Source organism: Spongiivirga sp. MCCC 1A20706, from assembly GCF_046524175.1.
Classification (GTDB): Bacteria; Bacteroidota; Bacteroidia; order Flavobacteriales; family Flavobacteriaceae; genus Spongiivirga.
This window is the reverse complement of sequence record NZ_JBEFZF010000001.1, coordinates 1-57671: the sequence shown is the minus strand read 5'-3', so window position 1 is coordinate 57671 and position 57671 is coordinate 1. Positions and strand designations below refer to the sequence as shown.

General features: G+C 37.1%; 48 protein-coding genes and 3 tRNA genes. 19 read left to right on the top strand and 32 right to left on the bottom strand.

Annotated features, from left to right (window positions below):
* Positions 1 to 297 precede the first annotated feature (297 nt).
* From ABN763_RS00255 to ABN763_RS00245, 3 genes are all read left to right on the top strand, one after another.
* Entirely contained in the window at positions 298 to 1143 is an 846-nt protein-coding gene (locus ABN763_RS00255) for a transketolase (protein WP_410483397.1), read from the top strand.
* Positions 1144 to 1211: 68 nt separating this feature from the next.
* Positions 1212 to 2165 (top strand): transketolase family protein, encoded by a 954-nt coding sequence (locus ABN763_RS00250; RefSeq protein ID WP_410483396.1) that lies wholly within the window; start codon positions 1212 to 1214, stop codon positions 2163 to 2165.
* Between the two features lie 136 nt (positions 2166 to 2301).
* Complete coding sequence (locus tag ABN763_RS00245) at positions 2302 to 2931, top strand: outer membrane beta-barrel protein (RefSeq protein WP_410483395.1); 630 nt, start codon at positions 2302 to 2304, stop codon at positions 2929 to 2931.
* A gap of 68 nt (positions 2932 to 2999) precedes the next feature.
* Here the strand turns inward: ABN763_RS00245 and ABN763_RS00240 are convergent, their stop codons facing one another.
* Positions 3000 to 3884, bottom strand: coding sequence for an FKBP-type peptidyl-prolyl cis-trans isomerase (locus ABN763_RS00240; protein ID WP_410483394.1), 885 nt, complete (start codon positions 3882 to 3884; stop codon positions 3000 to 3002).
* Positions 3885 to 3960: 76 nt separating this feature from the next.
* On the opposite strand from ABN763_RS00240, the gene ABN763_RS00235 reads away from it, so the two are divergent.
* Both ABN763_RS00235 and ABN763_RS00230 read left to right on the top strand, forming a co-directional pair.
* Positions 3961 to 4338 carry an RNA-binding S4 domain-containing protein gene (locus ABN763_RS00235; RefSeq protein WP_410483393.1) on the top strand — a complete coding sequence of 126 codons (378 nt, stop codon included), beginning with the start codon at positions 3961 to 3963 and terminating at the stop codon, positions 4336 to 4338.
* A 96-nt stretch (positions 4339 to 4434) separates the two neighbouring features.
* Complete coding sequence (locus tag ABN763_RS00230; protein ID WP_410483392.1) at positions 4435 to 4932, top strand: phosphoribosyltransferase family protein; 498 nt, start codon at positions 4435 to 4437, stop codon at positions 4930 to 4932.
* Here the strand turns inward: ABN763_RS00230 and ABN763_RS00225 are convergent.
* A complete protein-coding gene (locus tag ABN763_RS00225; RefSeq protein WP_410483391.1) occupies positions 4924 to 5451 on the bottom strand; it encodes a shikimate kinase in 528 nt (175 codons plus the stop codon). The genes ABN763_RS00230 and ABN763_RS00225 overlap by 9 nt on opposite strands.
* 157 nt (positions 5452 to 5608) lie before the next feature.
* Between ABN763_RS00225 and ABN763_RS00220 the strand changes: the two genes are divergently transcribed.
* The 3 genes from ABN763_RS00220 (at position 5609) to ABN763_RS00210 (ending at position 6686) form a co-directional block, all read left to right on the top strand.
* Positions 5609 to 5681 (top strand) — tRNA-Lys (locus ABN763_RS00220).
* Positions 5682 to 5728: 47 nt separating this feature from the next.
* Positions 5729 to 5801 (top strand) — tRNA-Lys (locus tag ABN763_RS00215).
* Positions 5802 to 6014: 213 nt separating this feature from the next.
* Positions 6015 to 6686 (top strand): haloacid dehalogenase type II, encoded by a 672-nt coding sequence (locus tag ABN763_RS00210; protein ID WP_410483390.1) that lies wholly within the window; start codon positions 6015 to 6017, stop codon positions 6684 to 6686.
* Positions 6687 to 6736: 50 nt separating this feature from the next.
* Here ABN763_RS00210 and ABN763_RS00205 read toward each other — a convergent pair whose 3' ends face one another.
* From ABN763_RS00205 to ABN763_RS00120, 18 genes are all read right to left on the bottom strand, one after another.
* The gene (locus ABN763_RS00205) at positions 6737 to 7537 is read right to left on the bottom strand and encodes an FAD binding domain-containing protein (RefSeq protein WP_410483389.1); all 801 of its coding nucleotides are present in this window, start codon (positions 7535 to 7537) and stop codon (positions 6737 to 6739) included.
* 25 nt (positions 7538 to 7562) lie between these two features.
* The gene (locus ABN763_RS00200; RefSeq protein ID WP_410483388.1) at positions 7563 to 9923 is read right to left on the bottom strand and encodes a xanthine dehydrogenase family protein molybdopterin-binding subunit; all 2361 of its coding nucleotides are present in this window, start codon (positions 9921 to 9923) and stop codon (positions 7563 to 7565) included.
* A 2-nt stretch (positions 9924 to 9925) separates the two neighbouring features.
* The gene (locus ABN763_RS00195) at positions 9926 to 10390 is read right to left on the bottom strand and encodes a (2Fe-2S)-binding protein (protein WP_410483387.1); all 465 of its coding nucleotides are present in this window, start codon (positions 10388 to 10390) and stop codon (positions 9926 to 9928) included.
* 28 nt (positions 10391 to 10418) lie between these two features.
* Positions 10419 to 10871: a CoxG family protein gene (locus tag ABN763_RS00190; RefSeq protein ID WP_410483386.1), complete on the bottom strand. Its 453-nt coding sequence runs from the start codon at positions 10869 to 10871 to the stop codon at positions 10419 to 10421.
* 131 nt (positions 10872 to 11002) lie between these two features.
* Positions 11003 to 12184, bottom strand: a complete 1182-nt coding sequence (locus ABN763_RS00185) for a vWA domain-containing protein (protein ID WP_410483385.1) — start codon at positions 12182 to 12184, stop codon at positions 11003 to 11005.
* Between the two features lie 17 nt (positions 12185 to 12201).
* Positions 12202 to 13095 (bottom strand): AAA family ATPase, encoded by an 894-nt coding sequence (locus tag ABN763_RS00180; protein WP_410483384.1) that lies wholly within the window; start codon positions 13093 to 13095, stop codon positions 12202 to 12204.
* Between the two features lie 167 nt (positions 13096 to 13262).
* Positions 13263 to 13931, bottom strand: a complete 669-nt coding sequence (locus ABN763_RS00175; RefSeq protein WP_410483383.1) for a bifunctional 4-hydroxy-2-oxoglutarate aldolase/2-dehydro-3-deoxy-phosphogluconate aldolase — start codon at positions 13929 to 13931, stop codon at positions 13263 to 13265.
* A 12-nt stretch (positions 13932 to 13943) separates the two neighbouring features.
* Positions 13944 to 14984 (bottom strand): PfkB family carbohydrate kinase, encoded by a 1041-nt coding sequence (locus ABN763_RS00170; RefSeq protein WP_410483382.1) that lies wholly within the window; start codon positions 14982 to 14984, stop codon positions 13944 to 13946.
* A 25-nt stretch (positions 14985 to 15009) separates the two neighbouring features.
* Positions 15010 to 15771, bottom strand: coding sequence for an SDR family NAD(P)-dependent oxidoreductase (locus tag ABN763_RS00165; protein WP_410483381.1), 762 nt, complete (start codon positions 15769 to 15771; stop codon positions 15010 to 15012).
* Between the two features lie 71 nt (positions 15772 to 15842).
* The gene (locus ABN763_RS00160; protein WP_410483380.1) at positions 15843 to 17102 is read right to left on the bottom strand and encodes an MFS transporter; all 1260 of its coding nucleotides are present in this window, start codon (positions 17100 to 17102) and stop codon (positions 15843 to 15845) included.
* Between the two features lie 230 nt (positions 17103 to 17332).
* Positions 17333 to 18034, bottom strand: a complete 702-nt coding sequence (locus tag ABN763_RS00155) for a FadR/GntR family transcriptional regulator (RefSeq protein ID WP_410483379.1) — start codon at positions 18032 to 18034, stop codon at positions 17333 to 17335.
* 204 nt (positions 18035 to 18238) lie between these two features.
* A complete protein-coding gene (locus ABN763_RS00150) occupies positions 18239 to 19228 on the bottom strand; it encodes a polysaccharide lyase family 7 protein (RefSeq protein WP_410483378.1) in 990 nt (329 codons plus the stop codon).
* 3 nt (positions 19229 to 19231) lie between these two features.
* Positions 19232 to 20161: a polysaccharide lyase family 7 protein gene (locus ABN763_RS00145; protein WP_410483377.1), complete on the bottom strand. Its 930-nt coding sequence runs from the start codon at positions 20159 to 20161 to the stop codon at positions 19232 to 19234.
* Positions 20162 to 20285: 124 nt separating this feature from the next.
* Entirely contained in the window at positions 20286 to 22247 is a 1962-nt protein-coding gene (locus ABN763_RS00140) for a PKD domain-containing protein (RefSeq protein ID WP_410483376.1), read from the bottom strand.
* 12 nt (positions 22248 to 22259) lie between these two features.
* Positions 22260 to 23711 carry a RagB/SusD family nutrient uptake outer membrane protein gene (locus tag ABN763_RS00135; RefSeq protein ID WP_410483375.1) on the bottom strand — a complete coding sequence of 484 codons (1452 nt, stop codon included), beginning with the start codon at positions 23709 to 23711 and terminating at the stop codon, positions 22260 to 22262.
* 18 nt (positions 23712 to 23729) lie between these two features.
* Positions 23730 to 26834, bottom strand: a complete 3105-nt coding sequence (locus tag ABN763_RS00130; protein ID WP_410483374.1) for a SusC/RagA family TonB-linked outer membrane protein — start codon at positions 26832 to 26834, stop codon at positions 23730 to 23732.
* 487 nt (positions 26835 to 27321) lie between these two features.
* A complete protein-coding gene (locus ABN763_RS00125; protein ID WP_410484162.1) occupies positions 27322 to 27699 on the bottom strand; it encodes a cupin domain-containing protein in 378 nt (125 codons plus the stop codon).
* A 14-nt stretch (positions 27700 to 27713) separates the two neighbouring features.
* Positions 27714 to 29780: a polysaccharide lyase family 7 protein gene (locus ABN763_RS00120; protein WP_410483373.1), complete on the bottom strand. Its 2067-nt coding sequence runs from the start codon at positions 29778 to 29780 to the stop codon at positions 27714 to 27716.
* Positions 29781 to 30098: 318 nt separating this feature from the next.
* On the opposite strand from ABN763_RS00120, the gene ABN763_RS00115 reads away from it, so the two are divergent.
* The 8 genes from ABN763_RS00115 to ABN763_RS00080 all read left to right on the top strand — a co-directional run bounded on the left by ABN763_RS00115 (position 30099) and on the right by ABN763_RS00080 (position 37537).
* Positions 30099 to 30182, top strand: a tRNA-Leu gene (locus ABN763_RS00115).
* 345 nt (positions 30183 to 30527) lie between these two features.
* A complete protein-coding gene (locus tag ABN763_RS00110) occupies positions 30528 to 31427 on the top strand; it encodes a MerR family transcriptional regulator (RefSeq protein WP_410483372.1) in 900 nt (299 codons plus the stop codon).
* Between the two features lie 17 nt (positions 31428 to 31444).
* On the top strand, positions 31445 to 32902 hold the full coding sequence (locus ABN763_RS00105; protein WP_410483371.1) for a phytoene desaturase family protein: 1458 nt from the start codon (positions 31445 to 31447) through the stop codon (positions 32900 to 32902).
* An 11-nt stretch (positions 32903 to 32913) separates the two neighbouring features.
* Positions 32914 to 33753, top strand: a complete 840-nt coding sequence (locus tag ABN763_RS00100; protein WP_410483370.1) for a phytoene/squalene synthase family protein — start codon at positions 32914 to 32916, stop codon at positions 33751 to 33753.
* Between the two features lie 7 nt (positions 33754 to 33760).
* Positions 33761 to 34213 (top strand): beta-carotene hydroxylase, encoded by a 453-nt coding sequence (locus tag ABN763_RS00095; protein ID WP_410483369.1) that lies wholly within the window; start codon positions 33761 to 33763, stop codon positions 34211 to 34213.
* Between the two features lie 9 nt (positions 34214 to 34222).
* Positions 34223 to 35695, top strand: coding sequence for a 1-hydroxycarotenoid 3,4-desaturase CrtD (gene crtD / locus ABN763_RS00090; protein ID WP_410483368.1), 1473 nt, complete (start codon positions 34223 to 34225; stop codon positions 35693 to 35695).
* Positions 35692 to 36324, top strand: coding sequence for a carotenoid biosynthesis protein (locus ABN763_RS00085; protein ID WP_410483367.1), 633 nt, complete (start codon positions 35692 to 35694; stop codon positions 36322 to 36324). Before crtD ends, ABN763_RS00085 begins: the two co-directional genes overlap by 4 nt.
* 280 nt (positions 36325 to 36604) lie before the next feature.
* Positions 36605 to 37537 (top strand): alpha/beta fold hydrolase, encoded by a 933-nt coding sequence (locus ABN763_RS00080; RefSeq protein ID WP_410483366.1) that lies wholly within the window; start codon positions 36605 to 36607, stop codon positions 37535 to 37537.
* Here ABN763_RS00080 and ABN763_RS00075 read toward each other — a convergent pair.
* The 6 genes from ABN763_RS00075 to ABN763_RS00050 all read right to left on the bottom strand — a co-directional run bounded on the left by ABN763_RS00075 (position 37523) and on the right by ABN763_RS00050 (position 43285).
* Positions 37523 to 38086, bottom strand: coding sequence for a TlpA family protein disulfide reductase (locus ABN763_RS00075; RefSeq protein WP_410483365.1), 564 nt, complete (start codon positions 38084 to 38086; stop codon positions 37523 to 37525). The genes ABN763_RS00080 and ABN763_RS00075 overlap by 15 nt on opposite strands.
* Before the next feature lie 324 nt (positions 38087 to 38410).
* The gene (locus ABN763_RS00070) at positions 38411 to 39088 is read right to left on the bottom strand and encodes a Crp/Fnr family transcriptional regulator (protein WP_410483364.1); all 678 of its coding nucleotides are present in this window, start codon (positions 39086 to 39088) and stop codon (positions 38411 to 38413) included.
* A 65-nt stretch (positions 39089 to 39153) separates the two neighbouring features.
* Complete coding sequence (locus ABN763_RS00065) at positions 39154 to 40341, bottom strand: acetate/propionate family kinase (RefSeq protein WP_410483363.1); 1188 nt, start codon at positions 40339 to 40341, stop codon at positions 39154 to 39156.
* An 11-nt stretch (positions 40342 to 40352) separates the two neighbouring features.
* Positions 40353 to 42446 (bottom strand): phosphate acetyltransferase, encoded by a 2094-nt coding sequence (pta, locus tag ABN763_RS00060; protein WP_410483362.1) that lies wholly within the window; start codon positions 42444 to 42446, stop codon positions 40353 to 40355.
* 79 nt (positions 42447 to 42525) lie between these two features.
* A complete protein-coding gene (locus tag ABN763_RS00055; protein WP_410483361.1) occupies positions 42526 to 42894 on the bottom strand; it encodes a DUF4870 domain-containing protein in 369 nt (122 codons plus the stop codon).
* 73 nt (positions 42895 to 42967) lie between these two features.
* Positions 42968 to 43285 (bottom strand): DUF4870 domain-containing protein, encoded by a 318-nt coding sequence (locus ABN763_RS00050; protein ID WP_410483360.1) that lies wholly within the window; start codon positions 43283 to 43285, stop codon positions 42968 to 42970.
* A 58-nt stretch (positions 43286 to 43343) separates the two neighbouring features.
* On the opposite strand from ABN763_RS00050, the gene mnmE reads away from it, so the two are divergent.
* The gene (gene mnmE / locus ABN763_RS00045; protein ID WP_410483359.1) at positions 43344 to 44753 is read left to right on the top strand and encodes a tRNA uridine-5-carboxymethylaminomethyl(34) synthesis GTPase MnmE; all 1410 of its coding nucleotides are present in this window, start codon (positions 43344 to 43346) and stop codon (positions 44751 to 44753) included.
* 28 nt (positions 44754 to 44781) lie between these two features.
* Here the strand turns inward: mnmE and ABN763_RS00040 are convergent, their stop codons facing one another.
* Positions 44782 to 46635, bottom strand: coding sequence for a pyruvate kinase (locus tag ABN763_RS00040; RefSeq protein ID WP_410483358.1), 1854 nt, complete (start codon positions 46633 to 46635; stop codon positions 44782 to 44784).
* A gap of 209 nt (positions 46636 to 46844) precedes the next feature.
* Here ABN763_RS00040 and ABN763_RS00035 point away from each other — a divergent pair, with 209 nt between their 5' ends.
* Complete coding sequence (locus ABN763_RS00035; RefSeq protein WP_410483357.1) at positions 46845 to 47288, top strand: hypothetical protein; 444 nt, start codon at positions 46845 to 46847, stop codon at positions 47286 to 47288.
* Between the two features lie 76 nt (positions 47289 to 47364).
* On the opposite strand, the gene ABN763_RS00030 is transcribed toward ABN763_RS00035, so the two are convergent.
* From ABN763_RS00030 to ABN763_RS00010, 5 genes are all read right to left on the bottom strand, one after another.
* Positions 47365 to 47721 carry a hypothetical protein gene (locus tag ABN763_RS00030; protein WP_410483356.1) on the bottom strand — a complete coding sequence of 119 codons (357 nt, stop codon included), beginning with the start codon at positions 47719 to 47721 and terminating at the stop codon, positions 47365 to 47367.
* An 88-nt stretch (positions 47722 to 47809) separates the two neighbouring features.
* On the bottom strand, positions 47810 to 49675 hold the full coding sequence (locus tag ABN763_RS00025) for a hypothetical protein (protein ID WP_410483355.1): 1866 nt from the start codon (positions 49673 to 49675) through the stop codon (positions 47810 to 47812).
* Positions 49676 to 49998: 323 nt separating this feature from the next.
* Positions 49999 to 50346 carry a hypothetical protein gene (locus ABN763_RS00020; protein WP_410483354.1) on the bottom strand — a complete coding sequence of 116 codons (348 nt, stop codon included), beginning with the start codon at positions 50344 to 50346 and terminating at the stop codon, positions 49999 to 50001.
* A 5-nt stretch (positions 50347 to 50351) separates the two neighbouring features.
* The gene (locus ABN763_RS00015; RefSeq protein WP_410483353.1) at positions 50352 to 50969 is read right to left on the bottom strand and encodes a response regulator; all 618 of its coding nucleotides are present in this window, start codon (positions 50967 to 50969) and stop codon (positions 50352 to 50354) included.
* Positions 50970 to 50990: 21 nt separating this feature from the next.
* Positions 50991 to 53810: a two-component regulator propeller domain-containing protein gene (locus ABN763_RS00010; RefSeq protein WP_410483352.1), complete on the bottom strand. Its 2820-nt coding sequence runs from the start codon at positions 53808 to 53810 to the stop codon at positions 50991 to 50993.
* A gap of 194 nt (positions 53811 to 54004) precedes the next feature.
* On the opposite strand from ABN763_RS00010, the gene ABN763_RS00005 reads away from it, so the two are divergent.
* A partial coding sequence (locus ABN763_RS00005; RefSeq protein ID WP_410483351.1) for a beta strand repeat-containing protein occupies positions 54005 to 57671 on the top strand: 3667 nt, incomplete at its 3' end.

Sequence of the window (57671 nt, the reverse complement as noted above, 5' to 3'; positions counted from 1 at the left end):
GGAAAATAACGCGGATTGATATAGAAGTTGTTTTTAAAAAATTATTGTTTCCTTTTCTGATTTTCCATCCGCCAAAAAAGGGATGCAAAGGTACAACTAAGTATAATGATTCACAACTAAATAAAGACAAAAGATATCAAACAAGGTTGCTGCAAAAAATAGAACCCTCACATATTTGAAATCATTAATTAACAATAATGCTAAAAAAGTTAATAAATCGGCAATAAAAACCCATAAATCAGACATCGGTTAGCCAATAAAAAAATTACTTTTGAGCCGAAATTTAATTTAAAAAATATGTCAAATATTCAACAGTTAAATGACTTGGTGATACAAGTACGCCGAGATATTTTGAGAATGGTTCATAAAGTAAATTCTGGCCATCCGGGAGGATCTTTAGGTTGTGCCGAATTCTTCGTAGCACTGTACAATGATATTATGGATATCAACGATGGTTTTGATATGGATGGAAAAGAAGAAGATCTATTCTTTTTATCAAATGGTCATATTTGTCCCGTTTACTATAGTGTTTTAGCACGTCGCGGTTATTTTCCTGTTGATGAATTAAATACTTTTAGGTTAATTGATTCTCGGTTACAGGGTCATCCTACTACGCATGAAGGACTTCCAGGAGTACGTATTGCATCCGGATCTCTTGGACAAGGCATGTCTGTAGCACTTGGAGCTGCTCAAGCAAAAAAACTAAACGGTGATTCTCATTTAATCTATAGTCTTCATGGCGATGGCGAGTTACAAGAAGGTCAAAACTGGGAAGCTATCATGTATGCATCTGCTAAAAAAGTAGATAACCTAATCGCAACAATCGACCTTAATGGGAAACAGATTGATGGAGCTACAGACGAAGTACTTCCTATGGGAAGTGTAAAACAAAAATTTGAAGCTTTTGGTTGGGATGTCGTTGAAATTACTAAAGGGAATGACATTGAAGCCATTTTAGAAGGAATGGCAAAAGCAAAGTCTTTAACCAAAAAAGGAAAACCGGTTTGTGTTTTACTACATACAGAAATGGGCAACGGCGTTGATTTTATGATGCATACACATGCTTGGCATGGTAAGGCGCCAAATGACGAGCAATTGGCAAGTGCATTATCTCAAAATGCTGAAACCTTAGGAGACTACTAAAAACAGGCTTTAAAAAAATAAACACAACTTTAAAATATAGCCTTTATTTATAGAAAGGTAACACGGATATGAAAAAATACATTGACAGCGGAAAAAAGGATACGCGATCAGGATTTGGAGCTGGCTTAACTGAGTTAGGTAAAACCAATCCAAACGTGGTTGCACTTTGTGCAGACCTCATCGGGTCGTTGAAAATGGATGATTTTAAAAAGAATCACCCTGAACGCTTTTTTCAGGTAGGAATTGCAGAAGCAAATATGATGGGAATTGCCGCTGGATTAACCATAGGTGGAAAAATACCATTTACAGGAACCTTCGCTAACTTTTCTACCGGCAGGGTATACGACCAAATACGTCAGTCAATAGCATATTCGGATAAAAATGTAAAAATATGTGCTTCGCATGCCGGAGTTACACTAGGAGAAGATGGTGCAACTCACCAAATTTTAGAAGATATTGGTTTAATGAAAATGTTACCAGGAATGGTTGTAATAAATCCGTGTGATTTTAATCAAACCAAAGCAGCGACTTTGGCTATTGCTGATTATCATGGTCCGGTTTATTTACGATTTGGTCGACCGAAGGTTGCCAATTTCACTCCAGAAAATCAAACTTTTGAAATTGGTAAAGCCATAATGCTAAATGAAGGTACCGATGTTACCATTGTTGCTACAGGGCATTTAGTATGGGAAGCTTTACAAGCAGCAGAGCAATTGGAAAATCAAGGTGTTTCAGCCGAAGTAATTAATATTCACACTATCAAACCGTTAGATGAAGAAGCGATCCTGAAATCTGTTGCCAAAACCGGATGTATTGTTACCGCTGAAGAGCATAACTATTATGGTGGTTTGGGCGAAAGCGTGGCCCGCACATTGGTTCAGAATAACCCGGTACCTCAAGAGTTTGTTGCCACACAAGATACTTTTGGCGAATCAGGTACGCCAGATCAACTAATGGCCAAATATGGCTTGAATGCAGAAGCAATAGTAAAAGCGGCCCAAAAAGTGGGGGAAAGAAAATAATAGCTTTTATTTTTCGTTTATATAGCATCAAAATAGATGCGAAAATGATACTAACTAGATTCGGTTATGTAAGACGAATTGTTGGTATCATTTTTGCTTCTAACTAGAAATATTTTCAATCATAAAACGTAAACAAATGAAAAATTATGTATTACTGCTTGCTATTTTGGTAAGCGCAGTTAGTTACGGTCAACAAAAAAACGATCGTTCACAATTTGGAATTAAAGCCGGACTGAACTACAACAGCAATGGTGAATTAAAAGAGATTCTTACCACCGGTGAGAATTTAATTGAGAATCGTGGAGAAGGAAAAGTAGGGTTTCATGTGGGCTTTTATGGCCAACTCGATTTTTCAAATCTATATCTAAGAACAGAATTAATTTATACGCGTACTACAAGTGAATACGGTGTAAATAATGCTACTGCTGATTACAAAACTTCTAAAATAGACCTACCTATTTTATTGGGATATAAAATTATTGGGCCATTGAGAGTATTTGCAGGACCGGCATTTCAATATACATTGCAAAATGATCTTGATCTCGGTAATGTCGATATTGACGATGTTGAAAATGAGATTAGCGTAGGCTTGCATATTGGCGCCGGAGTGCAATTAGGCAATTTAGGATTAGATGTACGGTTTGAGCGGGGTTTCAACGAAAATGAAGCAAATTTTATTAATACAAACATCGCCGATGACGCTCCGTTATTTGCGTTAGATTCTAGACCTACACAGTTAATTTTTAGCGCTTCTTTTAGGTTATAACCTTGAAAAACAACAAATAAAAAATCCCGTTTAAAACGGGATTTTTTTATGCATTAAAATTCTATCAATTAGCTATCGTTTCTATTATCTAAATAGTCTGGAATTCCATCACCGTCAGAATCTGTATATGTAATTGTCCCATCTTCATTTACAACAATCTCATCACTAGTTAATGTTCCATCACCATCATCATCACCATCTAAATAATTAGGAACCGTATTTTCATCAGTATCATCATCAAACGGATTCTCGTTATTATTTAAATCTTCTAAGTAAGAAGGTATACCATCATTATCATGATCAGTTTCTTCCATTTTAAAAATTTTAAATGTAAAACTCAATGGCGAATAAAAAGGTATTCCTGGTTGTGCTCTTTCAAAATATCCAAGACCCGATGGAATAAAAACGGCTCCTTGTGCAAAATCACTAAAAGTAACCGTTCCATCTGGATTCTCTTCAAAGTCTCCATTACCCGCTGTAAACTCTGAAAAACTTGTGCTAAAACCTCGAATAACGCCAGTTAGATCAAACCAGATTGGGTTAATCGCTCGGTCAAATTGAGTATTATCTAGTAAACGTCCCCGGTAGGTTACTAAAGTTGAATCAGTTACACGAATATTATTTGCAACCGGATCAGACCCTTGTCCCACTTTTAGTATGTAGAGGTTAAAATCCACCTCATCAGTTTCAACCACCTTTGTTTCTACCTGGGTAAAAAGAGGTGTTCTATCAGCATTATCTCCGGCAATTGTGTCGAATACAATTTCTCCAGAATCATCTAATTCGTAAAAATGGGTCTGTAGAAACTCAACGATCGAATCATTGTCTATAACATACTGCTCTGCCTGATCTCTTACCGGAATTCGCTCCAGTCCGTTATCATCATCGTTATTACAAGCTGCAGCAAAAAAGAGTATCAAAACCAATACCCCAAGAATATTCTTTAAATTCATTCCTTTTCAACATTAAGGGCGCAAGATACAATTTTAAAGTATTTTTGAAACGGCTTTAACTTCATTTTAAAACTAGATGCGTGTCGACAAATTATTATGGTGCCTTCGCTATTTTAAAACGCGAAATATGGCAACAAATGCTTGCAAAAAAGGGCAAATAAAAGTGAATGAGCAGGTGGTAAAACCTTCTCGAGAAATCTATATTGGAGATAAGCTGGTTGTGCGAAAAAACCAAATCAATTATCAACTAGAAATATTAGATTTACCAAATAATAGACTAGGAGCCAAACTGGTAGACATGTATCGTAAAGATACCACATCAAAAGAAGCTTTTGAACACTTAGACTTATTGAAACTTGCCAAAGATCACTACCGAAAAAAAGGAGAAGGTCGCCCTACTAAAAAGGATCGGCGTGATATTGAAGAGTACACGGATGATGTTAATGAGGATTAATTATGAATTTCTTGTTATGTGTTTAGTCTTTGACTTTCTTTCAACTTTTAGACTTTAGCACATAGTTTGATATCTTTACTTCAAAATAGTGATACCATGCCAACTGACAGTATTATTTTAGATCATGATGAAATACAGCACAAAATAAGACGAATTGCTTACCAGATTTATGAAAGCAACGCTGACGAAAAAGAAATCATTGTAGCTGGCATTGAAAAAAACGGCTATGTCTTTGCTGAAAAAATAAAATATGTTCTTGATGAAATATGCGATGCCACTATTATACTTTGTAAAGTAAGTATCGACAAGAAAAATCCTATTGATAATGTTACTACCTCTTTAGTTGTTGACGATTACAAGAACAAGGCACTTATTTTAGTAGATGACGTTTTAAACTCTGGCACTACGCTGATATATGGAGTAAAACACTTCCTTGATGTGCCATTAAAAAAGTTTAAAACAGCGGTATTAGTAAATCGAAATCATAAAAAATACCCAGTAAAAGCTGACTTTAAAGGAATCTCTTTATCCACCTCAATGCAAGAGCATGTTAATGTATATTTTGGTAAAAGAGACAGTGTCAGTTTAAACTAATATTGCTTTAATTTCCTCAACTAATTGTATAGCCGTTTGTTCTTTTACAGCGAATGTATGGGTCGCTTGATTATAGAAATAACTTCGTTCAAAAAGATGTTTTCCGATGAACTCTATCATTGTTTCTTTATCATGGATATGTGAAATCAACGGACGCTCATTTCTTTCGTTAAACAGGCGTTCTACCAAATTAGGGATACTTAGTTTCAGATAAATTGAAGTGGCATTAGAATTTTTAATGATATCCATATTGCCCGCAAAACAAGGAGTCCCTCCTCCCAATGACAATATCATATTGTCTTTAGATTCGAGTAGATGTTTTAAATAAAAATGCTCTTGCTTTCTAAAATAAATCTCGCCCCTATTCTCAAAAATTGATGAGATAGTCTGATTTTCTTGTTTTTCGATATAAGTGTCGAGATCAATATATGGATGTCGAAGCTCTTCAGCCAATAACTTACCAATTGTTGACTTACCTGAGCCCATATACCCTATTAAAATGATTTTTTTTGTCTGCATACAGGTTGGTAAAATTACTGCTTTTTGGCAGGCCACAAAAAAAAGAAAAATTCCACCTAAATAGCCTTGAAATATAAAATATGAATATTATATTTGCACCCGCTAAAAGAGGAATAATTTTTATCCTTATTTGCTTATAGAAGCGCTAGCGTTTTAAGACTTGGTAGCTCAGTTGGTAGAGCATCTCCCTTTTAAGGAGAGGGTCCTGGGTTCGAGCCCCAGCCAAGTCACAAAGTGAGTTACTTAGTATGGTAGCTCACTATTTTTTTGACATAATGACTTGGTAGCTCAGTTGGTAGAGCATCTCCCTTTTAAGGAGAGGGTCCTGGGTTCGAGCCCCAGCCAAGTCACAAAGCTCATTGAAAATCCTGATCATTTCATGGTCAGGATTTTTTTATTCAATAAAACCGTAGGGCAAGACATTAATGCCCAGCCAGTTCAAAACAAGCTCTGTCCCGAATCATATTCCAAAGTGTATCCAAACACTTTACTAATCTTTTATTTTTATTTTCATTAGCGAAGTTTAAAAAATCAATAGCTACTTTTAACACAGAATTCAACAAATGAGATACACGATAGCATTTGATATTTACGGAACAATTATAAATACCTCAGGTGTTTTTGAGACGCTTAAAACCATTGTGCCTTATGAAACCAAGTTATTCATGGAAACATGGAGAAACAAACAGCTCGAATTTTCATTTAGAAGAGCACTTATGAATTGCTACGTTGATTTTTCAGTTTGCACAAAAGAAGCGCTTGATTACGCCTGCCTCCTTTTGGATGTTTCTTTAAGTTCCGGAGAAAAAGAAGCATTAATGAACAGTTATAAAACACTTCCAGTTTTTGAAGATGTTGAGCCATGTTTAGTAGACTTAAGAGCGCAAGGTCATCGTATTTATGCATTCTCTAATGGTAGTGAAAAAGCAATTGTACAATTACTAAAAAACGCATCTATAATTGAACATTTTCACGGTATCGTAAGTGTTGAAAGTCAGAAAACATTTAAGCCGAATCCCAAAGTATATGAATACTTCAATGAAGCATCGCAATCTTTAAAATCTGAATCCTGGCTAATTTCAGGGAATTCTTTTGATGTCATTGGAGCTTCCTCTTACGGTATGAACACTGCATGGGTTCAACGATCAGCTAAGGCTGTGTTTGACCCATGGGAATACAAGCCTACCATTACCGTGAAAAGCTTAACGAATTTACCTTCAGAATTTACTACATAAAAAAAGCCCAAACAGGTTGGGCCATAATTAAAAAGATTATCTGTTTATAATTAAGCTTCTAACGCTCTTTTGACCATTACCTTAGCCAAATGAGAACGGTACTCAACATCAGCAAAATGATCACTCATTACCTCAACATTATCAACCGCATGACTCGCTGCGTCTGAATTACCATTGTACGCATTCTCTACAGCAGAAGCTCTATAAGGAGTATCTGCAACACCAGTGATTCCCACTTTTACCTTATCACCATCTTTCACAACTGCAACCCCAACAACTGCAAAACGAGAAGCCGATTGAAAGAACTTTTGATAATTACCATTAGCTACTTTTGGAAAACGAACACTGGTAATAATTTCGTCATCTTCCAATGCTGTTGTATATATACCTTGAAAGAAGTCTGTAATAGCAATACTCCTACTTCCATTTTTACCTTCAACAACTACCGTTGCATCACATGCTAAAACCGTCGCGGGATAGTCTGAAGCAGGATCTGCATGAGCCAAGCTACCTCCTATAGTACCTTTATTCCTGACTTGAATATCGCCAATTGCCTTAGCAGTTTCTGCTAGAATTGCGAGTTTATCATTGACTAAGAGAGAATTCGCAATCGCATTATGCGTACAATTTGCACCAATAACTATTTCATTTCCTTCTTCTGAAATACTATTCATATCAGGAATTGCGCTGATATCGATAAGAATCTCAGGCCTGTTTAAACGCAATTTCATTGCAGGCAAAAGGCTGTGCCCGCCAGATAAAATTTTAGCATCGAATCCGTGTTTATCAAGAAGGCCAACTGCTTCACTAATAGAAGATGCTTTTATATAATCAAATTTTGCTGGTATCATGATCTGTTTTCTGTTTCTTTAAAAGTTAGTTTTGCATTGCTTTCCATACCCGTTGCGGAGTAACCGGCATTTGAATATCAGTAACACCCAAATGCGATAAAGCATCAACAACGGCATTTACCACCGCTGGAGTAGAACCAATACAGCCGGCTTCACCTGCGCCCTTGACTCCTAATGGATTATGAGGACAGGGAGTTACTGTTCGATCCGTTTCAATCATAGGGATATCATCTGCTCGTGGCATCGCATAATCCATATACGAACCATTGATCATTTGCCCAGCATCATCAAAAACTACTTCTTCCAATAGGGCCTGACCAACACCTTGTACTACCCCTCCATGAATTTGCCCGTCGACGATCATCGGGTTCATTACATTACCAACATCATCGCAAGCAATGAATCGTTTTAAGTCAACTTTCCCAGTATCGCTATCCACCTCAACAACCGCGATATGCGTACCAAATGGATATGTAAAATTGCTTGGGTCATAGAAACTACTAAAGTCTAATCCCGGTTCTAATCCTTCGGGATAGTCATGAGGCACATAGGCAGTTAAGGAAACATCACCAAATGAAATCGATTTATCCGTACCTTTCACTGTCCATTTTCCTTCATCATATTCGAGATCTTCTTCGGCAGCTTCAAGTTTATGTGCTGCTATTTTAGCTCCTTTTTCAATAATTTTATCGATGCTTTTAATGATCGCACTTCCTCCTACAGCTAAACTTCTTGAGCCATAGGTTCCCATACCAAATGCCACCTGATCCGTATCGCCATGTTCAATTTCAACATCATCCATGGCAATACCAAGTTTGTCAGCTACAAACTGTGCAAAAACGGTTTCATGTCCCTGACCATGAGAATGTGCTCCTGTAAACACCGAAACTTTACCCGTAGGTTGCACTCGAACATGGCCAACTTCGTATAAGCCGGCACGCGCACCTAAGGCGCCGACTACTGCGGAAGGTGCAATTCCGCATCCTTCGATATAAGTCGATAAGCCCACTCCTAACAGTTTTCCGTTTTTACGGGCTTCCTCCTGTTCTTTTCTAAAATCATCATAGCCCAACATTTCTAGCCCTCTTTTCAAAACCCCATGGTAATCACCACTGTCATATTGTAAAGCAACTTGCGTCTGGTATCCGGCTTGTTCAACACCATCAAAAGGCGGAATAAAATTCTTATACCGTATCTCAGCAGGATCCATATTCATCTCCTTTGCTGCCTTTGATATGATTCGTTCTAATAAATAAGTAGCCTCCGGTCTGCCTGCTCCTCGGTAAGCATCTACTACAACGGTGTGTGTGAAAGGTGCAATTACGTTTAAGTGTATTAATGGTGTTGTATAAACCCCTTGAAACAAGGTACCGTGCAAATAGGTTGGCACAGCGGGAGCGAATGTGGATAAATAGGCCCCCATTGCGCAATATTCGTCTGTCAAGTGTGCTACAATTTTCCCATCTTTATCAAAGCCCATTTTAGATTTCACAACGTGATCCCGACCATGAGCATCCGTCATAAAGGCCTCACTCCTATCTGATGTCCATTTAACTGGTCGACCTATTTCCCTAGAAATCCAAGTAAGAAGCGCTTCCTCGGTATAGTGATAAATTTTACTACCAAAACCACCACCAACATCTTTAGAAACTACTCGTACTTTATGTTCCGGTATTCCCAAAACAAATGCACATAAAAGCAATCTTATTAAATGCGGATTTTGGGTACTTGTATAAAGCGTCCACTTATCTGCATTCACATCATAATCGGCGATATAGCTTCTAGGTTCGATTGCATTTGGTGCTACTCGATGATTTCGGTATTCCATTTCAGTGACATGATGCGCATTCTCCAAGGCAGCTTCCACTTCTGCTCGATCATTACCAATGCACCAGTCGAATGCCGCATTATCATTCCATTGGTCATGTACTAAAGGTGCTCCATCTTCCATCGCCTTCTTTGGATCTGTAACAGCTGGTAGTTCTTCATAATCTACCATTACCAATTCGGCCGCGTCGCGAGCTTGTTCTAAAGTTTCGGCAACAACAATCGCTACTGCTTCACCAACATGTTTAATTTTATCTTTTACCAGAAGTGGGTGCTGGGGCTCACGCATAGTTTCCCCGTTTTTAAAATCAACCTGCCACCCGCAAGGCACACCAAATTCACCGCAAGGATCATTACCCGTGTATATGGCGACAACACCATCCGATTTTTTTGCTTCATCAATATCAATTGATAAAACCTTAGCATGGGCATACGGACTTCGAACAAACGCTGTATGGGCCATTTTTGGGAGTTTGATATCATCAGTATAGGTACCAGCTCCTTTTAGAAAACGTGCATCTTCTCTTCTTTTAACTGCTTTTCCGACAAATTTCCCCATGATTAATTATTTAATTCTTCAGCGGCATGCTGAATAGATTTTACAATATTGTGATATCCGGTACATCGGCAAAAATTACCTTCAAGACCATGTCTTATTTCTTCTTCAGTAGGATTTGGATTATTTTTAAGAATATCAGCGGCGGTCATTACCATGCCTGGTGTGCAAAAACCACATTGCAAACCATGATGCTCTTTAAACGCTTTTTGAATAGGATGCATTTCATTACCATTTGCCATACCTTCAATAGTTGTTAGTTCGCAACCATCGGCCTGTACTGCTAACATGGTACAAGATTTTACAGCCATCCCATCTAAAGTAATAGTGCAGGCTCCACATCCACTGGTATCACAACCAATATGAGTACCCGTTAGATCTAAAACCTCTCGTAAATATTGAGCCAGACTCATTCGCGGTTCAATATCACTTGAATATTGATTACCATTTACGGTTAACGTAATCTGCATATATAATAATTTTATAGGTTGATTTTTTCTAAGATGAGGAATCACCCTCAAGTTCTTTTCCTAGCGCTTCAAAAAATTGTCTCGACAACGTACTTACCACTCCGCTCATAATTCGTTGTCCCATTCTTGCTAACATTCCAGACATCCGAGCATCTCCAGTATAATGAACATCGGTGTTGTTATCAGCATCCGGAGTTAGTTTCATACTAATTTCGGCAACCACATTACCCATCTTGCTTTTTTGATCGACCACCAGCACACAACTTTCTCCTACTATCTGATCTTTTAAAGATAATTTACCTTCAAAATTACCACGAACAGGTCCCACTTTTACCTCAGAAACTGCATCATATTGATCAGGACCGATTACAGTTAAAGTTTTTACGCCCGGGGTTATTTTTTCAAGAATTGCAGGGTTTGTAATCATTTTCCAAACGACTTCTGGTGTAGTGTTTACCACATAATTCCCCTTTACCTGCATTGATTTTTTAAAATTGGAACGTTAAGTTAAAAAAAGGAATGCATATTTCTTAATTATCCTGACTAAAATTTGTGATTGTTTCACACATTTGTCAATTCGATTAACAAATTGACAAATATTTGTTCAGAATTTTAATAACGAGGTCTAATCTGTACTTGTCGAGAAGTTTGAATATTTATCAAAGCACGTTTTAGGCTCTCTAGGTTATGAGCAGACTCTAAAACATCTATATAAGGTAATGCCGTTTTCATACCAACAGCCTCAGGTGAGAAATCCTTGCTTCCGGCAAGGGGATTTAACCATATCACTTTTCGAGATCTCTTATGTATAGTTTTCATTGCCTGGCGCATTACCAAAGGTTCTCCAGTATCCCAGCCATCACTTAATATTAATACAGTAGTTTTTTTATCAAGCAAACTAAACTGAAAATTATTTACAAAATCATCTAAGCATGAACCTATTGTCGTGCCACCGGACCATTGTGGTATCCGATCAGATATTATCTCAAATGCCTTGTCAAATTCATAATTATTCAAAAGTGTAGTCACTTGATGCAACGCTGTGCTGAACACGAAGGTTTCCATCTTGTCGTAAGAATGTTGAAAGGCATAAATAAGATGAATAAAAAATCGACTATATAAATCCATCGATCTACTAACATCACATAATAACACCAACCTTAGTTTCCGTTCTTTTTTTTCGCTGAATACTAACCTTTGGATGTCAGCACCATGACGTAGGTTTAACCTAATAGTATTTTTTAAATCAAGTGTCTTTTTCTTTTTACTTTGTCTTCGTAACCTGCTTTTTCGATGTGCTAACCTCCTCGCCATTTTTTTTAGCATACGCATCATTAATTTCATTTCTTCAGTACTTAAATCTGCAAAGTCCTTTTTGGTTAACACTTCAAGATCACTAAAAGATGCTACTGATTTTTTCTCAGTTGAAGGTTTGAGATTAAGCCAACTTTTTAGTGCCTCAAAACGCGCTTGGTGCCGTTCAGTTTTTGTCGGTTTCGCTTTGTTCGATTCATTATCTTTTACTTTTGAATCAACTGCCTTAGAAAGTTGAGACCAAAACTCACTATAATAATCATCAAACTTTGAATATTCAAAGTGATTTTTACTTAATGATATTTTTAATGCTGCTTTTACGTAGCGTTCTTTCCCGATTGGAATTAAGGGCAGTGCTTTGAGTACATCCATCTCTTCAGAACTACCCAATGAAAACCCTTTGGACCTCAAAAAACGACAGAATAAAACGATGTTTGCTGAAAACTCAGTTTGATAGGTGATATAATTAGAGGTTGACATGATAGATAGACCCTCTGTTATGTTATTCTTGAAACTACCCCAGTTTTTTCCAATAGCTCAGAAAGTGAGTCTTGTGCACTTCGCATATCCTGCCAATCTTTTAAAATAACACCAAGTGTATCCTCCACAAGTTGTTTATCGAGATGTTTCATGTTCATATTAGCAAGTGCTCTTGCCCAGTCTATTGTTTCCGAAACACCAGGGGTCTTTTCCAATTTTAGTTGCCTTAATTCTTTCATAAAGGTGCAGATTTGAACCCCCAATTTGGCATCAACCTCAGGAACTTTGGTTTTAACAATAGAAAGTTCTTTTTCAAAATCCGGATAATCAATCCATAAATACAGACACCTTCTTCTAATTGCTTCAGAAAGCTCTCTTGTTCTGTTTCCCGTCAATATGACATAAGGTCTATGAGTAGTTTTAATAGTACCTATTTCCGGAATTGTAACCTGCCAATCGGAGAGGACTTCAAGTAAAAAACTTTCAAATTCTTCGTCGGCTCTGTCAATTTCATCAATTAATAAAACAGGACTTTTATCATTAGTTATGGCTTGCAAAATTGGCCGTTTCAATAAAAACTTATCTGAAAAAACGGCATGTTCTAGGTTGGAAACATCCATCTCTTTTTGTTCCTGCATTTTTAAATGCAGCAACTGGTGTTGGTAATTCCACTCGTACAGAGCGTGTGTGCTATCTAGTCCTTCGTAACATTGCAAACGAATAAGGTCAGTCTTTAAAGCAGCTGCCATCACTTTTGCAATTTCTGTTTTACCAACACCTGCTGGGCCCTCGATGAGTAATGGTTTTTCTAAACTCATTGACAGAAAAACAGACATAGCTATGGCACTGTCACCAATATAGTCTTCACCAGCTAGCATTTTTTGAACTTGCGTTAATGGAATGTCCTGCATCGTTTTAAATCTCCTTAAAATATAAGATAAATATTAAAAAGATAACAGCCATTTGTATCGCAATTTTCATGAAAAACAAAAATCCCGGTGTTTCCATCGGGATTTGTGTATTCGCAACTTTGAATTAATTGTAAGGCTTACATAACAACACAAATAATACCTTATACTTAATTACGTAAGTTTTGAATGAGTGTTAAAGTGTCTCTTACTAATTTTTCTAGCTTCTCGAAATCTTTATTCTCCAGCATATCTTTACTTATCAACTTAGACCCCATACCAACACAGGTGACTCCTGCATCGAACCATCCTTTCAAATTGGCTTCATCAGTGCTTACTCCTCCAGTAGGCATAATACTAGTCCATGGTTGTGGACCCTTAATGGCCTTTACAAAACCCGGGCCGTAGGTTGCGCCCGGAAACAATTTGATAATTTCGCAACCCAATTCTTCGGCTTTATTAATCTCAGTTAACGAGCCACATCCTGGTGACCAAAGTACTTTTCTTCGGTTACAAACAAGGGCGATATCTTCACGTAATGATGGAGTTACGATAAAATTTGCTCCCATTTGCATAAATAATGAGGCGGCAGATGCATCGGTAATCGAACCAACACCCATGATCATTCCTGGAAGCTCTTTAATTGCATATTGGTTTAAAGCTTCGAACACTTGATACGCGAAATCTCCTCTGGCCGTAAACTCCATTAAACGTGCGCCTCCATCATAACAAGCTTTTAATACTTTTTTACCAAGTTCGATATCAGGATGATAAAACAATGGGACCATTCCGGTTTCCCACATTACTTGTGCTACTTCTATTCTAGAATATTCTGCCATATTTTACCTGTTTTAGCGAGCTACTCTTCCTGAAGCATCACCACTCATTAATTTCTCTACTTCAGGTACGGTTACCAAATTAGCATCTCCTTTAATTGTGTGTTTTAAGCAAGAGGCTGCAACGGCAAAATTCAATGCGGTCTGATCATCACCTTTATACTTCATTAAACTATAAATAAGGCCGCCCATGAACGAATCTCCACCACCTACTCTATCAACAATATCAGTAATTTGGTATTCCGGGGATTTAAACATGGTTTTTCCATCATATAATACACCTGCCCAAGTATTATGCGATGCAGAGATTGATCCGCGGAGGGTAGTAATCACCTTTTTTGCCTTTGGGAATTTTTTCATCATTTGTGTACATACTGATAAAAAGGCTTCTGCTTTTACATGTTCTCCTTGAGTTGTAATATCTAAGCCCTCCGGTTTAATCCCAAAGTGTTTTTCAGCATCTTCTTCATTTCCTAGTACAATATCGCAATAAGAAGTTAACTCGGTCATAATTGCTTCACGATCACCCCCATATTTCCACAATTTGGCACGATAATTCAAATCGGTAGAAATAGTGATTCCCTTATCACTTGCTACTTTAACCGCTTCGAGGCAAGCGTCTGCTGCACCCTGTGAGATAGCCGGGGTAATACCTGTCCAGTGAAACCACTCGACACCTTCAAACACTTTGTCCCAATCGACCATTCCCGGTTGAATTTCTGACATCGCAGAATACGCACGATCATAAACAACTTTACTACCTCGACTTACTGCACCTGTTTCCAGAAAGTAAATACCTAATCGATCACCACCATATACAATTTTATCAACCCCCACACCCCGTTTACGCATTTCCATCATAGCACACTGGCCAATATCATTATTTGGTAGTCGAGTAACAAAATCAACCTCAACGCCATAATTGGCTAGTGAAACAGCTACATTCGATTCACCACCTCCATAAACCACATCAAAACTAGTAGTTTGAGAAAACCTTAAAAATCCAGGAGGTGCTAAGCGAAGCATGATCTCTCCAAAGGTTACTACTTTTTTCATTTTTATTATGTTTTATCTTAAGTTATTAGATTCCTAACGCTTGTCCACCACCAATTTGAATGGTTTCTGCGGTAATAAATGATGCATCTTCGCTTGCTAAAAATGAAATTACACCAGCTACATCGTCCGGTTGCCCAAGTCTTCCTAGCAAAATATTGTTTGCCCATGAAGCAAAAACTTCTGGTTTTGTTGCTTTAATTTGAGCATGAAACGGAGTGTCAATGGTACCAGGAGAAACTGCATTTACGCGAATTCCATATTCTGCTAAATCTTTTGCTAAGGCCCTTGTTATGGCATGCACCCCAGCTTTAGAGGTACCATAGATTCCAGCTCCAGGGCCGCCAGCAGTCCATCCTGCATTTGACGTATAGTTAATGATAGAAGCGTGCTCCCCGCTTTTTAAAAAAGGAATGGCCGCTCTAGAAGCGAAGAAAACCGAATCAAGATTTAAAGCCATTACATTTCTATAAAACTCTGTAGTCATATCTTCAAATCGCGATCTCCCTCCAAGTCCACCAGCATTGTTAACCAGCACGTCGATTCTGCCATATTTTTCTCCGATAGCGGTTATATTTGAAGTTACCGCTTCTTCGTTAGTAACATCGAACCCGTAATACGCTGCTGTAATTCCTTCGGCTTCGAGCTCCAATAATCTTTTAGCTCCTTCTTCATCCTGAATACCATTTATGATAACGATATATCCATCTTTACCTAATCTTTTAGCTACGGCAAAACCTATACCGCCAGTAGCTCCAGTTATTACAGCAACTTTTTCTTTTGTATTCATTACAGTATTATTTTTTAAATATTATTGTTTAGTTATTGTTTTATTCTTCTAATTAATTTTATTCTACACTTTTAAGCAATTGGTTTTATTTCTTTGATTAAGAGGTTAAGAGAAATCACACATAAGGGTGCCAAAACCGCCAATATTATAAAAGCAGGTGTATACGATTCTTTGGTAATCACCGGAATTAACCAGTTCATTATCATTACTGATACGGCCCCAATAGCCCCGCCCAAACCAGCCAAAGAGCCAACAGATTTACCACTTAATAAATCGCTTGGTATGGTTTGTAAATTGCTTATTACAAACTGAAAACCGAATAGGACGATAAAAACAAATCCTAGAAATACCTCAGCAGATTTGGCGAATAATATGGCAGATACGATACCTAAAAATATAATAGCAGCACCTATTGCAACCACTCTTTTTCTAGCCTTGTCAACCGATTTTTTAGCCATAAACACTTTTGCTGCCCAGCCACCTGCGATACTTCCTAAAGCGGCGCCAACATATGGAAACCATGCGCTGTATCCAATTTCCTTTACACTAAAGCCATACTCCGTATTTAAGTAAATTGGCATCCAGAATACGAACAACCACCAAATTGGTTCTATAAAAAAGCGTGTCGCTAGCACTCCCCATGCCTCTTTATGCTGAAGGATTTTCATTAGTCCTATCGTTTTATCCTCCGTACTCTCTACGGCATAATCCGGTTCCCTTTGCAGTATATGGTCTTTCTCCTCATCCGTTATCCAAGGATGATCTTTTGGTTGCTTTTTATTTACCAATAACCAAGGAATGATCCATATAAATCCTAAAACTCCGGCTATTACGAATGTGACTCTCCAACCATAGCCTTCGAATAAGGTAGATATTGTTGGGGCTGCTACAATCGAACCTATTGCGGCCCCGGCATTAAACAATCCTTGTGCTATCGCTCGTTCCTTAATAGGAAACCACTCAGCATTATTTTTTACTGCACCTGGCCAATTTCCCGCTTCGGCAACACCAAGTACTCCCCTAAAAATACCAAGCGAAGTAACCCCACGGGCGAAAAAATGCAAGACCGAAGCCAAAGACCAAAAGAAAATGGAAACAACAAAACCTAACTTCGTCCCTATTTTATCATATAAGGGTCCCGAAACAAACTTTCCTATAGCGTAAAAAACTGTAAATATGTTGATAATCCAGGCGTAATCTTCCTCAGTCATGCCCAAATCACTTTCTATTGCCGGCCACATTATACTCAAGGCTGAGCGATCAATATAATTGATGATAGTAGCTAGACATACCAGGCTAATAATATACCATCTTAATCCTTTAATTTTCATATTTTTTTAGTTAGAGAAGGGCAATACAACAGCATTCCGAAGGCCGTTTTCATTTATGATCTGGCTTCAAAAAAATGATCAATTTCAAGAATGTTTATTATGAAATTAAACAGTAGATCTTTGGTGAAGATATACCGATTCTGATCGATTCGTTGTGTCTATATTAGTTCCCTCCTATATGTTTACAAAGAATAAAAGCGTGCAATTTTACTCTTCTATATTATTTAGTTTTAAATGTTATAACAATATTGATACAGTACCTTAAAGTGTACCTTCATTTTAGCTTTAGCTAATTTCGGATCCTGATTTTTAATTGCTTCATAGATATCTTCATGTTCTTGAATACCCATTAATGACTGGTTTTTATCACAGACATGATACTTCTCAAAATTGGTAATTATACCCGGTGTTATAACAAGCATAAAGGTATTCATTGTACTATTTTTTGCGGCTTTAGCAATGGCAAGATGAAATAACAAATCTTCTTCTATAGCATCTTCACCAGCGCGTACCTTGGTATTATAGGCATCAAGTGCGGTTCTCATTTCTTCCAGATCACGGTCAGTGCGCCTTAAGGCTGCCAATCTGGCAATTTTCAATTCTAACAATATACGGGTCTCTACTAGTGACTTAAAATCAGGATCATCTAATCTTAAGATATCATCAAGCATACCGTTAATAGCAGTAACTCCAATATTTTCAATAAAAGTTCCGCTTTGTGGCATTGACCTAAGAATGCCATAAAACTCTAGTTTTTGTATAGCTTCGCGTAGGTTACTCCGGCTTACACCAAATTTTTCGGCCAACATACGCTCAGAAGGTAATTTATCACCAGGTTCAAGATTCTTATAATTAATCAAATCTTTTATTTTAGTGATAATCTCCTTTTGGATATTTCCGTTTTCCGTTTTTGTAAGTACCTCTACTTTCATGCGTAACTAAAAATTGGTTAACCAGATTGGTTGCCTAAAATTAACAAAATAACTTGTTCTAAAAAAGCATCTTAGTATTAATCCAAATAAATTCAAACTTTCTTAACACAATGCTCAAAACCAAAATACCGACCCGGTTAAAAGCCGGCATTTTTCACTATTTAAAATTCAAACTAACTCAAATAAGTTCTCTATCTATCTATTTTAATGACTTACTTCTAAGTCGTAATATTTTACCCGGGCGAATGATCCTTGATCCGTTGTTTGTAAATAATTACCCGCTTTAAAATAGTTTTCGAACACACCCCACTTTTCCATATGGATCCCATCATATACCTTACGCTCGTTTTCATTAAGAATCACTTCTAATCTTCCGTCACTTGCAATTATCTCCAACGTAAATTTTTCATTGTCAACATGTTGATCAAAAAAGAAGCCTTCATCATCTGTCCATGAGCTAGTTCTTAATATTTCGGTATCGTTTACATTCACATCTTTCAGCACCTTCGTTTTAACACGGACTCGACCTTTGTCCCACAATATTTTTAATACCGGAGGGGCATTGTTATCATCTTCTCCTATTAAATCACGTTGTGCATTCGTTAAACGACCGTGAATTTGCATGATCATGGTTCTATGAAATTTGTCGTTTGCATCTTTGGATATTTCGTCTAACTGCAATGTCCCTTTCATACGGCCACCCTCGGGAAATGTCCAGTTTGTATTATTACTACCAGGTACCATTTGCTCCCTCAATTCGGTTCTAGAATATGATGAATTACGCGTAGAAGCTCCAGGATAGGTATAAAACACTAAGGCACCGTTAATAGAATCATTATACATAAATGGCTTCAAAGTTTCATTTGTCGCATAGTCTAAAATTTCAGGTGGTTCTACCTCTGTTGGATTGCCAATTGGTAAGGTTACTTTCCAATTACTCAAGTCAATCTCAGGTAATTTGAAACTCTCAGAACCAGAGTTTTCGCCTCCCGCCGAGTTATCATCGCCGCCCGAAGTATCAGGATTATCTGTATTTTCACCTTCGTTATGGTCATCTCCAACTGTATCCGGTTCTTGGGAAACAGGTTCCGGCACACTATCCCGATCACTCTTATCACAGGCAAAAGCCGTCAAAATCATAATCAGCATTAATATCCTTGTCACTAAACCACTTTGACTTGTTATCTTTTTCATTTTCTAGTGTGTAACTTTTAAATCATAAAACTTCACCTTGGCATATGAGCCTTCATCTCTTGATTGAAAATAGTTACCTGCTTTAAAATAGTTTTCAAAAACTCCCCATTTCTTGATACTAAAACTATCGTAAACAAAGAATTCGTTTTTATTTAAAGAAACTACCATTTTCCCGTTAGATACGTTTACCTCAATATTAAACTTTCTGAATCCAACCTCTTGTTCGAAGGTTCTACCCTTATCATCACCCCATGCCTCTTCATGTAAAATTGCATCTCCGGTTACTGCTTTATTTTTAAGCACTTTGGTTTTGACACGAATTTTACCATTCTGCCAATATATCTTAAGAATCGGCGGTGCATTATTATCCTTTTGACCAATTAAATCCCGTTGTTTGTTTGTTAAACGACCATGAATTTGTAGAATAATAACCTTATGATATTTTCCATTATCATCTTTAGATACCGCTTCCATTGCAATTTTAGCACTTAGTTTGCCACCTTGTTTAAAGGTCCAATTGGTATTGTTATCTCCTGGCACCATTTGCTCTCTAAGCTCAGAACGCGTATACTTCGTGTTAGCAGTTTTTGATGCCGTAGGCATTGCATGAAAGACGATTGCACCCTTTGTGGAATCTATATACATATATGGTCTAGCCTTTTCATTTTTTGCAAAATCCACTATTTCCGGTGGACTAATTTCATACGGTTTACCATTTTCTTTAGTTACCGGTAAGGTGACCTTCCAATGACTCAAATCAATGTTAGGAAGCTTTACTTTTTTCTTTTTCTTTCGTTTTTGTCTTGTTTTTTTATCTTGTTTTTCAACTTTAACCTCTGATTGGGCAGCATCTTTCTTACTTTGAGATGTAGCACCAACAGACAGAAACAGAAGTACAACAAGTAGTACTATTTCCCTTCGAAAAACCTTCATTTTACACATTCGTTATTAAACAAGTTTTAGCCAAATTCTTATGTTATTCAACTTTTTGATTATGCCACCTGGTACTTTTCAGATAGCCAGGTGGCTTCTAATCATAAAGATTTGCTAGGTTATTCTAATTATCTGTTATTACAACATTATCTAAAAACACTTCATTACTACTATCAACTGCATTTAATGCTCTTACATAAATAACAATCTCATTTGAAGATGCTGTGAATGTAAATGTACTAGTGGTGAACATTGATTTATCAGTATTAAAGTCATTCGTAATATTGAAATACGCATCAATTGCTGGGTCGGTGGTTGAAGCATCGATTCCTAGCTCGTCCGTAATTTCTGTATTTAAGATGAATACTTCGGTGTTAACACCCATTGCTTCAGAACGTGTATCGATGGAGAAGTTATAGGTAGCTCCCTGTTCAACCGCTACTAGTTGATATAAACGACGGCTGCTGTTGTTGAACTTAGCGCCTCTTGTTCCATTATTACCATCAGACGTACTTGATGGTTGCTCATTGGTACCATAAGTAGCATCGATATAATCATTTAATTCAGTATTTCTCCAAAGTGGTCTATAAGGACTATCTACTGTCGCACCTGTATTGTCTACCACAGTACTATTTGGTGTCATATCCCAAGCATCGGCATTATCGCCAGTATTGACCGTAAACTCATCAAAAGTACCATTAAGCACCTGTACTACAAAACCTTGTGCAACTGTAATCTGCTCAGTAGCTACATCGGTATTACCTGTAATACTAGTTGCCGTTAAGGTTACAGTATATGTACCATCTTCGTCATACGTATGCGTAGGATTCATTCCGGTAAATTGGAATCCGTCACCAAATTCCCATAATAATGAAACGGCATCTTCAGAAGCATCCATAAACATATACGTTCTATAATCATCAGGATCTACTGCGAAAGTAAAGGCTGCAGTGACCGGCGCTTGAATGTCAATTGTTTTACTCAAATCAGTAGATAATCTATTATCATTGGTCGCTGTTAATGTCACCGTATACTCGGCAGCTTCGGCATATACATGGGTTGGCGATTCATCAGTTGACGTATTACCGTCACCAAAATCCCACATAAACGATGTAGCGCCTACTGAGGTATTCGTAAAAGTATATTCTAAGAAATTCACTTCACTCTGGGCAATATCAAATCCCGCTGATGGAGGTACTGCACCTTCCGCACCAATATCAATGGTAAAATCATCAAGTCGTGCTTCAACACCACCATTGGTAAAGAAGATCGCTACCATATTATTGTCGCCTGAATTGAAGGACAACTTTTGTTGAACATATACATCTGGTTCTGAATCGTCAGTAACAGTAATCGATGCCAGTGTTCCAGCCGCTACTTCTTCTAGCGTGGTAAACGTCCCACCATTATCATTTACGCCCAATACCGAAACGGTAAGTGAAGGGTCTCCAGAATTACTTAGCATTGTATACCAGAAACTTAAGTCATAATTGGTATCAGCCTCCACAGCAATTTCCTGGTAACCCACACGATCCCCAGCAGGAACCGGGAGTTTAGCTCCTTGGTCACCAAATGTAACCGGACTACCAGTAATTTGAATAACACCTCCTAAGGCACTATTTCTCCATGAATCGCGACCATCACCACCACCTTCCGGTAGTGTGTTATCCTCAAAACCTGGCTCTAAAATTATTGGCTGAAATGGTCCTTCTGCAACAACAACATCAAGGGTAACAGATCCTGAAATACCATTACCATCTGTTGCTGTAAGCGTTACTGGATAGGTTCCTTCTCCAGCTTCGAAAGTGAATGTAGGGTCTTCTTCGACCGAGGTCTTACCTCCACCAAAATCCCAGGAAAAGGTAGCCGCCTCAGTCGATAGATTGGTAAATTGTATTTCTCTAAAATCTTCAAGAGAAGAAGCAAATGAGAAGTTTGCCTCAGGAAAGACCGTATCTGCCTGGGAGCTTGACCCTGGTAACTCGTCTCTAAAAAGCTCATCGCCCACACAGCTTACAACAATACTTGCCGTAACTATCATCAGCAGTAGCTTTATATAACCAACTGTTTTTAATTTATGTATCATAGTCTTTTAATATTAATATCCTGGATTTTGTGTTAAGCGCCCACCACTAATGTTAATTTCACGTGCAGGAATTGGTAGTAACAATGCTCTAGCAGTAAACACATACCCCATTTCATTTGAATGGTCGCTTAAAACCTGCTCAGCCACTCCGAACCGCAACAAATCAAACCAACGCTGATTTTCGAATGCCAACTCCACACGTCTTTCTAGAAGTAATTCGCTTTTTGAAATACTTGAAATGCTATTAGGTGCGGTAGCTGGGAACGCGCGATCTCTAATTTGTTGAAAAGCGTTTAAACTAACAGGATCCGTCGTTGATGTACCTTCCGCGATAGTCGCTTCGGCATGCATTAATAATACATCCGCATATCTTATTGCTATATAATCATTACCTGCATTACGCGCATTATCACCATACGTTGGAGGGAATACTGAAATATCAGATCCTTCCGGTAAAAACTTAATGACTTCTACTGAATTTCCCAGAGTAATAAATGACAAGTCAGTGCGAACACCCCCAGCAGCGGCAAAATCGTTTACTAAGTTTTGGTTTACGATATTTTGTCCATCTTCACGACCTTGGCGAAAAGCCGCTGTAAACTCCGATGAAAAACTTTGGCTTTCTAACGGATTACCAGGTGCATATTGAATGGCAAAGATGATCTCGTTATTCAATTCATCATAAAAAACATCTTCGTAATTTTCCTCTAACGAGTAATCACCACTATTCATTATAGCTTCACATAATTGTCTTGCGCCTGCATAATTACGTGTAGGCTGCGTCATGTAAACCTTGGCCAAAACTGCCTGTGCAGCAGCTCGCGATGCACGTGCTTTGAACGAATTGTCTAAAACTGTGATTGCTTCTTGCAAATCTTCTACAATTTGTGCGTACACATCTGCTTCTGATCTTCTTGTAAATAACACCTCGTCATCAGTAGGACCTACTACTTCAGTAACCAATGGTACATCGCTGTACAATCGCACTAACTTAAAGTATGCGTAAGCACGTAAGAACTTTGCCTCAGCTTCATAGCTAGCCTGATTTTCGGGATTCGCAACATCTATAAAGTCAATTATGTTATTGGCTCTAAAAATAACTTCGTACATAGAAGCGTAATAATCCTCTGACTCTACATTATTTGCATTAACGATGTATCTGTGAAAATCGGATTTCGAACCTTCTAGGGTGTTATTTCTAGTATTATCAGTTCTGTGCTCCGTTAGCAGGTGCTCAAACTGTACTCCACGGTTAACATTACCGATATTTGATTGAGTGTTTTCATTAACACCTTGTAGTGCATCGTAAATTCCAATAATACCGGCTAATACATCTTCATCGGTTTGGAAAAAAGAATCAACCGCCACTACCGTATCTGGTAATGGATTCAAAAACTCTTCAGTATCACAGGAAACGAAAACGGATACTATTGCAATAAAAATTATATATTTTATACGTTTCATTGTTTGTTCTTTTTAAGATTAAAAATCGATATTTAAACCAAATGATACTGTTCTAAATATTGGAGAACCAGCTCGTTGTGCACCAAAAGCTCTTGGGTTTTGGTTTTCAACAAATTCTGGATTAAAACCTTTATAGTCGGGAGCAGTAATATAAAGCAGGTTCTGTCCCGTTATGTAGGCTCTCAAACCAGTTAAGCCGATGCTTGACAATACATCCGGGGAAAAGTTATATCCAATATTGACATTTCGTAGTGAAAAATAATCAGCACTTTGAACGACCTCGCTTGTCAGTACTTTTTCTTGAATAAATGAAGGATGTGGTATAAGACCATCTGCAACGGCCTGTAAAGCACCACCATCACGAGTACTATTACCAAACCAGTTGAAGAAAAACTGATCACCAATATTTTTAACCTGTGCTCCTAGGCTTCCTTGTACCATGAATGAAAAATCCCAATTTCCATATTGAAAGTTATTCGTAAAACTGTAAATTAAATCGGGATAAGGATCTCCTAGAATCGTCTTATCTTCTTCAGTAATAATACCATCACCATTCAAATCCTTTACGATAGTATCTTCTGCCTGTCCGTTAATTCGCCTCCACGGATCATTTACATAAGCCGTTCTAAATGTAGTGTCATCATAAATTTCATTATCAACAACGAAGCCCCAGAAAGACGATAATGGCTCACCAATTCTGTTGATCCATTGTGAATTTCTTCCATACACGTCTTCAATAAGTGCATTATTAGAATCACCAAAGCTTAACAACTCATTTTTATTTGTAGATGCAATAAAGGTAGAATTCCAGCTAAATTTCTCTTTACTAATGTTTCTGGTCCTTAACTCAAATTCAACACCTCGGTTTTGCACTTCTCCCAAGTTTACAATACCACCGTTAAAACCAGTTACGTATGACACCGGGTTATTCAACAACAACTCATTGCTGTTACGTTGGTAAAAATCTAACGATCCAGTAATTCTATTATTTAAGAACCCATAGTCTAAACCAAATGTTGTTTCTTCAGAAGCTTCCCACTGCAAATCGTTATTTGCAATATTTAAAGGAGATACCCCAGCAACGTTGGCGCCATCGATAATTGCATTTGAATTTTGCAAAAGTGCCAAATATGGCCATGCATTTACAACCGCAGATCCAACATTGAAGTTTTCAGCACCTGTTAAACCATAACTGGCTCTAAACTTAAGATTGCTCACCACTTCGCTATCGCTTAAGAAACTCTCTCTAGCAGCATTCCAACCGATGGAAACTGCCGGGAAAGTACCCCATTTAGTATCCCTACCAAAAACAGAACTACCGTCTCTTCTGAACGAAGCATTAAATAAGTATTTACCTGCATAAGCATAGTTTAAACGAACAAAATACCCCACTTTAGTGGTTTCCACATTAAACTGGTTTGTAATGGTATTGTCAGGATTTGCTCCTTGCAGATTTGGAAGTCGATCATTTGTAAATCCACTTGCGGTAATTTGGCTTACTTCATTTTTACGCTGCTGAATAGTAACACCGCCCAACAAATTCAAATCGTGCTCACCAAACGTTTTATTATATGAAAGTGTATTATCATTGACAATTCGAGTTCTGTAACGATTTTCAAGAAAATAACGTGAACGGCTATTTCCAGAACGATGATAGTTAGTACCATCATATCGATCTCTTTTACGCTGATCCAAAGTTATACCCATGGATGTTTTAGCAATAAGACCATCCGCTATTTTGTAGCTTAAATAGGTAGAACCAAACAAGCGCGTATTGAACTCATAATGTTGTCTTTCAACGTACTGTTGATAAGGATTAGAATCACCTGAGGTACGTGGACGTTCAGTATTTCCGTCATTGTCAAAGTCCAAATTTACTAAATGATCCTCCCAGAAATAATCACCTACACCCACATCAGGATATCTCGACCTGTCAATGAACTGCAGAGATTCTTCCGTATGAAAAATAGGCAACCAAGGCGATTGACGCGTCGGATTATGAACAGAGGTCGGTAAACGTCTCTGCTCAGTGTAAGATGGTGTAAAACGAACTCCGAACTTCAACTTCTTACCTATTTTGGTGTCAATTTTTACATTTGCTGTATACAACTTATAATCATCAGTAAGTACTACGCCTTGATCACCTAAGTATCGTAGAGATGCACTAAACTTCGTGTCTTGTGTACCACCTCTTGCTGCTAAAGAATGACTGGTAATATTACCACCATCAAAAAATACATCTTGCCAATCTCTATCAACTCCGGTTGCAGCTACAATCGCTTGGGCATATAGGGTTTCGCCAGAAAGAGTTCCTGTTGCTGCTTGTTCTTTGGCAGCCCATTCATCTAAGTCTTTTCTGTAATCATCGCTACCGTGTGCACTTTTATACCCTGTATAGGTTTGGTAGCTAAACTTTGTTTTACCAGCCTTACCGCTCTTAGTAGTAATCAATATCACACCATTTGCTCCTTCACTACCATAAATAGAGGCAGAAGCCGCATCTTTCAATACTTCAAACGATTCGACATCATTGATGTCAATGCTAGCAAGAAATTCTGAACTCAACACTATACCATCTACGACCAATGCAGGGCCTGAGCTAGCATTAACCGATCCGATACCGCGAATTGTTATTGTAGGCGCCGCACCCGCTTCAGCACTGGTGGCCTGGACATTTACACCAGATACCTGACCAATTAAGGCGTCGTCTGCCCTAGATACAGAAATTTGATCTAAAGTTTCGTTAACCACTTTTGAAATAGAACCTGTGATAGTTGATTTTTTCTGGGTACCGTATCCTATAACGACCACCTCATCTAACTGTTTTGTGTCTTCAGCTAAAACGATATTTAGATTATTTTGACTTGCTATAATTATGGTCTGCGTTGTATAACCTATATAAGAGACCTGAACAACGTCACCTGTTTTAACTTGGATCTGAAATTTCCCGTCAAAATCAGTAGTCGTCCCTTTTTTGGTGTTGGTAATGATTACGTTAACCCCGGGTATAGGAACTTTATTAGCATCTGATACAATACCAGACAACAAATAACCATCTTGTGCCACCAGTACGACTTGGCAAAGCAACAAAATGACTAGTGTCAGTTTAATTTTAAGATTCATTTTAGTTTTGTTTTGTTAAATTAATTCCAGCGCTTAGATTCAAATTGTTAGACAGAACCTCGCTTTTCTCATACCGAAATACACAACATAAAAGTCATCTTAAATTAATATCTTTGTAGTACGCAATCGGTAATCGATTTGTGTGAAGAATTACTTCCCTCCGAAAGAAGTAATGTTGAAAAAGGATAGGCGTGCACCTGTCCTTTTTTTATTTTAAAAATATGGTTTCATACAAGAATTAGTTAAGGTTAATTAATATAGAGTTTGTTGTTTTATTTGGTAAACCAAATTGGATAACCAGTTTGGTTTACCAAATATATGTTATTTTTATGTTAATAGAAAAATGAAGTGCTTATTTTAAATGTTAAAGTTTTGAAGGAACCTTATTTTTTATCGAAAAGAATCAGAAAAACGCTTTTTTATTTGATAATTTTTAATAGTTCACAAAAACAACAGGCTTTACTTCCTCTATCTAAAAGAGGCTATTTCAAGACTCCTTATCACCAAAATATGATATCTGGTCGCCGCTTAAAAAATCTTCACGTACAGGACTGAAAGTGTCAATTAGCTCTCCTTCTTCTAAACATACTGCGCTATGCAGTAAATTGGGTTCGATGTAGACGCCATCTCCAGCTTCAATAATCTTTTTCTCTCCATCAATTTCAAATTCAAACTTACCAGAAACACAATATGTAGCCTGTGTATGAAAATGCTGATGCGGGGCGCCTAAAGCACCTTGTTCAAACTTTACTCTTACCATCATAATCTGGTTATCATAGCCTAAGAATTTTCTAGACACTCCTCCGCCAAGTTCCTCCCAGTTCATATTTTTTGTAAGAATGTACTTTTCGCTAAATCTTTTCATCATTGGTTTATGTTTTAATTCTTGTTTGTTTGTGGCGGAATTCCAGGACCAACGGTAGCTTCTCTAAACCATACTTCCGCGTAACAGCCATTTTCATATTGTTTAGCTATGTCGCCTCCAAATGTTTCTGCACCGGCACACCAAACCTTATTTTTTTCAAGACTTTTACCATTAGTTTGGTTATATGCACCTTGCTTAAAGTAACCCAGTTCACCACTATAGGCTATGGCTCTTTCTATTCCATCTTGCCCTATTGGTACAAATAGTTTCTCGACTTGATCAGGTATATCAGATTTATTTACATACTCCGATTTAATTAAGTTTTTAGTAAACGTTCTGGTTGCATGACCTTCGCTTTTGAATGTTAGATACATAATACCTTCATAAACATTTACTACATAACTAAATTCTTCACCCAACTCTATACCATCTGAAGGTTCCGCAGGCTCATCATTTTTACTTTTGCCGATAACAGACATATCGTAACCCCATACAGCAGTTGAATAGTCCCACCTACCTGAATTATCATCCCCGGCGGTATTAATTTCATAATTCCAAAAAACTGACCCTTTTGTATGTCCTGGAAATTTTTTGTAAAATATTTTTAATGGTTCATTTTCATGACCTTCACCACTATGAATTTGCCCAACCACCACCGAATATGAGGCAGCAACCCGTGCATCACCAGACACAGAAACCTGCATCACCTTGCAAGTACCAGTTAGCCTACCCCCTTCTTCGGGTACCCATTCTCTTTTTTCATGCAACTCTGTTCTGGTGTTACTAGAGTTTTTTGAGGTGACTCCAGAATTCGGAGTTTTATAAACTACCCATCGTCTTGTTCCATCAATTACTGTGTAAAAGAAGTCATCATGTTGAAATTTAGTGAGATCGTCAGCTTTAGTACCGTCCCCAAGTAGTATTTTGAATTTATCCATGAACGGAATAACCTCGTGTGGATACACGATTTTATTACTTAACCCATCATTAGCTTTGAAATAGCCAGCATTTGAAATCGCGTCATCGCTTATTTCAATTTTTGCTGACTTAAACCAAACTTCTGCATAGTTCCCGTCGGCATATTGCTTATTAAGATCCCCATTATGGGTTTCAGCACCTGAACACCAAACTTTATTTACTTTTGGGTCTTTTCCGTTGGTTTGATTGTAACTGCCTAATTTAAAAAAGAGGCCTTCTTCAGCATATGCATTTTCACGCTCTACTCCATCCTGACCGATGGGTACAAATAGCCTTTTCACCTGTTCAGGCATATCCGCTCTTTTTGAATATTCAGATGTGATAAGATTTTTAGTGAATGTTTTAGTTTCATGCCCTTCGCTAGTAAATTTAAGATACATGATCCCTTCCTTAACTTCTACTTCGTAGCTAAACTCTTCGCCTAACTCAATACCGTCGTCAGGTTCTGGTGGATAGGTATTTTCATCAGGTCCAACAACTGAAAAATCATAGCCCCAAATAGGATGCGAATAATCCCACCTTTTAGCATTATCATCACCTGCTGTGTTAATTTCATAATTCCAGAATACTGAACCCCTTTTGTGCCCAGGGAATTTTTTATAAAAGATTTTTAAAGGTTCGTTTTCGTGTCCATCTGCACTGTGAATCTGCCCCACTACTACCGAGTATGTAGCTGCAACACGGGCATCTCCGGTAGCGGCAACATTCATCACCTTAAGCGTAGCATTCATTTTAGCCAGTGTCAAGGGAGACCATTTTTTTAGTTGAGCAAGTTCTGTTCTAGTATTGTTAGATGTACCATGTGTATTTCCAGCATTGGGGGTCTTAAATACAACCCAATCACCTTTATCATCGCTTTCAGTGTAAAAGAAACTTTCGTCCTCATACTTCGTTGCCTGACCAGCATTGGCGCCATCGCCTAAAATTAAGTTCCAATGTTGGAAAAATGGTATGATATCGTTTGGCTTACTTCCTACAGATGCTAGTTCCTTATGCTCATTTGTTTTATTTTTTTTGCTTTCCGAGCAATTGCATAAAAAAAAGATTGATGCGAGTATTAATGAATACCTATAACATGTGTTTATGGATATATTGAAGCTCATTTAAGGTTGTGTTTATTTTAGAGAATACCAATTTGTTGACAATATCATCAAAGATTGAAAAACATCAATTCATTTGAAAAAGTGCTTTCATAAAATTGGTTTACCAAATTGGTTTACCAAATATATGCTTATTTATGAAACTGTCAAAAATTTAACATAAAATGCGCTTACAAAAATTGTTTTGCAGGAAAATCAACGGTCTTCTTTACCATGACTTTTGTCTCTTAACTACTTGATTAAGCAAAGAACTTCTTAAAAATCTAAAATAAAATTTCACCCTTTGATAAAGCATATTATATTTGCGCTCTACTTTAAAAAGCGTACGTGGCGGAATTGGTAGACGCGCTGGCTTGAGGGGTCAGTGACCATTAGGTCGTGGAAGTTCGAATCTTCTCGTACGCACTTTTACCGATATCAAATTTATTTATAGATTTTCGAAGTATCTTCCCTGGAACCCAAAATGTCGTGTGCTTTAGATAGCTGCTTCACCTACATAATTCGCATTGTTTGCTTGAAAGTTCTAATATCCAAAGAACATCAAATCTGCCACCATTAATTTAAGTTATTTATAACGATTATTGTTTGAAACAATATTTGAAAGCAGATCGCTTATCTACCCACTAAAAATTGGCCAAACGAGTTATTATTTTGTCTTATTTAGTCCTTTTTGAATAGGTTAAAAAAAGCTGAAAAATAGCTTATATGTGGTAAAAAATGTTATTTTTGTTTAAACAATTGCTATAAAGAATGAACAATGTAAAGAATTATTTCAGCATTAAGGATCTAGAAAATCTTTCTGGCATAAAGGCACATACCATACGTATTTGGGAAAAACGCTATAATCTGCTGGCGCCAGATCGAACTGATTCTAACATACGTTTATATGATTTAAAGAACCTTCAAAAGCTTTTAAACATCACTTTGTTGTATAACAATGGTTACAAAATTTCTAAAATAGCGAATATTGAAGAAGATAAGATTCCCATTGTTGTTAGAGAAATTGTCTCAGAAAATAGTGTTAAGAGTCACTCCATTAATGCATTTAAACTTGCAATGATCAATTTTGATCAGACCATGTTTTTTAATACGTACAACAGCCTGTTGACTAATAAGTCATTTAGAGAAATTTTTCATGAAGTATTTATTCCTCTTTTAAATGAGCTAGGATTGTTATGGCAAACCGATACAATTAGTCCTTCCCATGAGCACTTCATCACCAGTTTGGTTAAACAAAAAATATTAATCAATACTGAAAAGATTCAGCATCTAGAACCCACTAAGAAGGATCGCATTTTCGTGCTTTATCTACCAGAAAATGAGATTCATGAAATTGGATTGTTATACTTAAATTACGAAGTCATTCTCCATGGTTACAAAGCCATTTTCCTAGGGCAGACTGTACCTATCGATAGCCTTCAAGATCTCCTTAACTACTACGGAGATTTGACATTTATATCTTATTTTACCATTGAACCTAATCAGTCGAAAATTGATGATTATTTAAAAGAATTTTCTGAAAAAATTGGTAGTCAAGGTAACAACGAATTGTGGATTTTAGGACAACAAACCCGTCGCCTCAAAAACTTTAGCCTGCCAAATAAAGTGAAGATTTTTGATTCTATTGACAGTTTAATCAGTATCTTATAAAAATATCTTTTAATTTAATGAGTAAAACCATTTGTATTATCGGGTCCGGCTTCTCATCGCTATCCGCTGCTTGCTATCTTGCCAAACAAGGACATCAAGTACAAGTATTTGAAAAAAATGATACAGCGGGTGGGCGCGCGCGCCAACTCATTAAAGATGGTTTCACTTTTGATATCGGACCTAGCTGGTATTGGATGCCTGATATATTCGACAAATTTTTTGGCGATTTTGATAAAAAAACTAGCGATTATTATGAGCTGGATAAGTTGAGCCCGGCTTACAAAATTTTCTTTGCTGATGATGTCATCACTATTGGCGATTGCATGGAAAAAATATGTGAGGAATTTGAACGCATTGAAAAAGGAAGTTCTAAACATTTACAAAAGTTCATAAACCAAGCTCAACGAAACTATGATATTGCCATTAATAAAGTGGTGCTTCGACCAGGACTCTCTCCTTTTGAGTTAGTGACTAAGGAAACTGTTACCAGAGTTGATCAATTTTTTAAAACGATCAGCGGTCAAGTACGAAAGCAATTCAAAAACCCGAAACTTGTAAGCACTTTAGAATTTCCTGTACTCTTTCTAGGGGCAAAACCCAGTAAGACGCCCTCATTCTACAACTTCATGAATTTTGCTGATTTTGGGCTGGGTACTTGGCACCCTAAGGGTGGGATGTTTGAAATTATCAAGGCGATGACTTCTCTTGCTGAAGAGTTGGGTGTAACCATTAATACCGGGAGTCCTGTTGAAAAAATAGTCGTTGAAAATGGTAAATCCACAGGGATTACTGTAAACGGACGTTTTCACCAATTTGATATCGTATTAAGTGGTGCTGATTATCATCATTCAGAAACGCTCGTAGATAAACAATACCGGCAATACTCAGAAGAATATTGGAGTAAAAAGACATTTGCTCCTTCTTCATTATTGTTCTATGTAGGGTTTGATAAAAAGATTGAAGGTGTTGAACATCACAATCTATTTTTTGATACTGATTTTGAACGTCATGCGTTCGACATTTATGATGAACCTAATTGGCCTGATGATCCGCTTTTTTACGTGAATTTCCCATCAGTGACCGATTCGTCTATGGCTCCCGACGGTTGTGATGGAGGCTTTTTCCTGATTCCAATAGCTCCAGGGCTAGAAGATACCCAACAATTGCGTGATCAATATTTTGACATCATTATTGATCGCTTAGAAAAGTTAACCGAACAAGAAGTCAGACCACATATACTCTTTAAAGAATCGTTTTGCGTAAACGATTTTATCGAGCAGTACAACTCTTATAAAGGCAATGCCTACGGTATGGCGAACACCTTAACGCAAACTGCTTTTTTAAGACCAGGTCTTAAAAGTAAAAAAGTAAAAAACCTATTTTTTACCGGACAATTAACTGTCCCCGGGCCTGGGGTACCTCCTGCATTAATATCAGGGAAATTGGTAGCAGACCTAATTAATAAACAACCTTAAACCACAACATTATGAAAGCACTTTTTGATACCGTGTCCTACCAATGTAGCAAGCTTGTAACTACATCGTATAGTACGTCGTTTTCAACAGCTACGAAAATGCTTGCTCCTTCAATACGCCAAGATATTTTTAATATTTACGGCTTTGTTCGCTTTGCAGATGAAATAGTTGATACCTTTCATGATTACGATAAAAGAAAGTTGTTCGAAAACTTTGAGGCAGATCTGGAAAATGCGTTGGAGGATAAAATTAGCCTTAATCCTATTTTAAATTCGTTTCAATATACTTTTCATAAATACGATATTGACAAAGATTTGATAAAGGCTTTTATGAAAAGTATGCGCCTTGATCTTGACAAACAAGTATATCTTACTCAGGAAGAGTATAGAGAATATATTTATGGCTCAGCGGATGTGGTTGGTCTAATGTGTTTAAAGGTTTTTGTAGGTGGTAATCAGGATAAATACGACGAGTTAAAGGAGAGCGCAATGAGTTTAGGCTCTGCTTTTCAAAAAGTGAATTTCCTGCGTGATTTAAAAGCGGATTTTGAAGATTTAAGTCGCACTTATTTTCCCGGAACCAACCTTGAACGTCTAGATGAAGCTTCAAAAGCCAAAATTATACAAGAAATTGAAGAAGATTTCGCAAAGGGTTTAAGCGGAATTAACAGGCTACCTGTTGAAGCAAAATTTGGAGTATATACGGCCTATCGTTATTACAAAAAGTTATTGACGAAGCTGAAAAAGACACCAAGTATGGAAATAAAAAACAAACGCATCCGAGTTGCAGATTATCAAAAAGTGCACTTACTTGCGCGTTCATATGTTAAATGTCGTCTAAATCTAGTATAACAGTATTATGACAAATATTGCTATTGGTCTTTTAATATTCTTAATGACCTTTTGTATCATGGAGTTTATGGCCTGGTTTACTCATAAATATGTAATGCATGGTTTTTTATGGAGTTTGCACAAGGATCATCATCATAAAGACCATGACTCATGGTTTGAACGTAATGATGCATTTTTCATTTTCTATGCAGTTATTAGTATGAGTTTTATCATGATTGCCAATAATACGTCATTTTGGTACGGTTGGGGAATTGGATTTGGGATTTTGGCCTATGGTATTGCATATTTTGTCGTACATGACATCTTCATACACCAACGCTTTAAAATGTTCCGTACAACCAATAATTGGTACGCAAGAGGAGTTCGTCGTGCCCATAAAATTCACCATAAGCACCTAGGAAAAGAAGATGGTGAGTGTTTTGGAATGCTATTCGTTCCTTTTAAATACTTTAAAAAATAATAATATACAATGGCAAAGGCTCTTGTAATAGGATCTGGTATAGCAGGTCTAGCCACCGCCATTAGACTTCAGCAAAAGGGATATAAAACTTTAGTTTTAGAAAAAAACTCCTATCCAGGCGGAAAATTACATGCCATAAATAAAGATGGTTTTCGATTCGATCTAGGCCCTTCCCTATTTACGATGCCGCATTTTGTAGACGAATTATTTAGGATAAACAATATTGAACCTTCTGAGCATTTTAACTACAAAAAAAAAGAAGTCATTTGCAATTACTTTTGGGACGATGGTACTAAATTTTCAGCGAAGTCATCTACTAAAAAGTTTACGAAAGATGCTGCTGTTGTTTTTAACACCGATATAAAAACATTAACTAAATACCTTAAAAATGCTAAACTGAAATACGATCTAACCGCTAGCTTATTTCTAGAAAAATCACTTCATAAACTAAAAACTTATCTATCAAAAAACACTGTAAGTGCGATTGCACAATTATATAAATTACATATAAACAGTAGCTTGGATGAAGTTAATAAATCGTATTTTAAAAACGAAAAGTTGCAACAGCTTTTCAATCGCTTTGCCACGTATAATGGCTCATCCCCTTATAAAACACCTGGTATTATGTCGATGATACCACATTTAGAAATGCATTACGGTACTTTTTATCCGCTAAATGGAATGCATCAAATATCCCAAAGTCTATACAAATTAGCTCTGCAAATAGGTGTTGAAATCAAGTTGTCGCAGGAAGTAACAAAAATCAATATTGAACAAAACAAAACGACTGGAGTATCCACTAATGAGCATACTTTTGAGGCTGATTTGGTGGTTTCTAATGTTGATGTTTTTCCGACGTATAGAGCGCTGATGAGCGAACAAATACAACCCGAAAAAATACTTAGGCAGGAACGCTCTAGTTCAGCCTTGATTTTTTATTGGGGAATTGATAGAGAATATCCGGAGCTGGACCTTCATAATATCTTATTTAGTAATGATTATGAAGATGAGTTTAATACGATTTTTAAGCAAAGAAGTCTAAATAATGATCCCACCGTTTACATTAATATAACAAGCAAAGAAGATAAAAATGATGCTCCTATTGGATGTGAAAACTGGTTTATAATGATTAACGCACCAGGACGGTACAATCAAAACTGGCCAGCATTGATACAACATGCTAAAAAGTGTATCATTAGCAAAATTAATAAAGCACTCAATACGAGCATTGAAAAACACATTGTTACTGAGCATATTCTTGATCCTAGAGGTATTGAAAAAGAAACATCAAGTTACCGTGGCGCACTATACGGAGCGGCCAGTAATAACAAGTTTGCAGCCTTTTTAAGACACCCAAATTTCTCGAGCAAGATTAAAAATTTATATTTCTGTGGTGGCTCAGTGCATCCAGGTGGTGGTATTCCGCTTTGTCTGCTATCAGCAAAAATTGTAAGTGATTTGGTACCAAAACCCGCAGTATGACGTTAACGAAAAACAATCTCGCTTGTTTTATAATTATCCTTTTTCATGTTACTGCGGTTATTGGGGTGTCTATTGGTTTTCAAGATTGGTTTATTGCGAAAACACCATTGAATCTACTCGTAGTAACAGTCCTCTTTTTTATTCTTTTTCCTATTGCAAGTAAACGAAACATCATACTATTCCTTATGTTTTTCGGGCTAAGCATATTTGCTGAATGGCTGGGTGTTACATATGGACTTATCTTTGGTGAATACAGTTACGGTGCTAATTTTGGACCTAAAGTATCAGGAGTTCCTCTATTTATTGGTGCTAAATGGGCCATACTTACATTTGTTTCTAGCAGAATTTCGCATCGGTTCTTAAAAAGCAAATGGCTTATTAGTTTGTCTGGGGCATCTTTTATGCTATTATTAGACTTTTTCATGGAAAAGTCAGCTCCTGTTTTTGATTTTTGGGAGTTTAAAGGTGGTATCGCACCATTACAAAATTACGTAGGATGGTTCGGATTGGCATTTCTGTTTCAATATATATTGAATATAAAAAAGAATGAAGGCAACCTCGCGATTAGCTATACTATATACTTCGCTCAGTTACTATTTTTTCTTTACTTCTTTTTTTATAATAGTTAATTAGTTTTCTAATTCAACCCAAATACCAAAGGTGTTTAAAAGATGAAACAAGAAAAAGTTCCTTTTACACCGATCTAGTTCATGCATTTTTCCTATCATTTAGCTGATTTTTAAATAGATAAACCAAGTCGTTAGAGCATTTAATTTTTACAAACACTTACCTATTATTGGTATTTACAACATGGAAAGTTACCCTCTCCTTTCGTATATAGTAATCCGTCATTATCCTTAAAAAAGATAGAAAGGGCATAATTTGTATGAAATTTAATATCTTATGTAAATGAGAATAAAAAAGCTTGTTGGCCGAGTTGTCTTAACAATTGTAATTATCATATCGACTATCTTTTTATGTTGCTATGCACCTGACAAAACCGTTGGCGATTTAAAGGAGATTTACACCTATCAAGATTCTCATTTTATTAATGTTGATGGGCTAAATGTACATTATAGAAAAACAGGTAGCGGCCCTGTTTTATTATTACTTCACGGCACTGGCTCTTCATTACATACTTGGGAGGAATGGACCAATTTACTAAAGAATGATTTCACCATTATTAGCTTAGATCTTCCCGCTTACGGTCTCACAGGCCCAAACACAAATGCCGATTATTCCATTAAAGGTTATGTTTCTTTTTTAAATGATTTTATAAATGAATTACAGCTTGATTCATTTTATCTGGCCGGCAACTCACTGGGAGGATGTATTGCATGGAATTATACCTATAAATTTCCTGAAGAGGTCAAAAAATTAGTACTGCTAAATGCAACAGGATATCCTAGCTATAAGGAATCATCGATGGTATTTAAGTTAGCACGAAATGATTACGCTAATAAAATAATGTTACGCTTTACCCCTAAGTTTTTAGTCCGAAAAAGTCTTAAAGAGGTTTTTTTTAATAAGAATCTTGTTACTGATAAAATGGTGAACCGCTATTACGATTTACAGTTACGGGAAGGCAACCGTCAAGCGTTTATAGATCGTGCTAAAACTAAATACGATGTAGACCCAAAAGCCATTCAACTTATTAAACAACCGACGCTGATTTTATGGGGTAAGGACGATGCATGGGTACCGTTAGTCCACGCAAAACGATTTAAAAAAGATCTTAAAAAGGCTGAACTTATAATTTACCCCAAAACCGGCCATGTTCCAATGGAAGAGCAACCCCAAAAAAGCGCCAAGGATACAAAGAACTTCTTACTCACCGATTAATTCGTCTAACGTTTTTCGCACTAGTTCGCTATTCCAATTGGCGGCTCCTGTTTCATCTACAACAATCTTTCCTTCTCTATCTATGATAAAAGTTGCAGGAATACTTCTTGAATAAATCTCTTTAGATGGCATTGACTGCATTTGGTATACTGGTAAATCAAAATCTTTCTTTTCCAGAAAAGGAATAGTTTTCTTAGCAGCTTCATTGGTAACAATGTAAAACGAAACGCGATCTCCGTAGTCTTTATAAAGTTCATTAATAGAGGGCATTTCCGCTACACATGGCGGGCACCAAGTTGCCCAAAAATTCAAAAATATAACCTCACCTTTGGCACTTTTAAAATTCGTTTTGGCCCCATCAATACTAACCAATTTCATATTGTAATTTTTTAACTCCGTACGGTTATCAACCTCAACAAGACTGGGCGATAGCCTCCCCAAAATCTTATGAACAGCTAACTTTATGGGAAAACTAGTTTGCGGAATTATCAATATGATGATTAGTACAAGTAATCCAATTTCACCAAAAGAAGGTTTTCTGAATTTCATTCGTTCTTTTTTATTTTTTTGCTGTTGCAAAACTTACAATCCAAGAGGGCATTAGCATTCGTCATGGAATACATAGCAATTATTATGACGCATTTATGTAAAAAAATAAGGTGTTGTTTCTAGGTCGAAACAACACCTTAAACTTAACAATTAATAACCTTATAATTGATTTTGCCTTAAACTTAGCCCGTAAAAAGTCCCTTATATCAAAATCAAAGGTTGTAACGTAACATCGTATTAGGTTAATGTTGCGTTATATATGTTGAACGAGAAAAATAAGGTGCTATTGTATAAAAAGAAATAACATCCTGTTAAAAAATATCGTCAAACCAATTCTCTTAAAAATCGAATTTCTTTTCTATCAAATTTGATGAATTCTTGTTCCTTCAATTCGTTCATCAATGTATTCAGTGTGGGCCGAGAAGTGCCTATTAAACAGGCAATATCGCGCTGAGTATACGGATGCTTTATTACCTTATTTCCTGTTTTTTCGCAATCATATCCATATTCTTCGCATAATTCACCTAAAAACTCAACTAAACGGGTACGAGTATCTTTATATAACAATAGTTGAAGTCTGCGCTCTAATTTCCTAATACGTAATCCTAAAAACTTATAAATTTTGAGGCTAAAGGTTTGATTGTCTCGCATTAGTTCATGCATAGTACTCACCGGAACAGGACAAACAGATGTTTTACTATCAATAGACTGAGCAAACTCATTTCGGGTTTCAACTCCTAAAATAGCTTTTTCACCAAAAATTTCACCTCGGGTTAAAATCGCTTTTACAACTTCTTCACCATCTTCGGTGTAATATCCTATTTTGACCTTTCCTTTATCAATTAAAAAAACCTTGTTGGCATTATCTTCTTCAAAATAGATATAATCCTTCTTTTTATAAAAGTGAAAATGATCTATATTGCTGGTTTTAAATCGCTTGAACTTATGCGGACATAAAACATTAAACAGATTTGTACCATCAAAATACCAAAGAGTATTCATAATTTTTTGGTGATTCTTTAATTGGTTATCTGACTGGTCGTAGAAATATCTCTTTCCTTACACTATTATTTAAAAATAATATAGGATTGTTTCGCAATCTCTAATTCTTCGTTAGTAGGAATCACCAAAATCTCGACTTTAGACGTCAGTTTCTTAATAGATCTGGTATGTTCTGATCTTGTTTTATTTAACTGCTCGTCAATCTGAATACCCATAAAATCCATACTTTCACAAACTAAAGACCTCATCTTTGCACTATTTTCTCCTATACCTGCGGTGAATACAATAGCATCAAGTCCATTTAACGCGGCTGCGTAGGCTCCAATATATTTTTTTATTCGATAGGCACTCATTAATAAAGCCAACTTACACACATCATTACCAGCATTTGCTTGTTGCTGAATTTCCCGAAGATCACTGTAACCTGTAAGGCCTAACATACCACTCTGCTTTTGCAATAGGGTATTTACTTCATTGACACTCATTCCTAGGGTAGTTTGCAAATATAAAAGTACTGACTGATCAATGTCTCCACTTCGCGTCCCCATAATCAATCCGTTCATGGGTCCAAAACCAAGGGAGTGATCAATGCTTTTACCATTCTTAACAGCAGTCATACTACACCCATTTCCTAGGTGTATGGTAATAATATTTTCAGACTTGTGTTTTCCTAAAAAGGCAATTGCTTTTTCAGAAACATATTTATGACTAGTACCATGAAAACCGTATAAACGAATATTATTCTCATCTAAAAACCGATTAGGTATAGCATATTTATATGCAATTTCAGGAATTGTTTGATGAAATGCCGTATCAAAGACTGCCACTTGTTTTGCATTTGGAAATAATTCTTCAGCAACCTCTATACCCGTTAAATTGGCAGGATTGTGAAGTGGTGCAAGTGCACTTAAATCTTTAATCGCTTTCTTAACCTCAGCATTTATCAACGTAGTTTTAGAAAATTTGATACCACCATGAACTACCCTATGCCCTATGAGTTTGATATCATCTTTGTTGGAAACGGTGGTTAATTCGTCTTCTAGTAACAGTGTGATAATCTGAGAGAGTCCCTCTTCATGATTCTTAATTTCCCCTTCTATTCGTTTTTCCTCATTACCGACTTTCAGTGATAAGGTACTATTGCTAAGGCCTATTCTATCAACCATTCCTTTACACAACAATTGCTCGGAAGGCATATCGATTAGTTGGTACTTTATTGAAGAACTACCGGAATTAATAACTAATACATACATATTTTGAAGGGTTAAACTTCTTGCGCTTGAATGGCTGTAATGATTACTGTATTAAATACGTCATCGACTGTACACCCCCTACTTAAATCATTAACGGGTTTATTCAAGCCTTGTAGCATCGGGCCTATAGCCAATGCTCCGGTTTCTCTTTGCACCGCTTTATAGGTATTATTACCGGTATTTAAATCTGGAAAAATAAGCACACTAGCTTGTCCAGCCACCTTACTATCCGGCAATTTTTTAGCCCCTACACTTTTATCAACAGCGGCATCATATTGAATTGGTCCCTCGATCTTAAGATCCGGTCGTTTTGACTTTACTAATTGTGTGGCCGCTCTAACAATGTCAACATCCTCACCCTTTCCAGAAGCGCCAGAAGAATATGACAACATTGCTATCTTAGGCTCAATACCAAAATTAATACTGGACTCCGCCGATGAAATAGCAATTTCCGCCAGCTGTTCAGCATTCGGGTTCGGGTTAATAGCGCAATCACCAAACACCGAAACGCGATCTTCTAAACACATGAAAAATACCGAAGAAACTACAGATACACCTGGTTTTGTTTTCACAAATTGCAAAGCAGGTCTAATCGTATGCTGTGTTGTATGCACGGCTCCAGATACCATTCCATCAGCATGTCCCTTATAAACCATCATGGTGCCGAAATAAGAAACATCTGTCATAAAATCTTTCGCCATATCCATATTTACTTGCTTATGTTTACGCAACTCGTAAAAGGTATTTACATAGTCATCGAAATTAGGTGAACCACTAGTGGTTATAATAGGTATTTTATCAAAAGGAAAATCGATTTGAAGTGAAGATACCTTACTTCTTATTTTTTTGGCATCACCAATTAATGTGATATCGACAATATTAGTGTTTACCAATTTCGCAGCGGCTTCAATAATACGTTCATCTTCTCCTTCTGGTAATACAATATGCTTTTTTGTTTTTTTAGCTCGATGCTGCAAATTATAGAGGAACATTTGTGGTGATATTCCGCTTGTTTTGAAATCTACTAGCGCTTTTGAAAGAGACCTTATATTAACGCTCTCATCAAAAACGGTTAATGAGGTTTCTATTTTCTGAGTACTTTCCGCGTAAATTCTACTTTTTATATTACCGATGGCGTTAGTGATGTTAAAGGTTCCTCCTTCTACCGAAACGATAGGAACATTAGCGGAAGCACCTTCTATTAACTTCAAAACAGAATCTTCTGGGAGCAATCCGCCGGTAAGAATAATCCCGGAAATTTCCGGATAATTACTACTACCATGTGCTTGTAAAGCCCCAAGGATAATATCGGCGCGGTCACCAGGAGTAATCACCAAACTCTTATCCTTTAATTTGGTTAAGTAATTGGGAAGATTCATCGCTCCAACTCCAAAATTACCTGTTTGATTGTTAAGATATTCCTTACCAAACAATACCTTACCATTTAAGTGTTGAACAATTTCCTTAATGGTAGGATTACCAAGGGTATCTATTGCGGGAATTACAAAAATCGCCACTTCCTCCGGTAGACAATCCTTTAATTTTTCTTTAGTAGTATATAGTTGATCACCAGGGATCTTGTTTGCAAAAACTGCAATAACATCAACGTCTTTTTCTTTGAAAGTATCATAAGCCATCTGCAAACTTCCCGATAGCTCTCTTTTCGTATTCCCAGCTCCACTGGCTACTATAATGGTTGGAATTCCTAAATTTCTTGCGATTATTGCATTTAAGTCAAACTCCATGATATTTCCCTCATCAGAAAAATCAGATCCTTCAACTAACACAAAATCATAGACTTCTTCTAACTGTTTGAATTTATGCAAAATGGTATTTTGCACTTCACTATCATGACCTTGGTTGTATTCATTGCGAATTTGACTCCGGGTAAATCCATAAGCGGTTTCCGGATCTTGATCCAGCTTGAAATAGTCGATAATCGTATTTATGTGATTATCTATTTCTCCTTTTTCAAAATCGTCCACTATAGGCCTAAAATACCCAACTCTGGGCATTGTCCCTAACAACATTCGCATTAAACCTAAAACAACTAATGATTTACCACTATGCGGTTCGATAGTGGCTACGTACACTGCTTTACTCATAGAAATAATTATGCAATAAATTTACGCATAATTGGGTGCAACAAGTTGATAGTTGTCATGAAATAAAAGGAAAATATTTTTAAAAAATAGGCAAACTAAACGGATAATAAGGCGACTCACCATTACTCGCCTTGATTGCATTAATTATTGGCATTACAAAGCCAAGTATCGCAATACCTATTAATGTAATAATTCCTAGTCCAAATAAGAAGATTAGTGGAATACTAATAATGCAGTAAATAAAAAGACTAATTTGAAAGTTTATAATCGATTTACCATGCTCATCCATATTCATTACACGGTCTTTATTACTAAGCCATAATACAAGAGGCACAATGAAGCCTCCGAAGCCGGTAATATAATCTAGTAATTGACTCAAATGGGTAATTACTAATAGTTGATTATCAGTTCTTGTTGGAATGACAACAGGTGTGTAAGAAGTTTCCATAATAATTCTTTTGATTGATTAATGCAGCTATATGACGCAAACTCTTCTAGTTTGTTACATCCTAATAATTTAATTAATGAATAATGGTAAAAATAATGGGGTAGTATGAAGGAGCTCCTTTACTGGCATTAATGGAACTTACAATCGGGAAAACCGCCAGATACAAGACTAAAAAAGGGAGCAGTAAAAACCCAATACAGAAAAAAGAAAGTGCAATTACTATAATTGTTAAAATAAGACCGCCAATATGAAAGTTAATCGCAGCTTTTCCATGTTCATCCATACCTTTAACATGATCTTTTTGTGCTACCCAAAATATTAATGGTCCCAGAATTCCGAAAAAAAGCCCAGTTAAGTGCATAATGACAATAAGGTTATTATCTTCTCTCATAATTTATCTGATAGTAAATATAATCTTTAGTTCTATTTTTGTAGCGAATTCTAGAATTATGATCCTTGAAGATACTATAGTAGCATTAGCCACCCCCTCTGGTGCGGGAGCCATATCCATAATACGCCTTTCGGGACCAAAGGCTATAGAAATTGCCTCTTCTTCTTTTCAGTCAATTCACGATCATAAAAAACTTATTGATCAAAAAAGCCATACCATACACTTAGGACATATTGTAGAAAATGACCGAATTTTGGATCAGGTGCTAGCTTCAATTTTTAGAAACCCGAATAGCTATACGGGTGAGCATGTTATAGAAATTTCATGTCACGGATCGCCTTACATACAGCAAGAAATTATCCAACTTTTTTTAAGAAACGGCTGCCGAATGGCTGATGCAGGTGAATTTACATTGCGTGCCTTTTTAAACGGAAAATTGGATTTAAGTCAGGCGGAGGCGGTTGCCGATTTAATTGCAAGTGATAACGAAGCATCACATCAAATTGCTATGCAACAAATGCGTGGTGGTTTTAGTAATGAAATTAAAAACTTAAGAGATGAACTTCTCAATTTTGCTTCATTAATAGAATTAGAACTGGACTTTGCCGAAGAAGATGTAGAGTTTGCTGACCGTACACAGTTTGAAGCACTACTTAATAGGATAGAAACTGTTTTGAAACGATTGATCGATTCTTTTGCAGTTGGTAATGTTATTAAGAATGGTATCCCTGTTGCTATTGTAGGAGAACCCAACGTTGGTAAATCCACCCTGTTAAATGCATTGCTAAATGAGGAGCGAGCAATTGTAAGTGATATCGCTGGTACAACCCGCGATACCATTGAAGATGAGATTTCAATAGGTGGCATTGGTTTTCGATTTATTGATACGGCAGGAATTCGGGATACCAAAGATGTTGTTGAGACCATTGGTATACAAAAGACTTTTGAAAAAATAGCGCAAGCTCAGGTTGTTATTTTCTTAGTGGACAGCTCAAAGTTGCATATTGAAGATTTAGAAAACCTTAAAAACGAGGTGGCACAGATCAAAAATAAATATCCTCAAAAACCTTTCGTAATTGTAGCCAATAAAATTGATGCTGCTGCTGCTAACCTCATCAATGCTTTGAAATCTAGTTTAACTAGTATTGAAGGCACCGAATTAAAGCTAATCTCGGCAAAAACAAAAGAAGGGGTTGATGATCTAAAAAATCAATTACTCGATTTTGTAAATACTGGTACCTTAAGAAACAATGAGACTATTGTGACCAATACCAGACATTACGATTCCCTCTTAAAAGCGCTAGAGGAAATAAAGAAAGTTCAGGAAGGTATGCAAATGGGTATTTCTGGTGATCTTTTAGCAATCGACATTCGTCAGGCACTATATCATTTTGGCATGATTACCGGGGAGATCTCTTCTGATGATTTATTGGGTAATATCTTTGCTAATTTTTGTATCGGGAAGTAGAAATCCTTACAAAATAAAAAAGATGTGGTCATCTATGCTTTTTAAGAATCCAACAATTACGTTGACGTTTTTCCATTTTTGGCAACATCACCTCATTTTTTTCATGTAGTTGTTCCATTCTAGATAAAATTTTGTTTAGTAGTTTCAGTACATCATTAATATACAAACCCTTATTGAGCATTACACACTCGGCATTTAAAGATGCCACCGCATCAGTAATCTCAGCTCTCGATGGTAGCCCTTTTTTTGCGAAATTTTCCAATACCTGAGTGGCCCAAACAACCGGAATGTGGGCAGCACCGCATATCGCCAATATTTCTTCCTGAACTTGGCCAATAGTATCCCAACCCGTTTCTACCGCAAGGTCACCCCTGGCAATCATTACTCCAATATGTTTTACTTTCATTGCCGTAAGCAGAATTTCCGATAGGTTATCCATACCCAATCGCGTTTCAATTTTGAGAATGATATTTAGTTTATTGAGCGCATTTAATTCTTCTAATGCTTTCAGTAATTCTTCTACATCTTCTTTTCTATTTACAAAAGAAAAGTTCACCACGTCGGCATACCTTGCAATGAATTCCATATCTGCCTTATCTTTTGCGGTTAGTCCGCTAATTCCTAAATCTGTTGAAGGAAAATTCATTCCTTTTTCAGCCTTTAGTTTAGATCCTCTTTCTTTAGCTCTTGTAATACGCACAGTAAAATAATCAGTAAACACTCGCTCTATATACCCCTCGATTTTACCATCATCAAAGATAATGGGATCTCCCTCTTTTACTTTCTGAAAAACTTCAATAAGTTGGCACGATATTGTAGCTCCTTTCACAACATTTCCCTCTTCGTCAAACTCCGCAGGATTGCCTGGTAAACTATCTTTTGTAATAGTAAGTATATCATCAACTCGAAGTAGAATAGATCGTTCTATTTTGGGAAGTTCTTCTATAAGGATATTTTCCATTTTTCGATTTTGACATCGCAAAATCGTACCCGTTCCTATATAAGACGTTTCATAACAATGTGCCAGAACTTCTTCATGATTAATGTGAATTACTTTTAGAGTTCGTTGCTTATCTCTTGTATCTGTTAAAACAAATGTATCTCCAACCCTGATTTTCTTGAGTTGAAATAAGTCGATGGGTATAGTATTTAACTCAGAATCTTCGTTGATTTTGGGAACTAGAATCAATAAAGCCGGGCTAACAATTTTTCCGCTTTCATCTCTTTCAGGTTTAAATTTTCGGATTTTTGGTCCAAGGGTGATTTCACCAGTTCGGATTTTTGGTCCCGCGAGATCCATGGCGATCTTTACGTTCTTACCTAGAGCTTTGGAAGCTTTCTTCACATGTGAAATGATTTTTTTCCACACCTCAGCATCATCATGTGCACAATTGATTCGTGCACAGTTCATTCCGTTACGAATCATTTCGTAAACCATTTGATAGTCTGTAGCAGCTTGGGTTGGCTGAGTCACCATAATTCTAACCCTTCTGCCTTTAGAGCGATAACCAAAGAGTTCTTTTGTATGTTTATTTAATAGTCTTTTACTATTTTTTATTGAAAGCCCTGCTTTTGCATTTATAGTGGGCCGTTCTCCTAATAGGCTATATAAGATAAATCTTGTTTTGAATAAACTTGACATCAGATGGCTTTCTGCTTTTGCCAATCTGGTTAGTCCTAAATATTTTAATTTCTTTTGAGTAGTCCTTAAATCAAATCTTCTAAAAGTGTTGTATTGGATTAGGTTTCGAGCACTTTTATAGTAATCTTGATGCACATCTAATAACGTCGTTTCAGCTCTGGCTTCCTCCAATTTTATTGCTTCTAGAATGGTCTCAATTTTTGAGATCAACTCGTTTACTTTCTCCTCCTTTATTTTCACTCGGCAAGTCTATATTTAAAGTCTTGCGAATATATTTCATTAGCGATCAACATAGCATGACTTTAATCATACTTGAGGTTGTAAAAAATCACATTCAGAATGTGCAGACCTAAATGTTTGTCAGCTGGCTTATTTATGCAAAACTACCTCGAAAGGGTAGCTGAGTAAGCTATTTTCATTTTTAAGTTTAGCTCATTAAAAATTATATTATGAAATTAATGAATATCACGGCTGCCGTCCTTTTTATGACCGCAATACTAGGCTGCAGTGGTTCATCATCAAAACAAAACGTAAAAATGGAAAAACAACTTATTCAGGAAAAAAACTATCCTACAACAAATAATTATCCAGAAGCTGATATTGCTGACAAAGTCATGGAAGAAGATTTTGTTAATGCGTATAACAACGCTGACAAAAAAGAACTCACGGCACAAAATGCAATCATAACCAGTAGAGATTGGGTTGTTTATAATGATAATGTAGGTCGTCCTTTGAAAAGAAATCGCATCGCTGTAGTTACTGCGCAGGTAGAAGATCGTTGCTTTTTACAACACCTGTTCTTTCAACAAGATGCTGACGGTAGTGGTTATGGAAAAACCTATGTTAGTGATCTTTATGGTTGGAAAGAATTTGACTGTTCCTTGAAAAAGTAATACGTATTAAATAAGACGTTATCAATGCTAAAAGCTGGGAGATCCCCAGCTTTTTTTTTGGCCAATTCTGTTTCTTTTACTGAAGTCTTGTAAAACCGGATGCTTGTTTTCCTAGCGTTACATAGAAACGATCATATTGATCAATAATCCAAGATTGATTTCTATAAATCAAAGAGATGAATTTTGGTATATTATCGCCACTACGATGCTTTGCTTTTTTTGACAGCAATAAATCAAACATAATACAATCTCCTTCTTTTGGTTGGTAATCAAAGTCAAAGCAACTTCCCTTATTAAGTTGATCTCTAAAAAACGAATCGGTCAAAGTGGCTGAGAATGCCTTAGTCGGTTCTATTAACATACCATCCATACCGTTCCACTCTTCTTTTATAAATCTGAAAAGTGTCCATTTTACCCTCATCCTACTATTCATGTTCTCATGATTAGAAAGGCTTTTACTCCTTAAATCGCCACAGGTACACAATATAATGGATATGCTGCTTGACAAGCACATAGCTTTACTATTTGATTTTATTACAGCTTACTCGCTGACGTTGATCTGCCCCACCCCATTTTTGAGGGGCGGTCCAACCACCACTACCATTTTTAAAACTTCTAAACGAATAGGTTTGCCATCCGCATTTACCTTCACTAGTGGTATAGGTAAAACTCGCTTTCATTTCTTTGTATGCCTCCTTAAAAGGTGGCTCGAACAACTGCCATTTTGTTTGAATATAGGTCTTTTGGAATTGCTCTTGAAAACCTTGTTTTTTCATTTCAGTAAGTAATGTTGCTTCTAATGAAGCATTTTTGATCGTCGCAGTTGGTAGTGCATTAGACTCTAATAAGGCTTCCATTTTCAAATTTTCAACTGTATTATAGTATGCAGGACCATCGCCAGCAGCCAAATCCATTTTAAAATTACCCTTATAAATCATAGGGCCAGTTACCTGACCGGAGGATGAAATTTCTACTGAATAGGTTTTTAGTCGTTCCGACTCTAAACTTAGTCCTCTTGCCATCAAAATTGGGGTGATATTTTTACAAGCCATCTCAGTTTCAATACTAGATTCTTTATTTGGGATTAGGACAAACTGAACTATAGTCTGTTCTTTACTAGTGTTGTCGGAAATGGAGACTTCATAGTTCGAGTAACTGGATACCTCCCATGCCTCAAATTTTCTATTCAAGAAATCACCATTGCTATTTTTCACTTTTAACCCCATGGTTCCGCCCTTACCGTTACCTTTCCAGCTATCTATAGCGTTCTTGATGGACGCAGAAAGATATACAGTTGCATATACTGCGTCTCCCGCTTTAAAAGTCGGGTTAATTTCTAAACTACCTTCTCCTCCCGGTCTAAATGGTTTTTTGGTAAATACCACCTGATTGATATATTCTTTGTGGGTAGGTGAACTATATATATTGGAAAGTGCGGCATCTGCCTTACCTAGTTGTTTTTGAGTAAATGCTATAACACGATCCATACTTGCATTGCTACCAGCCAGACTTTTTAATGCTTCAGCAAGTTGATTGGTCTCTTTAGCTTTTTTAGCCAACTGGTCGGAAGAAGCATTGTTTTGTTGGTCTAACAAGTCCATTAAATAGTCTCCAACACCTTGCCGATCTAGGAAAGCACTATAATCGTCCAATATTTCTACGATCAGTTTTGCTTCTTTATAATCTGATGCTCTAGCTTTTGACAATAACTCTTCCCGGTTAAAGCCCTCGGTTTTTTTTATGAACCAGTCCGGATATTCCAAACCAAGTTCATCCGGATAAGCACTATGGCTCTCATCAAAGTAAACACTCTTCACAATAGCGTATTGCTCTTCAAAATACTTGGCCATATCTTGTAGGGATTTTGGGTCAGACTCGATCGTTTTTAATCGCCCACATAGCTCACTAATATCAGCACTGGGTTCTTCTTCCAATAGTCTAAAAACAGATTCCTTAGCCACGCGCACATAAGATGAGACGTCCCAGTGTTCTGCTCTAGCATAGCTTTCGGCTTGCTTTACATTAGCCAGTGCGTCTAAATACTTTTTATATCCTTTATCCCCCTCTTGAAATTTTAAAGTTCCCCCACCTTTTTCACAAGGATCATAATATTCAGTTTCTGGCTCCGGTATCAGGGCTTGAGCATCTTTTTCTATCTTTTTCAACCGAGCACAAAGCTCGCTCAAATCAGCGTTAGGCTCTTTCTTTAAAACCGACAACATATTTTTCTTAGCCAACTTTATATGGGTTTCCGGGTATGTGCCTTGAGAAATATTACGTTCCGCTACCTTTAATTTTTCGATGACATTTTTATAGGAGGTAAACGCTTTATTTCCTTTTTCTACTTTTACCGTTCCGTGGCTATCACAAGGATTACTGTTTTGCATTTTTGATCTATTTTTTGTTGGCAGTGTTTTAATAGTAGTTCCTTTAGTTTTCTTATTTGAAGTAAGCTTTTTAGAAATTTTTAATTTTGAAGAATTTAAATTGCTTTGCGCATTTTGTTCATTACATGAAAGCAAAAAAAGCGCTAAAAACATTACGGAATAAACATTGAATCTCATCCTTTTTTTAGTACATGGTTAATAACCTAAAATTACCTGCTAAAAAGACCTGTTCATCTACCCCAAGAGGGTAGTTTTATTAGAAATGATTATGCTATGAAAAACAAAATCGTAGATTAAGAGAAGAAAACGATATGATTAAATCTTTAGAAACCTTGATCTAAGAGAATTTTGAAAGAAGTTATAAGTCCAATGATACCACTAACAATCCAAATGGTTTTATGTGCATTAGGAGCCACTGACCACAGTAGGCGAACTCCTTTCTTACTACCCGCTTTATTTATTTCTTTATAACTAAGATTTCCCCCTGGAAAAATTGACATAGCCAGCCCCAAAAATCCTATTGAAGGTCCCGCAATTAAAATTCGGGGTACTGACTGAGCGGTAGAAATTATATACACCAATACGGTTGTCAAAATCATTCCTAATACCAGTAACACAATACCTATAATACGACCTGCCTTTTGGTCTTTTTTAGAATTAGAATGTCCCATACCGTTTAGATCAGCCGCTGATCATTTGCCTTTTTTAATGCTTCTTCTTTTGAGTTTACCTGAAGCTTTTCGTAAATATTTTTAATATGAAATTTGATCGTATTTCGACTAATAAAGAGGGCTTCACCGATACTTTTAAAGCTCTTTCCAGTAGACAACATCTGTAATACTTCAGTTTCTCGTTCTGATAACACCGAACTGGTCGCTTTTTTAAACGAATCGACTACCATACGTGCGATTTTAATACTCATTGGGGCGCCCCCAGAAAGAAGTTCGTTTAGCGCATCGATAATTTGTTCGCTCGATGCATTTTTGGTGAGATAACCGCTTGCACCAGCGCATAGTGCATCAAAAACGGTTTCAGAATCTTCATAAACGGTAACCACCAGCACCAGCACATTAGGCTTTTTATCTTTCAAAATTTTCGTGGCCTCAATACCATTAATGTTCGGTAATTCAATATCCATAATCACGATATCCGGGCCGTCATCTTTGTAATTGTTAATAGCTTCTTCGGCATTGGTATAAAGGCCCACTACTTTAAAGTTTGCGGCCGTATGAATAACCTCTTTAAATGCTGCGCCTAAAGAGACATTATCTTCTATGATGACTACTTTCTTCACGCCTTAAATGTAAATGTAAAATTAAGAACCAACACTACCCTCTTGTGGTAGTTTCCCCTTAAATGTGATATAAGTTCCGTTATCTTTCCTGGTATGCAACAGCAATTGACAGTTGATTTTATTGGCTCTTGTCTTCATATTGGTTAGCCCGTTCATTGTTATTTCATCTAAATCAAACCCACAACCGTCATCTTTGAACACTATGATAAGATTTCCATTTTGACAATCAAATGACATTACCGTATTTTTTGCCTGAGCATGCTTTGCTGTGTTAGTTATTGCCTCTTTAAAAATGAAAATAATTTGTTTACTCCAATAATAGGGCAGTTTAACTTCTTTTTTAATGGTAGTTTCCATTTCAAATGAAATACCAAATTGGTACAAATAATCCTCCGCAAAATCAGATAAATAGATACGTACCTCATCCAAATAATTACTCTTTTCCTGCAATGAAAAAATAAAGTCTTTGGTGCCCTTATATAAATGATCAGCATCGGCCTTAATTGATTTCATTAAATTTCGATTTGCAACCCCTACTTTTTTCGATAAAAGATCAGATAGCAATGAAATACTGGCTAGTTTGTTTCCCAAATCATCGTGAAAATCTCTTGCAATATTGTCGCGAACTTCGCTTAGTTCTTTTTCTGCAACAATACGTTTGGTAATTGCATTTTGAAGAATGGTATTTCGTTTGGCAATCACTCGTATTCGATAATAAAATAGTCCACCTGAACTGATTATGACTACGACTGCTATAACCGCCATGACCCACCAACGCTGATACCAAATGGGACTAATTTTAAAACTGTAATTACTGCTATATCCCCATGCGCTATGATCCTTTCTTGCTCTAAATAGTACCTCATAATGATCATTCGCATAAGATGAGAAATCGATACTTTTTTCATTGGGGTTCAGCTGAACCCAATCTCTATTGTTCAAACGATATTCCACCTGAATCCCAGCAGTTTCAAATGAAATGACATCATAAGAGAATGTATGGTCGTATTGCCTAATATTTATTTTTGGAGATGGCGTTTGTTTTAAACTATTTCGGTCAATAATCGAAATTCCGTTATCGCCACCTAGCCACAGTTTATCGCTAGCCGCTACAATACGATTGATTGCAAGCGAACTCAAGCCGTAAGACTTAGAAAAATTGGATACTTGATCATCTTTAATTACTGAAAGTCCTCCTTGTGTTGCCAAATACAAATGTTTATCAATAAATAGATCATTAATTCGTTCGTTTTGAATGCCATTACGCTCATCATAACGTGTTATAATGGAATCATTTTGTACCAATAACAAACCTTTATCGGTATATATAAAGTACCCTGCTTTTTGCTTTTTATAGCCTTGTATACGATCACCGTATACCCTTGTGTTGAAAACAGAATCCGGTACAATTTTTTTTGTCTCCGATAGGTACTTCCATTTTCCCTTGTTTGTAAAAAAAGTGAGCTTATCTTGAGTGTCTTCGACGGCACTGATAACAATTTCATTATCGTTCTTTAGTACTTGTCCATCAAGTTTAATTAAGTAACCTTGAGTAACCGTACCGTGATTGGACTTATAAAAGAAACGCCCATCTACTAATTTAAAATCCATATTATTTTTAGAGGGGATGGCTTTTAAGGACGAGACATATAATGAATCGGCAGTAACGGTCATGGTTTTTGCAAATCCGCTTATGGGATAGGTAGCAACAATTTCTTCATTAAAGAACTTAAATAGTTTGGAAGGTGTGAGTGCATAGGTATGATTATTGAAACGCTTAAGATCGACAATATAGTTTCCCTCTAAAAGATTCTTAATCTTTGGGTTCGAGTAGTAATAACAATACACCCCATTACCATAAGTCGTAATCCATAAATTTCCCTCGAAGTCAAAAATAGCGTCTGAAATGGTTGTTTTGATACGTAATTTTTTCAAAAGATCATCCGAGACTTGAGTACATCTGTTAAACTGGTACAGTCTTTTAAATCCGTAGGCATCTTTTGCAATTAAAAAGTAAATATCCTGATTATTTGGGCTTTGGAATATCTTGACGATTTTTTCATTTTCCGAAACAGACGAAACCACATTTGTAGCCTCAACAGCATTCGATGACGCGAAAATTAGTTGATTTCTTGAGGCAAAAACGTATTGCTGAGCATCAATTTTTACAGCTTCAGAAATTGGTATCGAGTCTAAAAAGGCAAACGATCTAGTTGGTTTGTTTTTTTCCAACCCTTTAACCCCTAGCAGTTGTTGTTGAGTACTCCCTTGGTCATGAACCACAAATTGATTACCAAGATTACTAATAGCCACATTTTCAAAACTAACCATATTAGGATCCTCTGCCCTAAATTGCTTTTTGTCATCAAAAATTTGCTTTGTAAATGACGAATCTTTTAGATGATAAAAAAGAAAGCGACTACCCGATTGCGCATAGATTGTATTATCATTAATAGCGATGTCATAAATTTTTGCCTTGTTATCATTAAAATGGAGACTTTTAAAAATAGTGTCGTTTTTTAGAAAGTGAAGCCCCCCACCCCAGGTCGAAATCACCAGTGAATACTCTTTAAGTTCTTTCACATCCATCACATAGTTAGAGGTAAGTCCATTTTTTAACCCATAGTTGGCAAACTGTTTCCCATCAAACTTTGATAACCCATCATCAGTACCTATCCATATATACCCTTTGCTGTCTTGAAAAATATTATAGGTAACATCATGCGCCAATCCATCAGTGGCGGTATAGTGCTTTAGGTTGGGTTGCGCAAAAGTGTAGCAGCAACCACACAACAGCAGCGTGAACAAATTAACTGAATATGGTAAAAAGTGCTTTATCATTTAGGCTAACAAAATACACTTTTCTATTGCCTTACGCTGCATGAATACCAAAAACTACCCTGTTGGGGTAGATGGCTGCTTTGGCTTAAGGTCTAATTTTCGTCTTTGAAAAATGTGCGTTATCCCCGCCTCATGTTCTCATAAAAAAAAGGATGGTATAACGCTGCGAAACATGTTGAATTCAAATCACACATATGAAAACTAAACATTACCTGCTTTTATTATTTGGTATTGGGTTAGGGGCTTTTACCTCGACAAGAGCCCAATTTACCAGCATCCCGGATCCTCAGTTTGAACAATTTCTCTTTGACGAGGGAATCGATTTAACGGCTGGGGATGGTCGTGTGCTTACATCCCGTATTGAAACTATTAAATCTTTGTCTTTTAATTTTGCGAATGCAGTTAATTATCCATTGTTAAGCGATTTAACAGGTCTCGAAGATTTTAGGGATTTGGAGACGTTTTTTTTTCAAGGCGCTCCTATTTTTGGTTTTGATTTTAGTCAAAATGAAAACATACAATCGGTTCTTATTGATTCCCCAGTAGCGGTAACCATTACGTTTGGGTCAATCGCTTTCCCAAAACCAGACTTAACTACGCTAACAGTAAGCAATTTTCAAGGAAGTAGTATTGATCTTTCAAATTTACCCAACTTGACCTTATTAAATTTAGGCAACAATCAGCTTACCGCAATAGATGTATCCAACAACCCTTTACTGACGCGATTTTGGCTAAACGACAATTCGTTGACATCGGTAGATTTAAGTAATAACCCATTGTTAGAACAAATTCGGTTGCAGGGAAATCAATTAACCACCATTGATTTAGGTGCAAATACCTCCGTACTAAGCTTGGAAGTTCAAAATAACCAACTTACTGACATAAATACGACGAACCTAAGTGCCTTACGGTTTCTTGATGTCAGGAACAACCTGATAACAACCTTGGATATTTCACAAAATGGACAAATTCGTGAGCTAATCGCCAGTAACGTCCCATCTTTGGGAAACGCGAATTTGGCCAATGGGAACAATGCAAATTTTTTACAGGTACGCATAGACAACAATCCCAACTTAAGTTGTATTCAGGTAGACGACCCAAACAACAATGTCTCATCGATAGTTAAGGATGCCGCAACCACTTTTTCATCGAACTGCGCACCTTTTATTACCTTATCCGGCGTACCAACACAAATAACCAATGAAAACGACGTTTTCACCATTACCGCAGAATTTTCTACTGCTGTAACAGGTTTTGATGCCGTCACCGATATTATAGGTACTAATTTAACCATAGATGCCCCGCCTGTAGCGTTAAGCGCAACCTCCTATACATTTAATATAGGGGCTAACTCGGTATGTGGTAGTGGTAACAATGTAACCATTCAAATTCCAAGCGGTGCCGCACAAGATGCCAATTCGGGAGCAGGCAATGTTACATCACCAATATATACTGCCAACGTCGTTGACAGTGTTAATCCTATAGCAATAACTCAAAATATTACGGTTCAATTAAACTCAGACGGTGAAGCCAGTATAGGTTTCAGCGCGATTGATAACGGTTCTACTGATAATTGTTTGATTACAAATAGAAGCCTGGACAGGAACTTTTTTACTTGTACTGACCTAGGAGCAAATACAGTCACCTTAACCATTACGGATGCAACTGGAAATACAGATTCGGCTACGGCTATAGTTACAGTAGAAGATAATGTTGCTCCAACAGTTGTGGCTCAGGATATTACCTTAGACTTGCCCGCTAGCGGTCAACTTGTGCTAAATCCCGCCGATATTGATAATGGCAGTTCAGATAATTGTGGGACGGTAAGTCTATCTGTGAGCCCATCAACTTTTGACTGTTCCAATACTGGTTTCAATACAGTTACCTTAACGGCAACGGATGCCTCTGGAAATTCAAGCAATACAACAGCTACCCTAACCCTTAGAGATAATGCTGCCTTTACCACACAGCCGCAAGACATTACTGTTCAACTAGACGCTAATGGAGAAGTAGACCTTAATCCTGAGGATTTTTATGGTGGTTTAACCCCTGGTTGTGGTTTTGACGTTTTTAGTATCATACCAAATCAGCTTACTTGCGCAAATATTGGGGCTAATACAGTTATTGTATTTGTAAGTAGGGGTGCTACAAATTCATCAAGAACCGTCACGGTTACCGTTGAAGATACTATAGCCCCAACAGTAATTACCCAAGACATAACCGTACAATTGGATACCAATGGTCAAGTAAGCATTTCTCCAGTTGATATCGAGAATGGTAGTTCGGATAATTGTACCGCACAGGGCGACTTGACCTATAGTTTGGATACGACCAACTTTGAATGCGCCAGCTTGGGTACTAATACTGTAACCTTAAGTGTCACAGATGCATTTGGCAATACCGGCATGGCCACGGCTATAGTTACTGTTGAAGATTCTAATGCCCCAGCAGCGGTAGCTCAAGATATCACAGTACAATTGGCGGCCAATGGTCAGGTGAGCATAACAGGAGCAGATGTCGATAATGGCAGCTCCGATAATTGTAGCGTAAATTTATCCGTCAGCCCATCAACATTTGACTGTTCCAACTTGGGCGCTAACACGGTTACGTTAACCGTAACCGATCCAAGCGGTAATACGGATACCGCTACGGCGGTTGTGACTGTTGAGGACAACCAACCTTTAACAGCCATTGCCCAAGATATTACGGTACAACTGGATGTTAACGGACAAGCTACCATTACCCCACAAGACGTCGATAATGGTTCAGGCAGTGGATGTGGGAACATCAGTTTGAGTTTGGACACCACCAGTTTTGATTGTTCCAACATCGGACAGAATACAGTGACGCTGACGGTCACTGAAGGACCTAATACCGAAACAGCCACAGCCATTGTAACGGTGGAAGACACGATTCCTCCAAGTGTAATCCCCCAAGTCATTGCAGTACAGCTAGACGGTAATGGTCAGGCTAGCATTACACCAACTGACATTGATAATGGTAGTGCTGATAATTGTGGGATTGCAACAAGAATATTGGATATCACCTCATTTGATTGTTCGAATATCGGGGCCAATACCGTAACATTGACGGTGACAGATAATGAAGGCAATGTAGGCTCATCAACCACCACGGTAACAGTAACAGAAACGGTGGCTCCAACATCCATCGCCCAGGATATCACCGTGCAATTAGACGCAAGTGGAAATGTGAGCATCACGGCTAGTCAAATCGATAACGGATCTACAGACAATTGTAGTATCGATACCCTTAGTCTGGATCAAACTGATTTTGATTGTACTGACCTAGGAACGAATACCGTGACGCTAACGGTCACGGATACTTCTGGTAATTCAGCTACGGCCACAGCAGTCGTTACCGTAGAAGAAGACCCGAACCAACCACTGACTGCTATTGCACAAGATATTACGGTGCAGTTAGATGCCAATGGATCAGTGACTATCACCCCACAAGATGTCGATAATGGTTCTAATAGTGGTTGTAATAGCAATCCAACATTAAGCTTGGATATCGATACCTTTGATTGTTCGAATCTCGGAACCAATACCGTCACCCTAACAGCCACGCAAGGCAGCATCACTAGTACCGCCACTGCCACCGTTACGGTAGCAGACAGTGTAGCCCCAGTAGTAGTGACTCAGGATATCACCCTGACCTTAGATGCTAACAATACAGCCACCATCACAACAAGCGATATCAACAATGGTAGTACTGATAACTGTACGGCAGATACTGATTTGACTTATAGTGTAGATACCACCAGTTTTGATTGTTCCAATCTGGGAGCCAATACGGTGACACTCACCGTTACCGATGCCGAAGGCAACACCGCAACAGGCA

Coding starts and splice junctions, on each gene's coding strand:
- ABN763_RS00035 (WP_410483357.1), top strand. CDS start 46,845: ATGAAATTAATGAATATCACGGCTGCCGTCCTTTTTATGACCGCAATA.
- mnmE (WP_410483359.1), top strand. CDS start 43,344: ATGATCCTTGAAGATACTATAGTAGCATTAGCCACCCCCTCTGGTGCG.
- ABN763_RS00165 (WP_410483381.1), bottom strand. CDS start 15,771: ATGAATACAAAAGAAAAAGTTGCTGTAATAACTGGAGCTACTGGCGGT.
- ABN763_RS00070 (WP_410483364.1), bottom strand. CDS start 39,088: ATGAATACTCTTTGGTATTTTGATGGTACAAATCTGTTTAATGTTTTA.
- ABN763_RS00250 (WP_410483396.1), top strand. CDS start 1,212: ATGAAAAAATACATTGACAGCGGAAAAAAGGATACGCGATCAGGATTT.
- ABN763_RS00120 (WP_410483373.1), bottom strand. CDS start 29,780: ATGAGCTTCAATATATCCATAAACACATGTTATAGGTATTCATTAATA.
- ABN763_RS00110 (WP_410483372.1), top strand. CDS start 30,528: ATGAACAATGTAAAGAATTATTTCAGCATTAAGGATCTAGAAAATCTT.
- ABN763_RS00010 (WP_410483352.1), bottom strand. CDS start 53,810: ATGATAAAGCACTTTTTACCATATTCAGTTAATTTGTTCACGCTGCTG.
- ABN763_RS00245 (WP_410483395.1), top strand. CDS start 2,302: ATGAAAAATTATGTATTACTGCTTGCTATTTTGGTAAGCGCAGTTAGT.
- ABN763_RS00210 (WP_410483390.1), top strand. CDS start 6,015: ATGAGATACACGATAGCATTTGATATTTACGGAACAATTATAAATACC.
- ABN763_RS00025 (WP_410483355.1), bottom strand. CDS start 49,675: ATGCAAAACAGTAATCCTTGTGATAGCCACGGAACGGTAAAAGTAGAA.
- ABN763_RS00125 (WP_410484162.1), bottom strand. CDS start 27,699: ATGAAAAGATTTAGCGAAAAGTACATTCTTACAAAAAATATGAACTGG.
- ABN763_RS00175 (WP_410483383.1), bottom strand. CDS start 13,931: ATGGCAGAATATTCTAGAATAGAAGTAGCACAAGTAATGTGGGAAACC.
- ABN763_RS00185 (WP_410483385.1), bottom strand. CDS start 12,184: ATGTCAACCTCTAATTATATCACCTATCAAACTGAGTTTTCAGCAAAC.
- ABN763_RS00135 (WP_410483375.1), bottom strand. CDS start 23,711: ATGAAACGTATAAAATATATAATTTTTATTGCAATAGTATCCGTTTTC.
- pta (WP_410483362.1), bottom strand. CDS start 42,446: ATGAGTAAAGCAGTGTACGTAGCCACTATCGAACCGCATAGTGGTAAA.
- ABN763_RS00050 (WP_410483360.1), bottom strand. CDS start 43,285: ATGAGAGAAGATAATAACCTTATTGTCATTATGCACTTAACTGGGCTT.
- ABN763_RS00155 (WP_410483379.1), bottom strand. CDS start 18,034: ATGAAAGTAGAGGTACTTACAAAAACGGAAAACGGAAATATCCAAAAG.
- ABN763_RS00100 (WP_410483370.1), top strand. CDS start 32,914: ATGAAAGCACTTTTTGATACCGTGTCCTACCAATGTAGCAAGCTTGTA.
- ABN763_RS00200 (WP_410483388.1), bottom strand. CDS start 9,923: ATGGGGAAATTTGTCGGAAAAGCAGTTAAAAGAAGAGAAGATGCACGT.
- ABN763_RS00105 (WP_410483371.1), top strand. CDS start 31,445: ATGAGTAAAACCATTTGTATTATCGGGTCCGGCTTCTCATCGCTATCC.
- ABN763_RS00085 (WP_410483367.1), top strand. CDS start 35,692: ATGACGTTAACGAAAAACAATCTCGCTTGTTTTATAATTATCCTTTTT.
- ABN763_RS00255 (WP_410483397.1), top strand. CDS start 298: ATGTCAAATATTCAACAGTTAAATGACTTGGTGATACAAGTACGCCGA.
- ABN763_RS00020 (WP_410483354.1), bottom strand. CDS start 50,346: ATGGGACATTCTAATTCTAAAAAAGACCAAAAGGCAGGTCGTATTATA.
- ABN763_RS00065 (WP_410483363.1), bottom strand. CDS start 40,341: ATGTATGTATTAGTTATTAATTCCGGTAGTTCTTCAATAAAGTACCAA.
- ABN763_RS00180 (WP_410483384.1), bottom strand. CDS start 13,095: ATGCAGGACATTCCATTAACGCAAGTTCAAAAAATGCTAGCTGGTGAA.
- ABN763_RS00225 (WP_410483391.1), bottom strand. CDS start 5,451: ATGCAGACAAAAAAAATCATTTTAATAGGGTATATGGGCTCAGGTAAG.
- crtD (WP_410483368.1), top strand. CDS start 34,223: ATGGCAAAGGCTCTTGTAATAGGATCTGGTATAGCAGGTCTAGCCACC.
- ABN763_RS00235 (WP_410483393.1), top strand. CDS start 3,961: ATGCGTGTCGACAAATTATTATGGTGCCTTCGCTATTTTAAAACGCGA.
- ABN763_RS00170 (WP_410483382.1), bottom strand. CDS start 14,984: ATGAAAAAAGTAGTAACCTTTGGAGAGATCATGCTTCGCTTAGCACCT.
- ABN763_RS00150 (WP_410483378.1), bottom strand. CDS start 19,228: ATGAAAAAGATAACAAGTCAAAGTGGTTTAGTGACAAGGATATTAATG.
- ABN763_RS00160 (WP_410483380.1), bottom strand. CDS start 17,102: ATGAAAATTAAAGGATTAAGATGGTATATTATTAGCCTGGTATGTCTA.
- ABN763_RS00030 (WP_410483356.1), bottom strand. CDS start 47,721: ATGAATAGTAGGATGAGGGTAAAATGGACACTTTTCAGATTTATAAAA.
- ABN763_RS00055 (WP_410483361.1), bottom strand. CDS start 42,894: ATGGAAACTTCTTACACACCTGTTGTCATTCCAACAAGAACTGATAAT.
- ABN763_RS00075 (WP_410483365.1), bottom strand. CDS start 38,086: ATGAAATTCAGAAAACCTTCTTTTGGTGAAATTGGATTACTTGTACTA.
- ABN763_RS00205 (WP_410483389.1), bottom strand. CDS start 7,537: ATGATACCAGCAAAATTTGATTATATAAAAGCATCTTCTATTAGTGAA.
- ABN763_RS00230 (WP_410483392.1), top strand. CDS start 4,435: ATGCCAACTGACAGTATTATTTTAGATCATGATGAAATACAGCACAAA.
- ABN763_RS00195 (WP_410483387.1), bottom strand. CDS start 10,390: ATGCAGATTACGTTAACCGTAAATGGTAATCAATATTCAAGTGATATT.
- ABN763_RS00145 (WP_410483377.1), bottom strand. CDS start 20,161: ATGAAGGTTTTTCGAAGGGAAATAGTACTACTTGTTGTACTTCTGTTT.
- ABN763_RS00240 (WP_410483394.1), bottom strand. CDS start 3,884: ATGAATTTAAAGAATATTCTTGGGGTATTGGTTTTGATACTCTTTTTT.
- ABN763_RS00190 (WP_410483386.1), bottom strand. CDS start 10,871: ATGCAGGTAAAGGGGAATTATGTGGTAAACACTACACCAGAAGTCGTT.
- ABN763_RS00130 (WP_410483374.1), bottom strand. CDS start 26,834: ATGAATCTTAAAATTAAACTGACACTAGTCATTTTGTTGCTTTGCCAA.
- ABN763_RS00095 (WP_410483369.1), top strand. CDS start 33,761: ATGACAAATATTGCTATTGGTCTTTTAATATTCTTAATGACCTTTTGT.
- ABN763_RS00080 (WP_410483366.1), top strand. CDS start 36,605: ATGAGAATAAAAAAGCTTGTTGGCCGAGTTGTCTTAACAATTGTAATT.
- ABN763_RS00140 (WP_410483376.1), bottom strand. CDS start 22,247: ATGATACATAAATTAAAAACAGTTGGTTATATAAAGCTACTGCTGATG.